The following is a 57,301-nucleotide window of genomic DNA, read 5'->3' on the forward strand; positions in this document are numbered from 1 at the left end:
TGACCTGCTCGACCCAGCGGCGCAACGCAGTAGGGCCGATATCGAAGTTGGCGCAGACCTCAAGAATGGGCTGGTCTTCATCAAGCACCATGCTTGCAGCATTGAGCTTGAACTCGCTGGAATAGGACTTTCGCATCATCATGCACACCTTAGATTTGGGCGCCATCATAGCGCCCTATTGATGTGTCCAATTTCATTAGGCCAGATCAGGCTCGCTCCCACAGGGTTTTTCATCGGTCGTGGCATCGCGGGCACAAAAAAGGCCTTCCGAAGAAGGCCTCTTTTTTGTCACGCCGCGTGCCGCAGCGCTACCGGATCAGCAGCTGTAGTACAGCTCATATTCCAGTGGGTGTACGAAGGTACGGACCTTGATTTCTTCTTCGCTTTTCAGAGCGATGTAAGCGTCGATGAAGTCATCGGAGAACACGCCGCCTTTGGTCAGGAACGCACGACCTTTGTCCAGCTCTTCCAGGGCTTCTTTCAGGCTGCCGCAAACTTGTGGGATCTCTTTCGCCTCTTCAGGCGGCAGGTCGTACAGGTTTTTGTCAGCTGCGTCGCCAGGGTGGATCTTGTTCTGGATGCCGTCCAGGCCAGCCATCAACAGTGCAGCGAAGCCCAGGTACGGGTTAGCTGCTGGATCCGGGAAGCGAGCTTCGATACGGCGAGCGCGAGGGCTGGACACGTAAGGAATACGGATCGAAGCGGAACGGTTGCGAGCCGAGTAGGCCAGCATTACTGGAGCTTCGAAACCTGGGACCAGACGCTTGTAGGAGTTGGTCGACGGGTTGGTGAAGCCGTTCAGGGCCTTACCGTGCTTGATGATGCCGCCGATGAAGTACAGAGCGGTGTCGGACAGGCCGGCATAGCCTTCGCCAGCGAAGGTGTTCTTGCCATCTTTGGCGATGGACAGGTGAACGTGCATACCCGAACCGTTGTCGCCGTACAGAGGCTTAGGCATGAAGGTCGCGGTGCGGCCGTAAGCGACAGCAACGTTGTGTACGCAGTACTTCAGGGTCTGAACTTCGTCAGCCTTGGCGACCAGGGTGTTGAACTTCACACCGATTTCGTTCTGGCCGGCAGTCGCCACTTCGTGGTGGTGAACTTCGATGACCAGGCCCATTTCTTCCATGGCGTTGCACATGGAGGTACGGATTTCGTGGTCGTGGTCAAACGGTGGAACCGGGAAGTAACCGCCTTTGATACCTGGGCGGTGGCCATGGTTGCCGCCTTCGATGTCCTGGTCGGACATCCAGGAACCTTGTTCGGAGAAGATTTTGAACATCGAGCCGGAGATGTCGGACTTGAACTTCACCTGATCGAAGATGAAGAACTCAGGCTCTGGACCTACGAATACGGTGTCGCCGATACCGGTCGACTTCAGGTATTCCTCGGCGCGGTGGGCGATGGCGCGTGGGTCACGGTCATAGCCTTGCATGGTCGAAGGGTCGATCACGTTGCAGACCAGAATCAGCGTTGGGTCTTCGGTGAACGGATCGAGCACGGCAGTGCTGTCGTCCGGCAGCAGGATCATGTCGGAGGCTTCGATGCCTTTCCAGCCAGCGATGGAGGAGCCGTCGAACATTTTGCCTTCTTCGAAGAAAGCGTCATCCAGCGCGTCGCGAGCCGGCATGGTCACGTGGTGCTGAGTGCCTTTGGTGTCCGTGAAGCGCAGATCAATCCATTTGACGTCATGATCTTTGATGAGTTGAACCGACTTCGACATAGTGTCCTCCGGGTGGCTTCGGGCTTAGTAGTGGATGCCCTTAGAATGTGGGTGATGCCGGCGCGAATACTCTGCCAAGGCAACCTGCCTCACAAGGGAGCAAATTGCATGCCAGTGCCCCACCATGGGTTTTTTGCCCCAATTTCACGCTTATAAAGGAACAAAGGGTCTTTAGGTGGTAAATCTCGCCCTACAATGTAGCGTTAAAATCTGGAAATGACCTGTTTTGGTGCGCGAAAAACCTTCTGCACATTAACTGGTTAAACCTTGAGCAATTTCCGCTATAATCCGCGCCCCCCTTTTTCGGCTGGCCCAGCGCGCGCTGTTTTCATGAAACTAATCGTAAAAGTCTTCCCCGAGATCACCATCAAGAGCCGCCCGGTACGGATGCGTTTCATCCGCCAATTGGCTAAAAACATCCGCACCGTGCTCCGCGACCTGGACCCGGCCGTGGTGGTGAACGGTGTGTGGGACAATCTCGAACTGGAAACCCGCGTCAGCGAGCCCAAAGCTCTGAAGGAGATGACCGAGCGCCTGAGCTGCATGCCGGGCATTGCGCATTTCCTGCAGGTCGATGAGTACCCGTTGGGCGATTTCGACGACATCGTCGCCAAGTGCAAGCAGCACTTCGGTGATTCACTGGCCGGGAAGATCTTCTCGGTGCGTTGCAAGCGCGCCGGCAAGCACGAATTCAGCTCGATGGATGTCGAAAAATACGTCGGCAGCCAACTGCGTCGTCAATGTGGTGCGGCCGGAATCTCGCTCAAAGAGCCGGAAATCGAAGTTCGCATCGAAATTCGCGACAAACGGTTGTTCGTGATCCACAGCCAGCACAACAGCATCGGTGGATATCCGCTGGGTGCCCTGGAACAGACGCTTGTGCTGATGTCCGGCGGCTTCGATTCCACCGTGGCGGCGTACCAGATCATGCGCCGTGGCCTGATGAGCCATTTCTGCTTCTTCAATTTGGGCGGAAGGGCCCATGAACTGGGCGTCATGGAAGTCGCGCACTTCATCTGGAAGAAGTACGGAAGCTCCCAACGCGTGTTATTTGTCAGTGTGCCGTTCGAGGAAGTACTGGGAGAAATTCTCGGGAAAGTCGATAACAGTCATATGGGCGTAGTTTTGAAGCGTATGATGTTGCGCGCTGCTTCCCGTATTGCTGATCGGCTGGACATTGAAGCGCTGGTCACCGGTGAAGCGATTTCCCAGGTGTCGAGCCAGACGTTGCCGAACCTGTCCGTGATCGACTGCGTGACCGACAAGCTGGTCTTGCGTCCGCTGATCGCCAGTCACAAGCAGGACATCATCGACCTGGCCAACGAAATCGGGACTGCCGACTTCGCCAAGCACATGCCGGAATACTGCGGGGTCATCTCGGTGAACCCAAAGACCCACGCCAAGCGTCCGCGCGTGGAGCATGAAGAGAAAGAATTCGACATGGCGGTCCTTGAGCGTGCGCTCGAGAACGCCAAGCTGGTACCGATCGATCGTGTAATCGACGAATTGGGCCAGGACTTGCAGATTGAAGAAGTCAGCGAAGCGCTGGCGGGGCAAATCATCATCGACATCCGTCACCCGGATGCCGCTGAAGATGATCCGCTGGCCCTGGCTGGTATCGAGGTACAAGCGATGCCTTTCTATGCATTGAACGCTCGTTTCAAGGAACTGGACCCTACTCGCCAGTACCTGCTGTATTGCGACAAAGGCGTGATGAGTCGCCTGCATGCCCACCATTTGCTCAGTGAGGGGCATGCCAATGTGCGCGTTTATCGACCGAGCTAAGAGCCCGGGGCTGTTTGCCTGTGGCCTGCGTCATCGGCCCCCCGACTCTGCCGTCAAGCTGTAACGGCAAGGCCTGACTCTACTGTTAATCGCTGCCAAGACTTGTCAGCACACCGAATCCTCTGATCGAGATACACAAGTGATCGAAAATCTACGCAACATCGCCATCATTGCTCACGTTGACCATGGTAAAACCACCCTGGTAGACAAACTCTTGCGTCAATCCGGCACCCTGGAGCGCAACGAGCTCAACGACGAGCGCGTGATGGACTCCAACGACCAGGAGAAAGAGCGCGGTATTACCATTCTGGCGAAAAACACCGCTATCAACTGGAACGGCTACCACATCAACATCGTGGACACCCCGGGCCACGCCGACTTCGGCGGCGAAGTTGAACGCGTAATGTCGATGGTTGACTCCGTTCTGCTGCTGGTTGACGCTCAAGACGGCCCTATGCCGCAAACCCGTTTCGTGACCAAGAAGGCTTTCGAAGCCGGCCTGCGTCCAATCGTGGTCATCAACAAGGTTGACCGTCCAGGCGCGCGTCCGGACTGGGTTCTGGACCAGATCTTCGACCTGTTCGACAACCTCGGTGCTACCGAAGAACAGCTGGACTTCAAAGTCGTCTACGCCTCGGCCCTGAACGGTATTGCCGGTCTGGAACACACCGACATGGCTGAAGACATGACCCCGCTGTACCAGTCGATCGTCGACAACGTACCTGCGCCGAAAGTCGACCGTGACGGTCCGTTCCAGATGCAAATCTCCGCTCTGGACTACAACAGCTTCCTGGGTGTAATCGGCGTTGGCCGTATCGCTCGTGGCCGCATCAAGCCGAACACTCCGGTTGTCGCTATCGACGCGGACGGCAAGAAGCGTAACGGTCGTATCCTGAAGCTGATGGGTCACCACGGTCTGCACCGTATCGACGTTGAAGAAGCAGCTGCCGGCGACATCGTCTGCATCAGCGGCTTCGACCAGCTGTTCATCTCCGACACTCTGTGCGACCCACTGAACGTCGAAGCGATGAAGCCGCTGACCGTTGACGAACCAACCGTTTCCATGACCTTCCAGGTAAACGACTCGCCTTTCTGCGGTAAAGAAGGCAAGTTCGTGACTTCCCGTAACATCAAGGAACGTCTGGACAAAGAACTGCTCTACAACGTTGCCCTGCGCGTTGAAGAAGGCGACACCGCCGACAAGTTCAAAGTCTCCGGCCGTGGTGAGCTGCACCTCTCGGTACTGATCGAAACCATGCGTCGCGAAGGCTTCGAAATGGGTGTTGGTCGTCCGGAAGTGATCATCCGCATGGTTGACGGCGTGAAGCACGAACCGTACGAAAACGTGACCATCGACCTGCCAGAAGAATCGCAAGGTTCGATCATGGAGCAGATCGGTATCCGTAAGGGCGACCTGACCAACATGGTTCCGGATGGCAAGGGCCGTGTGCGCCTTGAGTACAACATCCCGGCTCGTGGCCTGATCGGTTTCCGTAACGAGTTCCTGACCCTGACCTCCGGTGCAGGCATCCTGACCTCGATCTTCGACCGTTACGACGTGATGAAGTCCGGCGACATGTCCGGCCGTCAGAACGGCGTGCTGGTTTCGGTTGCTACCGGTAAGGCTCTGACTTACTCGCTGGAAACCCTGCAAGCTCGCGGCAAACTGTTCCTGGGTCACGGTGAAGACGTGTACGAAGGTCAAATCGTCGGCATCAACAGCCGCGACAACGACCTGGGCGTTAACCCAACCAAAGGCAAGAAGCTCGACAACATGCGTGCTTCGGGTAAAGACGAAACCATCGCTCTGGTTCCGCCTATCCGCTTCACTCTGGAACAGGCTCTGGAATTCGTTCAAGAAGACGAATTGTGCGAAGTCACTCCTAAGTCCATCCGTCTTCGTAAGAAGATCCTGGGCGAAAGCGAGCGTACCCGTGCTGCGAAGAAGTCCGGTAACTAAGTTCTTTAGTTAGCTGACAAAAAAACGCCCCCGACCGCAAGGTCGGGGGCGTTTTTGTTTGTCTGGGGTTTGTGCGGTGTTTGTGCTGGCCTCATCGCGAGCAGGCTCACTCCTACAGGGTTCTGTGCAAACACTGAAGATCCACTGTAGGAGTGAGCCTGCTCGCGATGGGGTCGGTTCAGACCGCGAGATTCTGGATCAGAACTTCTCGAGCGGCCGGCGGCTGGCGCTGGTCTCGCGCGCCACTTCCTTTGGCTTGTACGCGCAATACCCCGGTCGCGGCCCGATTTTCGGGTGGTTGCGGCAAGTGTCCGGGCGCTTTTCATAAATAGTGCACAGACGGCTCTTACGATCCAGATAGAGACAATCGTTGTTGCTCATGCGCTGAAGGGTGAAGATCTCGGTCTTCTGGCTATAGCGCTCGACGATCCCTTCCTTCTGCAGGCGCTTGGCGATGTTTTTCGCCGGCTCGCCGCGCTCGAACTCGTCGACGATGCCGATACGGATCAGATCCTTGATCTTGACCTCGACCGGTAGCGTGCAGCAGCTGGACACGCAGGAACCGCACATCGGCGCAGAGTACTTGGCCCAGGTATCGAGGCGATCGATCTCAGCGGCAGCGATCAGGTTGGGCTTCATCATCGGTTGTTACCAGCACGTGTATCAGGGCGCGCGATCATACCGGGACTGGTGGATTTTTGAACAACCTTTCGCCAGATTTTTTCTGTACCACCTCAATAGCACCGTTAATCCGGCACGGCCCCTGCATTGATTCAGGCACACGACAATGTAATGCCGACCTATCTCGCACTCTCAGGAAAAAACTGCCGAACCAGAGCCCCCCACCGTCTGTCAGACCGTCTAGGCTCAACAACTCCACGCTCGCTCGAGGTCCTATCGATGACTCAAGAACCACTTGTTCGCGAAGCTGAGGTGGCCGCATTCCGCGATGCCGTCTTGACCAAACTCACCTACGCGGTGGGTAAAGACCCGGATCATGCCTTCGACCACGACTGGTTTGAAGCCATCGCCCTGGCGGCACGGGACCACATGGTCGAGCACTGGATGGACCACACCCGGCAGATCTACCGCAAAGGGCAGAAACGGGTTTATTACCTCTCCCTGGAGTTCCTTATCGGTCGGCTGCTCTACGACAGCCTGAGCAACCTTGGCTTGCTCGACGTCGCCCGTGAAGCGCTGACCGAACTCGGCGTCGACCTCGAACGCATTCGCCTGCTGGAGCCCGACGCGGCGCTGGGTAATGGCGGCCTCGGTCGTCTGGCGGCGTGCTTCATGGAAAGCATGTCAACCCTCGGCATCGCCGGCCACGGATACGGCATTCGTTATGAACACGGTTTGTTCCGCCAGGCCATTGTCGATGGCTGGCAGCAGGAGCAGACCGAACATTGGCTGGACTTTGGCAACCCGTGGGAATTCGAGCGACCAGAAGTCGTTTACCCGATAGGCTTTGGCGGTAGCGTCGAAACCGTCACCGATGAAAACGGCAAGACCAAGCAAGTCTGGACCCCAGTGGAAACCGTCCGCGCGATTGCTTACGACACGCCGGTGGTCGGTTGGCGCGGGGCGAGCGTCAACACGCTGCGTCTGTGGCGTGCCCGGGCCATGGAAGATTTGCACCTGGAGCGCTTCAACGCCGGTGACCACTTGGGCGCGGTAGCGGAAGTGGCCCGGGCCGAAAGTATTTCTCGCGTGCTTTATCCAGCGGACAGCACCGAAGCCGGTCAGGAACTGCGCCTGCGTCAGGAATACTTTTTCGTCGCAGCCTCCTTGCAGGATTTGCTGCGCCGCCATCGCAACATGCACACCTCGGTGCTGACCCTGGGCGACCACGCGGCGATCCAACTCAACGACACTCACCCTTCGATTGCCGTGGCCGAATTGATGCGCCAGCTGGTCGATGTCTACGACGTGGCGTGGGATGCGGCGTGGCAAGTCACCGTCGACACGTTGTCGTACACCAACCACACGCTGTTGCCCGAAGCGCTGGAAACCTGGCCGGTCGGTTTGATGGAGCGGATGTTGCCACGGCACATGCAGATCATTTACCTGATCAATGCCCAACACATCGACTCCCTGCGGGCCAAGGGCATTCATGACTTCGACGTGTTGCGCGCGGTGTCGCTGATCGAAGAAGACAACGGTCGCCGCGTGCGCATGGGCAACCTTGCGTTCCTCGGCTCGCACAGTGTCAACGGCGTGTCCGGGCTGCACACGCAGCTGATGCGCAAAACCGTGTTCTCCGAACTGCACAAGCTCTACCCAGACCGGATCAACAACAAGACCAACGGCATCACCTTCCGCCGTTGGCTCTACCAGGCCAACCCCGAACTGACGTCGATGATGGTCGATGCCCTCGGGCCTGATTTGCTGGATAACCCCGAAGGACGCTTGCTCGACCTGGAACCGTTCGCCGAGAAATCCGCATTCCGCAAGGCATTCGCCGAACAGCGGCTGCACAGCAAAAAAGCCCTGGCCTACCTGATTCATGAACGGCTGGGAGTGGCGGTCAACCCGGCGGCGATGTTCGACGTGCAGGTAAAACGGATCCACGAATACAAACGCCAGTTGCTCAATCTGATGCACACCGTGGCGCTGTATCAGGCAATTCGGGCCGAACCGGAAATCGACTGGGTGCCGCGCGTGAAGATCTTCGCCGGCAAGGCCGCCGCCAGTTATCACCAGGCCAAGCTGATCATCAAGTTGACCAACGATATTGCCCGGGTGGTGAACAACGACCCGACCGTGCGCGGCCTGCTCAAAGTGGTGTTCCTGCCCAACTACAACGTCAGCCTGGCGGAGAGCATTATTCCGGCGGCGGATTTGTCGGAACAGATTTCCACCGCAGGCTTCGAGGCTTCCGGCACCAGCAACATGAAGTTCGGCCTCAACGGTGCACTGACCATTGGCACCCTGGACGGCGCCAACGTAGAAATGTCCGAGCGCATCGGCGTCGAACACATGTTCATCTTCGGTCTCAGTGCGCAGCAGGTCGAGGCGCGCAAACAGAACCACGAGTTCAATGCGACGCCGGACATCGCGGCGTCTCATCGACTCAATGACGTGCTGCAAGCAATTCGCGGCGGGGTGTTCTCGCCGGATGATCCGTCCCGTTACACCGGGCTGATTGATTCGCTGGTGGATTACGACCGTTTCCTGGTGTGCGCCGATTTCGACTCTTACTGGAATGCGCAGATGCGCGTCGAAGCCCATTGGCACGATTCCAAGGAGTGGTGGCGTTCGGCAGTGTTGAGCACGTCGCGGATGGGTTGGTTCTCTTCAGACCGGACCATTCGCGAGTACGCCACGGAAATCTGGAAGGCGCTGGAGTAACGTTTCGCAATAATTTGCGTGCACGGCCCGACGGTGTCGGGCCTGGTCGATATACTAAGCACCGGTTACACCGGATGGCACGTATTGGCAATCCATTGTGGGAGCGAGCCTGCTCGCGATAGCGGACTGACATTCAACATTGATGCTGAATGTCAGTCCGCTATCGCGAGCAGGCTCGCTCCCACAGGTTTGTGTGGTTTCACACTAAACTCTGCCAATGCTGTCTTTCCGGACTCGCCCCGTCGCGGGGCCGCTTAGGGATATCGACCATGCAATGGATTTTAATGCTGATCGGGCTGGTGCTCGGCTGGATACTTGACGAGTCGTTCAGCGATGCCCTGTTGGGCGCGTTGCTTGGGTTGGGCATTGGCCAGGCCGTTCGCATCACCCGTTTAGGTTCACAAGCCGCCGAGCAGCACCTTCTGCTGGAGCAGACGCAGGTTGCGCTGAATGCGGTGCAGCAACGCCTGGCCTTGCTGGAAGTGTCCGGCGTCAAAGTACCTGAAGCCAGCGAGCCAGTTGCCAGCGAGCCCGTACCTCCTCCTGAAGTTACCCCCGACGAAATCCCTGTCGAAACCCCTGTCGAAACCCCGGAACTGATCTGGGACCTGCCTCCCGAACTCGAACCAATCACCGCTGCGGCGGCTGAAACCAGCCGGCCACTGCCTGCCGACGCCTGGAAACCCGAGCCGGTCGTCCGGGAGCCTGCCACCCCGCGCGGCCCCAACCTCATTGATCGCGCCATCAGCGGTGCCCGCGCCTGGCTGTTCGGCGGTAACACTGTGCTGCGGGTCGGCGTGGTGCTGTTGTTCCTCGGTCTGGCCTTTTTACTGCGGTATGCGACCGAAGGCATGGTCGTGCCGATTGAACTGCGTTACGCCGGCGTCGCGGCGGCTGCGTTGGGGCTGCTCGGTCTGGGCTGGTGGCTGCGTCATCGCAACACCAATTACGCATTGATGCTGCAAGGCACCGGCATTGCCGTGCTGTACCTGACGGTATTCGCTGCCATGCGCTTGCATCCGCTGCTGGATCCGACGGCAGCGCTTGGTCTTCTGGTGGCGGTCACGGCGTTCTCAGCGATTCTGGCGATCACCCAGGATTCATTGGCGTTGGCCTGCGCCGCCGCGTTGGGCGGTTTTGCCGCGCCAATCCTGACGTCCACTGGCGCCGGCAACCACGTCGCGCTGTTCAGCTACTTCGCCTTGCTCAACGCCGGCATCCTCGCCATCGCCTGGTTCAAGGCCTGGCGTTTGCTCAACCTGATCGGTTTTGTCGGCACGTTCGGCATCGGTTTCGCCTGGGGCCTGCGTTCTTACACGCCAGAGTTGCTGTGGAGCACCGAGCCGTTCCTGATTGTGTTTTTCCTGATGTACCTGGCCATCGGCCTGCTGTTCGCCCGGCGCAAGTTGCTGGAAATGAGCGATGCGCCCGAGGACGACAGCCGCGAGGCGCTGCTGCGTTGGTCGGCGCGCAAAGGTGATTACGTCGACGGCACCATGCTGTTTGGTCCGCCGCTGGTGGGCTTCGGTTTGCAATTCGCGCTGGTCCAGCACCTTGAGTTTGCCGCCGCGTTCAGCGCGCTGGCGCTGGGCATGATCTACATGGGCCTGGCCCGTTTGCTGATGGGTGGCCGCGCGTTGTTGCTGGCAGAAACCTGTCTGGCACTGGGCGTGATCTTCGCCAGCCTCGCCATTCCATTGGGCCTTGATGCACGCTGGACAGCTGCGGCTTGGGCCGTCGAAGGCGCCGGGATTTTCTGGCTCGGCTTGCGTCAGCAACGTCCGTTGGCCCGGGCCTTTGCCTTGCTGCTTCAACTGGGCTCGGCGCTGGCGTTTCTCAGCGAGTTGCGGATCGGCGAAAGCAGCCTGCTCGATGGCTCACCGTTGGGCGCGTTGATGCTCGGCGTGGCGTTGCTGTTCAGCTTCTACCAATTGCGCCAAGCCTTGCCGGAGCATATCGCGCAATGGGAGCGCAAAGGGCTGCCGGTTCTGGCTTGCCTCGGCCTGACGTTCCTTTATCTGTTGGCGCCGTTGTTTTTCTTCACCCACGGTACGGCGATCAGTTGGGCGCTGGCCGGTCTGGTGACGTTGTTTGTCGGTCTGCGTCTGCAATCGCGCACGTTCCTGTTCACCGCGTTTGCCGTGCAGTTGCTCGGCGGTGCGTTGTTCCTGCTGCGGCTGCAAGGTGCCGGTGGTGAGTCTACGGCGGTGTTCAGCGCGGGCTGGAGCGGTTTGCTGAGCGCGTCCTTGATTGGTCTGGCCTTGATCGCCGGCATGCTGCTGGCAGCGCGCGATGAGATGGTGCGCAGCGACGTGCGACTGTTACGCGGGTTGTCGGTGGTGTTGCTGGCCGGTCTGGTGCTGATCAATCTGGCCGTGCTGTTCGTCCTGCCGTGGCAGACCGCGAGCGCGGTGTGGGCGGCCAGTGGTTTGTTCATCATCTGGTTGAGCCTGTATCTGAAACAGCGCGTGAGTTTTGTCTTCGGTTTGCTGTTGCAGGTGATCGGTGGCGCGGCGTTCCTGTTTGCCGGGCCGGACCTGCTCGGACCTTTGGCCAGCGAAGGACTGAAGCCGCTGGCGCACAGCGGTTTCTGGACGCCGTTGGTATTGGGTTTGGCAGCGCTGGTCGGGGCCTGGCGATTGCAGCTCGGCAACCACGCTTCGGCGTTCGATGTGTTGAGCTTGCAGCGTTTGTCCGAAGTGCTGCTGGTGTGGGGCGCGGGTTGGTGGGCGCTGGCGTGGATCAGTGAAGTGCTGCGTTTTGCCCCGGTCAATCTGCAAGCAACGCTGTTGCTGGTGGCTGCGACCATTAGCGTAGCGCTATGGACGGCGTTGGCGCTGCGCTTGAAATGGTCGTCGCTGGGGCTGCTGTGCACCTTGCTGATGCCGGCGGCCGGCGTGGTGTTGCTTGCGGCGTGGCACTCGCGCTATCACCCTGCGGCCAATTTTGGTTGGCTGGCCTGGACGGCGGTGTTCGTCGTGCATTCCATCTCGCTGAAGCGACTGGCGCCCATGTTACCGGCGCGCGCTGTGAGCGCCGCGCATGTGCTCGGCTGCTGGCTGTTGATCGGTGTGCTGGCGCTGGAGCTGCGTTACGGCTTGCTGCTGTTGTCCGAGCAATACAACGCCTGGCGCTGGTTGGGCTGGGCGATTCTGCCAAGCCTGTATCTGGTGCTGATGGCTGCGCCGCGCAATTGGCCGTGGCCGGTGTCGGCGTTTCCCCGGGAATACCGACTGTATGCGGCGGCACCGCTGGCGCTGTTGATGCTCGGTTGGTTTTGGCTGGCGAACGTCGTCAGCGACGGCACCGCCGAACCACTGCCGTATGTTCCGTTGATCAACCCGCTGGAGTTGGGCCTGCTGTTTGCGCTGTTCGGCGTCTACGCATGGTCGCGCAGCGCCGTGACGCAAGTAGCGATCCGCAAGGACTACGCCGAACACGCTACGCAATTGATCGCCGGGGTTTCACTGTTCCTGTTCTTTACCGCGTTGGTGATGCGCACGGCGCACCATTGGGGCGATGTGCCGTTCGAGTTCGATGCGTTGCTCGAATCGATGTTGGTGCAGGCCGGCCTGTCCATCGTCTGGACCCTGATGGCGCTGAGCCTGATGATCGGCGGTCATTTGCGCCATCGTCGCGAGGTCTGGCTGATCGGTGCGGCGTTGATCGGCGTGGTGGTGGCCAAGCTGTTCTTTGTGGAATTGAGTAACCGCGGCGGGCTCGCGCGGATCGTGTCGTTTATCGGCGTTGGCGTGTTGCTGCTGGTGGTGGGCTATTTCGCGCCGCTGCCGCCCAAGCGTGCCGAGGCTGCGCCGGAGTCTGAAAACCCGGCACCGGAAACCGAAGGAGTGTCGTCTTGAGTCAGAAGCTGAACCTGGGATGGTTGGGCGCGGTTGCGCTGGGTGTGACGCTGTCGGTCAGCGCCCAGGAGCAACCGGCGGATTTCACCACTCAAGTGCCGTTGTCCGTGAGCGGCGAAGGCCCGTGGTATCGCCTTGATTTACCGTTGAGCGTGCAGTTGAATGCGCGGCAAACCGACCTGAGTGATGTGCGTGTCTTCAACGCCGCCGGTCAGGTTCAGGCGTATGCCTTGGCGAGAGAACCGGCCCAAACCCGCGAAAATCGCACGCTGACCGATGTGAAGTGGTTCCCGTTGTACACCTCGGCAGATTCTACCGAGCGCGCGCCTGGCGTGCGGGTGCAGTCGAGTGCCAGCGGCGCGCTGATCGAAGTACAGCCGTCCAGTCAGCTGGAAGCGGGCGAAGAAGTGCTGCGCGGCTGGTTGCTCGATGCCAGCGCCATCAAGGCGCCGTTGCAGCAATTGGTCCTCGACTGGACCAGCGAGCGCGACGGCTTCCAGCAGTTCAGCATCGAAGCCAGCGACGACTTGCAGCATTGGCAGTCGTGGGGCCAAGGACAGGTCGCACGGCTGGCGTTTGCCGACGAACGGGTCGAGCAGCATGAAGTCAGCCTGCCGGGGCAATCGGCGCGCTATCTGCGCTTGTTATGGAGTTCACCACAACTGGCGCCGGCGCTGATGTCGGCGCAGCTGGAAAGCGCGAGCATCCACAGCTTGCCGCTGCCGTTGGTCTGGTCGCAACCGTTGGCCGGCAGCAGCGTGAAGACGGGGGAATACACCTGGCAATTGCCGATGGGGCTGAATGTCGAGCGGGTGCAGGTCGAACTGAGTCAGCCCAACAGTCTGGCACCGGTCACTTTGTCCGGTCGCCGCGAGAGCAGCTTGCCGTGGCAGCCGCTGGGCAGCGGCTTGCTGTATCGCCTGACCCAGAATGGCCAGGACGTGGTGCAGAACGAATTGCAGCTGCCGGGGCAAACCCTGCAGCAGTTGAAGCTGGTCGTGGACGAACGCGGTGGAGGCCTGGGCGCCGAAGCTCCGACGCTGAAGTATGCCGTGCGTCCGACGCGGCTGGTGTTCCTGGCGCGCGGGCCAGGGCCTTATACGCTGGCGCTGGGGAATACGACGGTGAAAGCGGCGAGCTTGCCGTTGTCGACGCTGATTCCCGATTACAGCGCGCAGAAGCTGGCGACATTGGGTAAGGCCGTGGTGGCGAGCGATGGCGTGGTTTCGCCGGTGTCTACATTAGTAGCGCCTGCGACGGCAGGCACGAACTGGAAGAAATTCGGGTTGTGGGCGGTGCTGTTGCTGAGCGTGCTGGTTCTGGCGGCGATGGCGTTCAGCTTGCTGCGCAAGCCCCCCCTCAAACCCTGAAAGCGGGTGCTGCGCACCCATCGCGAGCAGGCTCGCTCCCACAGTTGAATGCGTACCCATGTGGGAGCGAGACCGGCTTGCCGGCGAAAGCGGTTTATCGGTCGGTAAAAATGCCCGATTCGAACTACGCTCATCCCGGCACATGAACTCTCTTGGGCGTATCACGTCTGATAGGAGGAAATGCGCCTCGACTCGCGTTAAACTGCGCGGGTTTTTAGCCCCCCCATTCCACCGGAGCCTTCCATGTCCCGCGTTACCCTGAGTCGCTATTTGATTGAGCAGACCCGTAGCAACAACACCCCTGCCGATCTGCGTTTCCTGATCGAAGTGGTGGCGCGTGCTTGCAAAGAGATCAACCACGCCGTGTCCAAAGGCGCCCTCGGTGGTGTTCTGGGCAGCATGGGCACTGAAAACGTCCAAGGTGAAGTGCAGAAGAAGCTCGACGTGATCTCCAACGAGATCCTGCTCGAAGCCAACGAATGGGGCGGTCACCTGGCCGGCATGGCGTCCGAAGAAATGGACAATGCCTACCAGATCCCGGGCAAATACCCGAAAGGCGCCTACCTGCTGGTATTCGACCCGTTGGACGGTTCGTCGAACATCGATATCAACGCGCCGGTCGGTACGATTTTCTCGGTGCTGCGTTGCCCGAACGAATACCTGAGCCAGAATGAGCCCTTGAACGAAAAGGCTTTCCTGCAGCCAGGCACCGAGCAAGTGGCTGCCGGTTACGCGATCTACGGTCCACAGACCATGTTGATCCTGACCCTGGGTGATGGCGTGAAAGGCTTCACCCTGGACCGTGAAATGGGCAGCTTCGTGCTGACCCACGAAGACATCAAGATCCCGACTTCCACTCAGGAATTCGCGATCAACGCCTCCAATCAGCGCCACTGGGAAGCGCCGGTACAACGCTACGTCAGCGAATTGCTGGCTGGCGAAGAAGGCCCGCTGAAAAAGAACTACAACATGCGCTGGGTCGCCGCGATGGTCGCAGACGTGCACCGCATCCTGACCCGTGGCGGTCTGTTCATGTACCCACGCGACAGCCGCGAGCCGTCCAAGCCGGGCAAACTGCGTCTGATGTACGAAGCCAACCCGATGTCGTTCCTGGTTGAACAGGCTGGCGGCGCCTCCACCGATGGCCATCAGCGCATCCTCGACATCAAGCCTGACGGCCTGCATCAGCGTGTCGCCGTGTTCCTCGGTTCGAAAGAAGAAGTCGAACGTGTTACGGCTTACCACAAGGAATAAACCATGACCGCGCCCTGGCAGCCGTTGCTCGATTGGTGGTTCGGTAAGGCCGAATCGCCTAATGAAGTGGCGGCTGACAAGGGCAAGTTATGGTTCGGCAAGCGCGACAGCCAGGACCTCGAAGCGCAGACGCGTTTCGGGGACTGGGTCGAGCAGGCACTGGCCGGCGGACTGACTGACTGGGCGCAACGCCCCGAAGGTTGGCTGGCTCTGGTGCTGCTGCTCGATCAACTCCCGCGAATGATCTATCGCGACACTCCCAAATCTTTTTCCGGCGATCTCAGGGCTCAGGCACTGGTGGCGCAAGGCATTGCTGCGGATTTTGATCGGCAGTTGAGGCCTGTTCAGCGGGTGTTTATCTACCTGGTGATGGAGCATTGCGAGCATCTGGCAGTACAGAACGAAGCCGTTTCGCGGTTCATCGAATTGATGGCGCAGCAGCCGGAGGCTGATCGGGCTGTGTTTGCCGATAATCTGGATTATGCCGAGCGGCATCGGGACGTGATTGCGCGGTTTGGGCGGTTTCCGCATCGCAATGCGGTGTTGGGGCGGGAGTCTACGGCTGAGGAGTTGGAGTTTCTCCGCAGGCCAGGCTCGCGTTTTTAGACGCGATGGGCCTCGAACTTACGGATTCCCTTGAAACAGGCGTTTCATCAGCAGTGTTGGCAGGTTTTTCCGAGTATCGGCAATGATGTGGACATAGACCGTTTGGTCTCGTACTTCATAAATGATCCTGTTCATTCCTGAAAGTATTTGTCGGTACTGACTGAGGTGGAGCTTCTCTATTTCTTCAGGGATTGATCCTGAATAGGGTTGCGCTCCCAAGTGGCGGATGGCTGATTTCAAAGAGGTGTAGGTGCTTTGCCAGGTTTGGATGGAAAACTGTTTGATGAGATAGGTACGAAGTTCTTTTAAGTCTGTTTCGGCGGACTGAAGAATGACGACCTTTAAACTCATTGATGGTCAGCCTCGTCCAGTTCCGCGAAGACGTCTTCGGCATCGCGAAATTTGCCTTCTTCAATCTCACGATTACCCATTGCCAAGAGTTTTAAAAGGGCCATCGTGTCTTCTTGCTCTTCGAAGCTTTTCACGTCCATTACCACGAGCTTTGCTTCACCATTTTGGGTGATGACCAAGGGCTCACGGCTTTCTGTAATTGTTTTGACGATTTCTGCTGTATGGCTTTTCAGGTAGCTGATTGGCTTGATTTGAGATGAAAGCTTCATGGGGTGAGCCTCGCCAGGTTGAGTAGGACCGAGTTTAGTCTTAATTCAGTCCTGCGTCAGACGTTGTCGACCGGCGTTCTCTCAACGGGCATTGATCCAGGTTTTAGAGATTCATTGCAGCTGATGCCGCCTTCGCTGGCAAGCCAGCTCCTACATTGGATCTCCAGTGCGACAAAGATCCCCGTAGGAGCTGGCTTGCCAGCGAAGGGGCCCGCGAGAGCGCCTCAGATCCTGAAGCTACCCACCAACTGCTTCAACCGCGCCGCCTGCTGTTCTAGGTCAGCACAGGCCCGCAAGGTCGCCTGCAAGTTCTCCACGCCTTCCTGGTTCAGGGTGTTGATCTCGGTAATGTCGACGTTGATCGACTCCACCACAGCGGTCTGCTCTTCCGTCGCCGTCGCCACCGACTGGTTCATCCCGTCGATTTCACCAATACGCTGCGTCACGCTACCCAGGCGTTCCCCGGCCTGGTTGGCGATGCCGACGCTGCTTTCGCTCTGGCGCTGGCTGTCGGTCATGATGCTCACCGCTTCACGGGCGCCGACTTGCAGTTCCTCGATCATCTTCTGCACTTGCTGCGCCGAATCCTGAGTGCGGTGGGCGAGGTTGCGCACTTCATCCGCGACCACGGCAAAACCGCGACCGGCTTCACCGGCACGGGCCGCTTCGATGGCTGCGTTGAGCGCCAGCAGGTTGGTTTGCTGGGAAATGCTGGTGATCACTTCCAGAATCTGCCCAATGTTCACGGTGTTGCTGTTGAGCGTTTCGATGTTGCCGCACGAATCGCTGATCTTCGCTGACAGCTGCTGCATCGCGGCGATGGTTTTATCCACCACTTGCTGGCCGTCTTCGGCCAGGGAGCGGGCATCGCTGGAGTGCTGCGAGGCGAGGGCGGCGTTCTGGGCGATTTCCTGGGCGGCGGCGCCCAGTTCGTTGATCGCTGCGGCAACGCTGCTGGTGCGCGAAGCTTGCTGGTCGGAGTTGAACATCGATGAGTTCGATGCGGCAACCACGCGCAACGCGACTTCGTTGACCTGGCCGGTGGCCGAGGCCACTTCCCGAATCGAGGTATGAATACGTTCCACAAAGCGGTTGAACGAAGTGCCCAGGGCGCCGAATTCGTCTTGACCGTGGATGGTCAGGCGTTTGGTCAGGTCACCCTCACCTTCGGCGATGTCATGCATCGCGCGGCCCATGGTTAGCAGCGGCTGCATCAGGACGCTGATCAACATGCCCAGCAAGGCAATGATGATCACCACTGCGATCACCATGGCAATGATCGCCGAGGTGCGGAATTCGCTGAGCATCGAGAACGCGGTGTCCTGATCCAGCACCAGTGCCACGTACCAGTCCGCCGACGGCACGCCGTTGACGTGGGTGAAGGAGATGAACTGGGTTTTGCCGTCGAGCTCGACTTCTTTCATGCCCGGGCTGACTTTCGGTGCGCCGTTCGGGTAGGCGTCTGCCAGGCCCTTGAGCACCAGTTTGCTGTCCGGGTGGATCAGGATCTTGCCGTCGGCACTGACGATGAACGCATGGCCGTGGCCGCCGAAGTTCAGAGAGTTGATGATCGCGCTGACGCTGGACAGGTCGATGTCCGCGCCGGCGACGCCGATCATCTGGCCCTGATACTTCACGGGTGTGGCAACAGTAATTACTGGTTTGCCGGAAGACGCGGCGATGTACGGTTCGGTGACGATGGTCTGTTGCGCACTGTTGGCCGCCTTGTACCAGCCACGGGCACGTGGGTCGTAGTCGGCGGCACGATTGCCCGCCGGGACCGAAAACATCACACCGTCAGTGCCGCCGAAATAGCTCAGCTGGAAGTTGCTGGTGTACGCCGGCAGGTCGATGGCGCGTTTCAGGCTGGCCTGTGCGCTGCCGTCGACGGTGATCTGCTGGGACAACGATTGCAGCAACTGGATGCGGCTTTCCAGCCAGGTCTGGATGTTGTTGGTGGTCAGGCTGCCGAGTACCTGCATCGAGGATTCGGTACTGCTGCGCAAGGTCTGGCGCTGGCGGTAGTCGTTGAACAGGATAAAGCAGGCAAACGCAACGGCGACCACGAGGGCGGCTGCCAGCAGGATCTTGTGGCTGAATTTCATGTTTCTGGTCATTAAGTGCACTACCGCGGAGGGACTTGTCAGCGAGGGAGCGTGAATTGCCACAGTCGAGGGCTTTACGCTCCTTCTATGTCGACTGGCCAGCGCCAAAGATTAGGCGTCTTTTTGCAAAAACTGACGAAATACTCATTGGCTCAGGAAAGTGGCTGATTTTCGAAAAAAGGCAGACGAGCGGCCCTATAAATAGCACGGAGGTCGGGGAACCAGATGGGGGTTTTCTCTTCTAAGGTTCTGCTTGGCAGCCATGCCATTCCCCTTCGTCCCAGGAGTTTCACCATGTCGCTGCGATCTATCGCCTTGCTGTCGTTTTGCGTGTTGTTGGCCGCATGCAGCAAGGTCAATCAGGAAAACTACTCGAAGCTATCGACCGGCATGCCTAAGGCCGAGGTTGAAACGTTGCTGGGTAAGCCTGCTGATTGCTCGGGCGCACTGGGTATGTCCAGTTGCACCTGGGGCGACAAAAACAGCTTTATCAGCGTGCAGTATGCCGGTGACAAAGTATTGATGTTTTCCGGCCAAGGCCTGAAGTAAACCGGGGCGATGCGCCCACGGGAGAAAAATAATGAAGCGGTTATTACTCGTACTTTTTGCCGGCCTGGTATTGGCTGGTTGTGCCACTTCTGGCCCAGATCCGTTGGCGCCGAAAACCGTCAACAGCGTCAACCTCAAGCGTTACCAGGGGACCTGGTATGAGTTGGCTCGCATGCCCATGTATTTCCAGCGCGACTGCGCCCAATCCGAAGCCCATTACACCCTCAAGCCTGACGGTAACATGGCGATATTGAACCGCTGCCTGACGGCGCAATGGCAGTGGGAAGAGGTCAAGGGCACGGCTTATCCACAGGTGCCAGGCAAAGCCGACAAGTTGTGGGTCAAGTTCGATACCTGGCTTTCTCGTCTGATTCCGGGTGTGGCGAAGGGCGAGTACTGGGTGTTGTACGTCAGCGACGACTACAAGACCGCCATTGTTGGCGACCCGAGTCGCAAGTACCTGTGGCTGTTGGCGCGGACCCCGACCGTCAATGGTGTGGTGCGAGAGGAACTGCTGAGCAAGGCGCGTCAGCAGGGTTACGACACCTCGCGGCTGATCTGGCGTGCGTCGGAGACGCAGATGGCCAAGACCTCAAACTAACGGTCACCGAAAACCCAATGTGGGAGTGAGCCTGCTCGCGATAGCGGACTGTCAGTCAACATCATTGTTGAATCTGATGGCCTCATCGCGAGCAGGCTCGCTCCCACAATTGTTTCCGGTGTCAGCCTAAAAGTTCGCGCAGGACTTGGGTGAATGCGCGGTTGCTTTCTTCTTCCCCGGCATGACGCCCGTCGCGCACAACCCACTGGCCATTGACCAGCACATCGCGAACCTGGCGATCGCCGCCGGCAAACAACCAGCGATTCAGAATCCCGTCGCCACTGGCTGTTGCCAGGTACGGATCGTTGCCGTCCAGCACCAGCCAGTCCGCACGCTTGCCCACTTCCAACGCGCCAATCGGCTGACCCAGGGCCTGAGCGCCGCCATCCAGCGCCGCGTCGTACAGCGTGCGGCCGACCATCGGCTGATCCGCGCCATACAACCGATTACGCCGCTGATCGCGCAGACGCTGGCCGTATTCCAGCCAACGCAATTCTTCCACCACGCTCAAGGACACATGGCTGTCGGAACCAATACCCATGCGCCCACCCTGAGCGAGGAAATCCACCGCCGGGAAAATCCCGTCGCCGAGGTTGGCTTCGGTGGTCAGGCACAGACCGGCAATGGCTCGACTCTTGGCCATCAGCGTGACTTCTTCCGCGTTGGCGTGAGTGGCGTGAACCAGGCACCAGCGCTGATCGACCTCAGTGTTTTCGTACAGCCATTGCAGCGGGCGACGACCGCTCCAGGCCAGGCAGTCATCGACTTCTTTCTGCTGCTCGGCAATGTGGATGTGCACTGGGCATTGTTTGTCGCTGGCGGCCAGCACTTCGCTGATTTGCTGTGGCGTGACCGCGCGTAGCGAGTGGAAGCACAAACCCAGCGACTGCGCCGGTTGCCGGGCCAGAATCGGCTGCAAACGCGACTGAAGTTTCAGGTAGTTTTCGGTGCTGTTGATAAAGCGGCGCTGCCCGTCGTTCGGCGTCTGGCCACCGAAACCGGAATGGCTGTAGAGCACCGGTAACAGGGTCAGACCGATACCGGCGGAACTGGCGGCTTGGCTGATGCGCAGCGCCAGTTCGGCCGGGTCTGCGTAAGGCTGGCCGCTGGTGTCGTGGTGCACGTAGTGAAATTCCGCGACCGAGGTATAACCGGCCTTGAGCATTTCGATGTACAGCTGGCGGGCGATGACACCGAGTTGGTCCGGGCTGATTTTTCCGACGAGGCGATACATCAAATCGCGCCAGGTCCAGAAACTGTCATTCGGATTACCCGCCACTTCCGCGAGCCCGGCCATCGCTCGCTGGAAGGCATGGGAGTGCAGATTCGGCATGCCCGGCAGCAGCGGACCGCTTAGCCTTTCGGCGCCATCTGCGTGGGAATCGGCCTGGATATGGGTCAATACGCCCTCGGCGTTGACCTCAAGACGTACATTGTTGGCCCATCCACTAGGCAGTAGCGCGCGTTCGGCAAAGAAGGCGGACATGGTTCAGCACCCCATCGTGTGTTATTTGTATATACATATACAGACGTTTGCCTGCTCGGTAAACTCCGGCAAGCTAGCAACCTCTACTTAATGAACAAGGATTAACCGTGCCGACTCCGCCCCAAGTGTCACCGTTGGCCGCGAACATGGGCGACAGTCCGGCGCCCTTGTACGCCCGTGTCAAACAGATGATCACCCAGCAAATCGACAGTGGAAACTGGCCGCCGCATTACCGCGTGCCTTCGGAAAGCGAACTGGTCAGCCAGCTCGGTTTCAGCCGCATGACCATCAACCGCGCCCTGCGCGAAATGACCGCCGACGGTCTGTTGGTGCGCATGCAGGGCGTGGGTACGTTCGTTGCCGAGCCGAAAAGCCAGTCTGCGCTGTTTGAAGTGCACAACATCGCCGACGAGATTGCTTCTCGTGGTCATCGCCACACCTGCAAGGTGATAACCCTCGAAGAAGAGGCCGCCGGTTCCGAGCGCGCCCTGGCATTGGATATGCGCGAAGGGCAGAGGGTTTTCCACTCGCTGATCGTGCACTTCGAAAACGATATCCCGGTGCAAATCGAAGACCGTTTCGTCAACGCGCTGGTAGCCCCGGACTACCTCAAGCAAGACTTCACCCTGCAAACGCCTTACGCCTACCTGAACCAGGTAGCGCCGCTGACCGAAGGCGAGCACGTGGTCGAGGCGATTCTGGCCGAGGCGTCCGAGTGCAAGCTGTTGCAGATTGAAAAGGGCGAGCCGTGCCTGCTGATTCGCCGCCGCACCTGGTCCGGTCGTCAGCCAGTGACCGCCGCCCGTTTGATCCACCCCGGTTCCCGTCATCGTCTGGAAGGACGGTTCCATAAATAGAGAGCATAAATGAATGGTTTGAAGGTTTTACGCGCTATCGATTACCCGCGCATGCCGTGGAAAAACGGCGGTGGCAGCACTGAAGAAATTACCCGCGACGCAGGCGTCGGCCTTGATGGTTTCGGCTGGCGCCTATCGATTGCCGACATCGGCGAGTCGGGCGGTTTTTCGACGTTCACCGGTTATGAGCGCGTCATCACCGTGCTGCAAGGTGACGGCATGATCCTGCGGGTGGATGGTCAGGACACGCATCCACTGTTACCGCTGACCCCGTTTGCTTTCAGCGGTGAGAGCGAGGTGTCGTGCACCCTGCTCGGCGGGCCGATCCGCGATTTCAACCTGATTTACGCGCCGCAGCGTTATAGCGCGCGGTTGCAGTGGCTGACAGGCGAGCAGCGGTTTTTCAGTTCAGCGGGCACGGTGTTGGTGTTCAGCGTGAGTGAAACGCTGAAAGTGCAGGTCGGTAACAGCACCCAGCAACTGGGTCGCCATGATTGCCTGCAACTCGACGCAAACGCCGGGTTGCTGGAAGTCGCCGTTGACAACACATGCTGCATCATCGAATTAACTGCAAACTGATTTCCCTGTAGGAGCCCGGCTTGCCGGCGATGGCGATCCGATGGACGCTATCGCCGGCAAGCCGGACTCCTATCAAAAGCGATTCACCCCGCCTCAAATCCGCTACTCATACTGTTCCCCTTCGCGCACCAATTTGTTACCGAACGCCCCAGCGTGGCGCAAAACCACGCTCAGGTAACAGTCGTTCCCCCTTACGCAAAATCCCCCAGAAAAATTTCATCCCCCTCAAAACCCTTGATTTACAGGCTTTCCCGTCTCAAAAAAACTTTTCTTGAACACTCATCCAACAAGTTGGCCGCTTGATTGCATATGCTTGTATGTACAAGTAAAGACGTATGCGTATGAGTCGACCGAGACTCTCCGCAGCGTCCACTGATTCGCTTGTGGCGCGACGATGCGCACAGGCTGGCTTGCCCACCGCCCGGGTTGGTTTGAATTGATCGCTGAGGAGTCTTTTTCGTGACTGACAATACCCAGAAACCTACCAAGTTTCGTGACGTAGAAATTCGTGCCGCTCGCGGTAACAAGCTGACCGCCAAAAGCTGGCTGACCGAAGCGCCACTGCGCATGCTGATGAACAACCTCGACCCGGAAGTCGCCGAGAACCCTAAAGAGCTGGTGGTTTACGGTGGCATTGGTCGTGCGGCACGTAACTGGGAATGCTACGACAAGATCGTCGAAAGCCTGACCAACCTGAACGACGACGAGACGCTGCTGGTGCAATCCGGCAAGCCGGTCGGCGTGTTCAAGACCCACAGCAACGCACCGCGCGTGCTGATCGCCAACTCCAACCTGGTTCCACACTGGGCGAGCTGGGAACACTTCAACGAACTCGACGCCAAAGGCCTGGCCATGTACGGCCAGATGACCGCCGGCAGCTGGATCTACATCGGCAGCCAGGGCATCGTCCAGGGCACCTACGAAACCTTCGTCGAAGCCGGTCGCCAACACTACAACGATGACCTGAAAGGTCGTTGGGTCCTGACCGCAGGCCTCGGCGGCATGGGTGGCGCTCAGCCTCTGGCCGCAACTCTGGCCGGTGCCTGCTCGCTGAACATTGAATGCCAACAGGTGAGCATCGATTTTCGCCTGAACAGCCGCTACGTCGACGAGCAAGCCACTGACCTCGACGACGCTTTGGCCCGCATCGCCAAATACACCAAAGAAGGCAAGGCGATTTCCATCGCTCTGTTGGGTAACGCGGCAGAAATCCTGCCGGAACTGGTTCGTCGTGGCGTGCGCCCGGACATGGTCACCGACCAGACCAGCGCCCACGACCCGCTCAACGGTTACCTGCCAGCCGGCTGGACCTGGGAAGAGTACCGCGCTCGCGCCAAGACCGAGCCGGCTGCCGTGGTCAAAGCCGCCAAGCAATCGATGGCCGTACACGTTAAAGCGATGCTGGATTTCCAGAAAATGGGCATCCCGACCTTCGACTACGGCAACAACATCCGTCAGATGGCCCAGGAAGAAGGCGTGGAAAACGCATTCGACTTCCCAGGCTTCGTACCGGCTTACATCCGTCCTCTGTTCTGCCGTGGCATCGGTCCATTCCGTTGGGCTGCACTGTCGGGCAACGCCGAAGACATCTACAAGACCGACGCCAAGGTCAAAGAACTGATCCCGGACGACGCCCACCTGCACAACTGGCTGGACATGGCCCGCGAGCGCATCAGCTTCCAGGGTCTGCCGGCGCGTATTTGCTGGGTAGGTCTGGGCCTGCGTGCCAAGCTCGGTCTGGCGTTCAACGAAATGGTGCGTAGCGGCGAACTGTCGGCACCGATCGTGATCGGTCGTGACCACCTGGACTCCGGTTCGGTAGCCAGCCCGAACCGCGAAACCGAATCGATGCAGGACGGTTCCGACGCTGTGTCCGACTGGCCACTGCTCAACGCCCTGCTCAACACTGCGAGCGGCGCGACCTGGGTTTCCCTGCACCACGGCGGCGGTGTCGGCATGGGCTTCTCCCAGCACTCGGGCATGGTGATTGTCTGCGACGGTACGGACGAAGCGGCCGAGCGAATTGCTCGCGTCCTGCACAACGACCCGGCGACCGGCGTAATGCGTCACGCCGATGCCGGTTACCAGATCGCCATCGACTGCGCCAAGGAACAAGGGCTGAACCTGCCGATGATCACCGGCAAATAACGCAAAACCTGTAGGAGCAAAGCTTGCTCGCGATGAACGATAACGCGGTGTATCAGATACGCCGCCATCGCGAGCAAGCTCGGCTCCTACAGGGATTGAGTGAACCCAAATAACAATCCACAGAGGTTGAACCATGGCTGTTAACAGCGATCGTGCAGGCAGTAAACCGTTGATCGAGAAACGTTCGATCGACTACATCCCGGAAGCGGAGAGACACGGTCGTCTGTTGAGCCAGTTCACCCTGTGGATGGGTGCCAACCTGCAAATCACCGCGATTGTCACCGGGGCCTTGGCCGTGGTGCTGGGTGGTGATGTGTTCTGGTCGTTGATCGGTCTGTTGATCGGTCAATTGCTGGGCGGTGGCGTGATGGCGCTGCACGCGGCGCAAGGGCCGAAGCTTGGCCTGCCACAGATGATTTCCAGTCGTGTGCAATTCGGCGTTTATGGCGCGGCCATCCCGATCGTGCTGGTCTGCTTGATGTACCTCGGTTTCACCGCAACGGGCACCGTACTTTCCGGCCAGGCGCTGGGCCAGTTGTTTGGCGTCAGCGACACCGTCGGTATCCTCCTTTTCGCCAGTGTCATCGTGCTGGTCACGGTGCTCGGTTATCGGGTGATCCATTGGATCGGCCGTGTTGCCAGTGTCATTGGCGTGATTGCCTTTGTTTATCTGTTCAGCCGTCTGATGAACCAGGTTGACGTTGGCGCACTGTTGCAAATCCGCCACTTCAGCTGGAGCAGTTTCCTGCTCGCGGTGTCGCTCGCGGCATCCTGGCAGATCGCCTTCGGCCCTTATGTGGCTGACTATTCTCGCTACCTGCCGAGCAAGATTTCCTCGGTGAAAACTTTTTTTGCCGCAGGCGCAGGTTCGGTCATTGGTGCACAGGTGGCGATGGTCCTCGGCGTGTTCGCTGCCGCTTCGGCCAACGGGCAATACGCCGGCCACGAAGTGGCCTACATCGTTGGTCTGGGTGGTACCGGTGCCACCGCTGCGCTGCTGTACTTCAGCATCGCGTTCGGCAAGGTCACCATTTCCACGCTGAATTCGTACGGCAGCTTCATGTGCATCGCGACCATCATCAGCGGCTTCCGTGGTGACCTGAAGGTCACGCGCTTGCAGCGTCTGGTCTTCGTGCTGGTCATCGTCGGTGCTGCGACCCTGATGGCGTTGCTCGGTCAGCACTCGTTCCTTGGTGCATTCAAGTCCTTCATCCTGTTCCTGCTGGCGTTCTTTACGCCATGGAGCGCGATCAACCTGGTGGACTACTACTGCATCACCCGCGAGCGCTATGACGTGCCGGCGCTGGCCGATCCGAACGGTCGCTACGGCCGTTGGAACGCCCTCGGTATCAGCGTTTATGTCTTTGGTGTGCTGGTGCAACTGCCATTCATCTCTACCAAGTTCTATACCGGTCCGCTGGTGGACGCCCTGGGTGGTGTGGATATTTCCTGGATCATCGGTCTGGTGCTTCCAGCAGGCCTGTATTACGTGTGTGCGAAAAAATGGCACGGCACAGTGCCCGATCAACTGATTCTGCCGGTCGAGCAGGACAGCGTTGTACAACCTAAAACAAGCGGGACCGGTCGCGTTGCGACGCAGGCCTGATTGGACGTGGACAGGGCTGGATGCCTCTTGACTGCCGTAAGCCAATTCATGATTAGGAGCGTCACAACAATGAAATCGAACAAGACCCTGCTGACCACATTGCTTTCCATGGGCCTGCTCGCCAGTGCCGGCGCCACTCAGGCTGCCGGTTGGTGCGAGTCGGGCAAACCGGTGAAATTTGCCGGCCTGAACTGGGAAAGCGCCATGCTCCTGACCGACGTGATGCAAGTCGTGTTGGAGAAAGGCTACGACTGCAAGACCGACAGCCTGCCGGGCAACTCCATCACCATGGAAAACGCCCTGAGCAGCAACGATATTCAAGTGTTTGCCGAAGAGTGGGTCGGCCGCAGTGAAGTCTGGAACAAGGCTGAGAAGGCCGGCAAAGTGGTTGGTGTCGGCGCTCCTGTCGTGGGCGCGGTAGAAGGTTGGTATGTGCCACGTTATGTGGTCGAAGGCGACGCCAAACGCAAGTTGGAGCCTAAAGCCCCGGACCTGAAAGCCATTGCTGATCTGGGCAAATACGCCTCCGTGTTCAAGGACCAGGAAGAGCCTTCCAAGGGCCGTTTCTACAACTGCCCGGCTGGCTGGACTTGCGAGCTGGATAACAGCGAAATGCTGAAGAGCTACGGCCTGGAAAGCACCTACACCAACTTCCGCCCAGGCACCGGCCCGGCGCTGGATGCCGCCGTACTCTCGAGCTACAAGCGTGGCGAGCCGATCCTGTTCTACTACTGGTCGCCAACCCCGCTGATGGGCCAGGTTGACCTGGTCAAGCTCGAAGAGAAACCAGGCGTGAACAAGACTGTGGATATCAAGGTCGGCCTGTCCAAGACGTTCCACGACGAAGCCCCGGAACTGGTGGCCGTGCTGGAAAAGGTCAACGTGCCGATTGACATCCTCAACCAGAACCTCGGGCGCATGACCAAAGAGCGGATCGAGTCGCCAAAACTGGCCAAGATCTTCTTGAAGGAACATCCTGAAGTCTGGCACGCGTGGGTGAGCGAAGACGCAGCCAAGAAAATCGACGCGGCCTTGTAGGTTGGGCCTCTCCGACTGTCGGCAACGGCAGTCGGACGCTTGATCGCAACCCCTTGATTGAGAGTCTCTTATGTTTCCCGAAAGCTTTACCTTTTCCATCGCCGACTGGGTCAACAGTTGGGTCGATACGCTGGTCACCAACTACGGCGACGTGTTCCGGCAGATCTCTGACACGCTGCTGTGGGCCATCGTCAATCTTGAAGGGCTGCTGCGCGCGGCGCCCTGGTGGCTGATGCTGGCCATCGTCGCGGGCGTTGCCTGGCACGCGACCCGCAAAGTCGTGACCACGAGTGTGATTGTCGGCTTGTTGTTCCTGGTGGGCGCGGTCGGCCTCTGGGACAAGTTGATGCAAACCCTGGCGCTGATGATGGTCGCGACGATCATTTCGGTGCTGATCGGCATTCCGCTAGGCATTCTCTCGGCACGCAGCAATCGCCTGCGTTCGGTGCTGATGCCGATGCTGGATATCATGCAGACCATGCCGAGCTTCGTGTACCTGATTCCGGTGCTGATGCTGTTCGGTCTGGGCAAGGTGCCGGCGATTTTCGCCACTGTGATTTATGCCGCACCGCCGCTGATTCGCTTGACCGATCTGGGCATTCGCCAAGTTGACGGGGAAGTGATGGAAGCGATCAACGCCTTCGGTGCCAACCGCTGGCAGCAACTGTTTGGCGTGCAACTGCCCCTGGCCCTGCCGAGCATCATGGCCGGGATCAACCAGACCACCATGATGGCGCTGTCGATGGTAGTGATTGCCTCGATGATCGGTGCTCGTGGCTTGGGTGAAGACGTACTGGTGGGGATTCAGACCCTCAACGTCGGACGTGGCCTGGAAGCCGGTCTGGCGATCGTGATTCTGGCTGTGGTGATCGACCGCATTACACAGGCGTACGGTCGGGCACGGCATGAGGTGAGCAAATGAACAACGCGACCGTGAGCAAGATCGAAGTCAAAAACGTCTTCAAGATTTTCGGCAACCGTTCCAAGGATGCACTGGCGATGATTGGCCAGGGCAAAACCAAAGATCAGGTGCTGGCCGAAACCGGCTGTGTGGTCGGCGTGAACGATTTGTCCCTGAGCATCGGCACTGGCGAGATCTTCGTGATCATGGGCCTGTCGGGTTCGGGTAAATCGACCCTGGTGCGCCACTTCAACCGCCTGATCGACCCGACCAGCGGCGCGATCCTGGTGGACGGCGTGGACATCCTGCAATACGACATGGAAGCCCTGCGCGAATTTCGCCGGCACCGGATCAGCATGGTGTTCCAGAGCTTCGGCCTGCTGCCGCACAAGACCGTGGTGGATAACGTTGCCTACGGCCTGAAAGTGCGCGGCGAGAGCAAGCAAATGTGTTCCGAGCGTGCGTTGCACTGGATCAACACCGTGGGCCTCAAGGGCTACGAAAACAAATACCCGCATCAGCTTTCGGGTGGCATGCGTCAGCGTGTGGGCCTGGCCCGCGCCTTGGCGGCGGACACTGACATCATCTTGATGGACGAAGCGTTCAGCGCCCTTGACCCGTTGATCCGTGCCGAGATGCAGGACCAGTTGCTGGAGCTGCAAAAGACCCTGCACAAGACCATCGTCTTCATCACCCACGACCTCGACGAGGCCGTGCGCATCGGCAATCGCATTGCGATTCTCAAGGACGGCCGCCTGATTCAGGTCGGCACCCCGCGAGAGATCCTGCATTCGCCGGCGGATGAGTATGTCGACCGGTTTGTGCAGCGTCGGGCGGCGGTGGTTTAACAGGTTTGTGTCGGCTGTGCCGGCCCCATCGCGGGCAAGCCATGCTCCTACAGGTTCGGAAGTAATCTGTAGGAGCAAAGCTTGCTCGCGATAGCGTCGGTGAAGCGGCAACAAAATTCAGGTTTGTACGCAGAGGTCAAAGATGTCCCAGGCTGAAAAAATCGTTATCGCCGATGCACTCGTGCGTTGGCAGGATGTGGTGGCCGTCGCTCGTCATGGCGCACAGCTTGAGCTGTCGGCGCCGGTCTGGGCACGTATTGAAAACGCCCAGGGCATCGTCCAGCGCATCGTCACCAGCGGCGAGCGCGCCTACGGCATCAACACCGGGCTGGGCGCGTTGTGCAACGTCTCCCTGCAAGATGAACAACTCAGCCAGTTGTCGCGCAACACGCTTCTCAGCCACGCCTGTGGCGTGGGTGCACCGCTGACCAACGAACAGACTCGCGCGATCATGTGCGCCGCCGTCGTCAACTACAGCCACGGCAAATCCGGCCTGCACCGCCAAGTGGTCGAAGCCTTGCTGGCGTTGCTCAACCGTGGCATCACCCCGCAAGTGCCGTCCCAGGGTTCTGTCGGCTACCTGACGCACATGGCGCACATCGGCATTGCGCTGCTGGGTGTCGGCAATGTCAGCTATCGCGGGCAAATCGTTTCCGCTCAGCGAGCCTTGGCCGAAGAAGGCCTGCAACCGGTCAAGCTCGGCGCCAAGGACGGTTTGTGCCTGGTCAACGGCACACCGTGCATGACCGGCCTCAGCTGCCTGGCGATTGCCGACGCCGCGCATTTGCTGCAGTGGGCCGACGTGATCGGCGCCATGAGTTTCGAAGCCCAGCGCGGTCAGATCGATGCGTTCGACGCCGAAATCATCGCGCTCAAGCCGCACCCGGGCATGCAGCAAGTCGGGATCAATTTGCGCGCGGTGCTCGATGGCAGTGAAGTGATCGCCAGCAGCAAAGGCATTCGCACCCAGGACGCCTTGAGCATTCGCTCGATCCCGCAGGTCCACGGCGCTGCCCGTGACCAGCTGGTTCACGCGACCAGACAGATTGAAAACGAACTCAACGGCGCCACCGACAACCCATTGGTGCTGGGCACGCCGGAGAACTACCGCGTCGTTTCCCAGGCCAACCCGCACGGTCAATCCGTAGCAATGGCGGCGGACCTGCTGGCCATCGCCATGGCCGAAATCGGCTCCATCGCCGAGCGGCGCCTCGACAGGTTGATCAACCCCCACGTCAGCGGACTGCCGGCGTTTCTGGTGGCCAATCCGGGCGTCAACTCCGGGATGATGATCGTCCAGTACGTCGCCGCTTCCCTGTGCGCGGAAAACCGTCAATTGGCGCAACCGGCCGTGCTCGACAACTACGTCACGTCCGGCTTGCAGGAAGACCACTTGAGCATGGGCACCAACGCCGCGCTGAAGCTGCATCGTGCCTTGGAAAACTGCACGCAGATCCTCGCCATCGAGTACCTGCTGGCATCTCAGGCATTCGAGTTCCTCAAAGAACAGCGCTTCGGCGCTGGCACCGATGCGGCGTGGCGTCTGCTGCGTGAGCGCGTTCCTGCCTACGATCAGGATCGCTGGCTGGCACCGGACATCGCTGCGGCCGCCGCTGTATTGAAAGAACAGAATTTGCTGCACAACGCTGTACCGAACCTGAACTGACTTCCAATAAAAACCAGCGTGCCAAGGCGCCAGCCCCCTCATGAAGGGGGAGGCGACGGACAACGGATATTTCCGGAGCGTCTGGTCTGCCTCTCTAAACAGAGAGCATTAACAACTCTCAAAAGGAGCACAAAATGACTGCGCTAAACCTGATTCCCGGCCAACTGAGCCTCGCCCAACTGCGTGATGTCTATCAGCAGCCGGTGAAACTGACCCTCGACCACAGCGCCTCGGCACAGATTGAAGCCAGCGTTGCCTGCGTGGAACAGATCCTCGCCGAGAATCGCACCGCCTACGGCATCAACACCGGTTTCGGCCTGCTGGCCTCGACCCGCATCGCCAGCGAAGACCTGGAAAACCTCCAGCGCTCGCTGGTTCTGTCTCACGCCGCCGGTGTCGGCGAGCCGATCAGCGACGCCTTGGTGCGCCTGGTCATGGTGCTCAAGGTCAACAGCCTGAGCCGTGGTTTCTCCGGTATTCGTCGCGTGGTCATCGACGCGCTGATCGCGCTGATCAACGCCGAGGTCTACCCGCACATCCCGTTGAAAGGCTCGGTCGGTGCTTCCGGTGACCTGGCACCGTTGGCCCATATGTCGCTGGTGCTGCTGGGTGAAGGCAAGGCCCGCTACAAAGGCGAGTGGATGGAAGCCACCGAAGCGCTGAAAATCGCCGGTCTGACCCCGCTGACCCTGGCCGCAAAAGAAGGCCTGGCGCTGCTCAACGGCACTCAGGTGTCGACCGCTTACGCGCTGCGCGGTTTGTTTGAAGGCGAAGACCTGTTCGCTGGCGCTGTTGCGCTGGGCGCGTTGACCGTTGAAGCGGTATTGGGCTCGCGCTCGCCGTTCGATGCACGCATCCACGCCGCCCGTGGCCAGAAAGGCCAGATCGACGCCGCTGCCGCTTACCGCGACCTGCTGGGCGAGCGCAGTGAAGTGTCTGACTCGCACGAAAACTGCGAAAAGGTCCAGGACCCGTACTCTCTGCGCTGCCAGCCACAAGTCATGGGCGCTTGCCTGACTCAGTTCCGTCAGGCCGCCGAAGTGTTGGAGGTCGAAGCCAACGCCGTCTCCGATAACCCGCTGGTGTTCGCCGCTGAAGGCGACGTGATTTCCGGCGGTAACTTCCACGCCGAACCAGTGGCCATGGCGGCTGACAACATGGCGCTGGCCATCGCTGAAATCGGTTCCCTGAGCGAACGCCGCATCTCGCTGATGATGGACAAGCACATGTCGCAACTGCCGCCGTTCCTGGTGGCCAACGGTGGCGTGAACTCCGGTTTCATGATCGCTCAGGTGACTGCAGCGGCACTGGCCAGCGAGAACAAGGCCCTGGCGCACCCGCATTCGGTGGACAGCCTGCCGACCTCGGCGAACCAGGAAGACCACGTGTCCATGGCCCCGGCGGCGGGCAAGCGCCTGTGGGAAATGGCGGAAAACACTCGCGGTGTTCTGGCCGTGGAATGGTTGGCGGCGGCTCAGGGCCTGGACTTGCGTGAAGGCCTGAAGAGCTCGGCAAAACTGGAAAAGGCTCGCGCCATCCTGCGTAACGAAGTGCCGTTTTATGAGAAGGACCGCTTCTTTGCTCCGGACATCAATGCGGCGACTGAATTGTTGGCCTCGCGTTGCCTGAACGAGCTGGTGATGGCGAAGTTGCTGCCTAGCCTCTAAGGGCGCCTTCGCTGGCAAGCCAGCTCCTACAGTGGATCGCATGAACCCTGTAGGAGCCGGCTTGCCGGCGATTCGATTTTGCGTCGAATAAGAATAATTAAGGACGAGAAATGCAACAGCCAGCAAAAGGTTTGAAACGCGGGCTTTCTGCCCGACATATTCGCTTCATGGCGCTGGGGTCGGCGATCGGCACCGGGCTGTTTTACGGTTCTGCCTCGGCCATTCAAATGGCCGGGCCCGCGGTATTGCTCGCCTACCTGATCGGTGGCGCAGCGGTGTTCATGGTCATGCGCGCCCTCGGTGAGATGGCGGTGCACAACCCGGTGGCCGGCTCTTTCGGTCAGTACGCCAGCACCTATCTGGGGCCGATGGCGGGCTTCATCCTCGGTTGGACCTACGCGTTCGAAATGGTCATCGTCGGCATGGCCGACGTCACCGCGTTCGGTATTTACATGGGCTTCTGGTTCCCGGAAGTCTCCCGCTGGATCTGGGTGCTGGGCATCGTTTCGGTGGTCGGCGGCTTGAACCTGTGCAACGTCAAGGTCTTCGGTGAAATGGAGTTCTGGCTGTCACTGCTCAAGGTCGCAGCCATCGTCGCGATGATTCTGGGTGGCTTCGGCATCATGCTGTTCGGCATCAGCACGGCCCCCGGCGCCCAAGCGACCGATATCAGCAACCTCTGGAGCCATGGCGGTTTCATGCCCAATGGCGTGGGTGGTCTGATCGCCTCGTTCGCGGTGGTGATGTTCGCATTCGGCGGGATTGAAATCATCGGCGTGACCGCCGGTGAGGCCAAAGATCCGCAGCATGTGCTGCCTAGAGCGATCAATGCCGTACCGTTGCGTATTTTGCTGTTCTACGTGCTGACCATGTTCGTACTGATGTCGATCTTTCCATGGCAGCAGATCGGCAGCCAGGGCAGTCCGTTCGTGCAGATTTTCGACAATCTGGGCATCAGCTCGGCGGCGACCATCCTCAATATCGTGGTGATCTCGGCGGCGATCTCGGCCATCAACAGCGACATCTTCGGCGCTGGCCGCATGATGTACGGTCTGGCCCAGCAAGGGCACGCACCTAAGGGCTTCGCCCGTTTGTCGCGTAATGGCGTGCCATGGATGACCGTGGTGGTGATGAGTGCCGCGCTGCTGCTGGGTGTGCTGTTGAACTACCTGATTCCGGAAAACGTGTTTCTGTTGATCGCCTCCATCGCGACCTTTGCCACGGTATGGGTCTGGCTGATGATTCTGTGTACCCAGGTGGCCATGCGTCGTTCCATGAGTGCCGAGCAGGTCGCACAACTGAAGTTCCCTGTACCGTTCTGGCCCTATGCGCCGATGGCGGCGATTGCCTTCATGCTGTTCATTTTCGGCGTGCTGGGTTATTTCCCGGACACCCAGGCGGCGCTGATCGTCGGTGTGGTCTGGATCGTGCTGCTGGTGCTGGCCTACCTGACGTGGGTGAAACCGGCGGCGGGCCAGGCGGCACTGGTAGAGCAGGAACCTTCTTTTTCACATCAATAACCTAACGGAGGCCACGGATGAAAACTCTCTGGCAACACTGCCACGTCGCAACCATGGCACAAGGCGTCTACTCGATCATCGAGGACGCGGCCATCGTGACGTCAGGTGCGCTCATTGAGTGGATCGGCCCGCGCGCTGACCTGCCGACGGGTGAATACCCGGCCGTCAACGATTTGCAAGGGGCCTGGGTAACGCCGGGCCTGATCGACTGCCACACCCACACGGTGTTTGGCGGTAACCGCAGCGGCGAATTCGAACAGCGCCTGCAAGGCGTCAGCTACGCGGAAATCGCCGCGGCCGGTGGCGGCATCGCCAGCACCGTGCGCGCCACCCGCGCGGCGACCGAAGACGAACTGTTCGCCAGCGCCGCCAAACGTCTGAAAAGCCTGATGCGCGACGGCGTGACCACGGTCGAAATGAAGTCCGGCTACGGCCTCGACCTGGCCAGCGAGCGCAAGATCCTGCGGGTTATTCGTCGTCTCGGCGCCGAACTGCCGGTGAGCGTGCGCAGCACGTGCCTGGCCGCCCACGCCTTGCCGCCGGAATACGCCGATCGTGCCGACGACTACATCGATCACATCTGCGCCGAGATGCTCCCGGCTCTGGCCGCCGAAGGGTTGGTGGATGCGGTGGACGCCTTCTGCGAATACCTGGCGTTCTCGCCGGCGCAGGTCGAGCGTGTGTTCATCACCGCACAGGAACTCGGATTGCCGGTGAAGCTGCACGCCGAGCAACTGTCGTCATTGCACGGTTCGAGCCTGGCGGCGCGTTATCACGCACTGTCGGCGGATCACCTGGAGTTCATGACCGAGGACGACGCCATCGCCATGGCCAAGTCCGGAACCGTCGCAGTGCTACTGCCGGGTGCGTTCTACTTCCTGCGTGAAACCCAATTGCCGCCGATGGATGCGCTGCGCAAACACGGCGTGAAAATCGCCATCGCCAGCGACCTCAACCCCGGCACCTCGCCAGCGCTGTCGTTGCGCTTGATGCTGAACATGGCTTGCACCTGTTTCCGCATGACCCCGGAAGAAGCCTTGGCTGGCGCGACCCTTCATGCCGCCACTGCACTGGGCTTGGCCGACACCCACGGTTCGCTGGAAGCCGGCAAGGTCGCGGATTTTGTCGCCTGGCAAATTGATCGTCCGGCCGACCTGTCGTACTGGCTGGGCGGTGACCTGGAAAAACGCGTCGTGCGTCACGGCGTCGAGACAAGCGTTTAGGAGAGCAGTTGTGGATAAGGTTCTGAACTTCAAACAAGGCCGCGTGCCGCTGCTGATCAGCATGCCCCACGCTGGCGTGCGCCTGACTCCGGCGGTCGAAGCCGGGTTGATTCCCGACGCCCGCAGCCTGCCGGATACTGACTGGCACATTCCGCAGCTTTACGACTTTGCCGCCGAACTGGGTGCCAGCACCCTGGCCGCCGAGTATTCGCGGTTCGTCATCGACCTGAACCGGCCGTCCGACGACAAGCCTTTATATGTAGGCGCCACCACCGGTCTGTATCCGGCAACGCTGTTCGATGGCATACCGTTGTTCCGCGAAGGGCTGGAGCCGTCGAAAGAAGAACGCGCGACCTATCTGGAGCAAATCTGGACGCCGTATCACACGACCTTGCAGAACGAGCTGGCGCGACTGAAAGCCGAGTTCGGTTATGCATTGCTGTTCGACGCACACTCGATCCGCTCGATCATCCCGCACCTGTATGACGGCAAGCTGCCGGACTTCAATCTCGGCACTTTCAATGGCGCCAGTTGCGATCCTGAGTTGGCCAGCCAGCTGGAAGCCATTTGCGCGCGCCACGGCGATTACAGCCATGTGCTGAATGGCCGCTTCAAGGGCGGCCACATCACCCGGCATTACGGCAACCCGGCGGAGAACATTCATGCCGTGCAACTGGAGTTGGGGCAGTGCACTTATATGGAAGAGTTCGAGCCGTTCCGCTATCGCCCGGACCTGGCTGCGCCGACGCAAGTGGTGCTCAAGGAGTTGCTGCAAGGGCTGCTGGCTTGGGGTGAAAACCACTACAACGCCTAACCCGGTGGCAAGGGCGGTGAGGGCGTTTGTCGGAACGCCGCACCGTCCCGCTCGGCTTTTTGAGCGCGCTCACTCAGGCCGTCGAGGTCGACACACTCTATGAAACGCTGCTCGGGTTTTTGGCTGACAGGTTGTGACGCTGCACGGGACATGCTCATTGACGTAATTCGGGTTTATGATGCCGGACGGCAGAATATTAGAAGTCCCCCCAGGGATGACCTCGACCCCTTACGGAGCGCGCAATGCAGACTTTGTACCCGCAGATCAAACCCCACGCCCGGCACGATCTGGCCGTCGACGAAACCCACACGCTGTATGTCGACGAAAGCGGTTCACCGGAAGGTTTGCCGGTGGTGTTCATTCACGGCGGCCCCGGCGCCGGGTGTGATGCTCAAAGCCGTCGGTATTTCGATCCCAACCTGTATCGCATCGTCACCTTTGACCAGCGCGGTTGCGGTCGCTCCACCCCCCACGCCAGCCTCGAAAACAACACCACCTGGGATCTGGTCGCCGACCTTGAGCGAATTCGCCAGCATCTGGGCATCGATAAATGGGTGCTGTTCGGTGGTTCGTGGGGTTCGACTTTGGCGCTGGCCTACGCGCAAACCCACCCGGAGCGTGTGCACGGTCTGATTCTGCGCGGGATATTTCTCTGCCGTCCGCAGGAAATCGAGTGGTTCTACCAGGCCGGTGCCAGCCGCCTGTTCCCTGATTACTGGCAGGATTACGTTGCACCGATCCCGATGGACGAGCGCGAAGATTTGCTCAGCGCTTTCCACAAACGTCTGGTCGGCAACGACCAGATCGCCCAGATGCACGCGGCCAAGGCCTGGTCTCTCTGGGAAGGCCGGACTGCGACCCTGCGCCCGAATCCGCAGGTGGTTGATCGCTTCTCTGAGCCTCAGCGCGCGCTGTCGATTGCTCGCATCGAATGTCACTACTTCACCAACAATGCCTTCCTTAAGCCCAATCAGCTGATCCGTGACATGGGCAAGATTGCCCATTTGCCGGGTGTGATTGTCCACGGCCGCTACGATGTGATTTGCCCGTTGGACAATGCCTGGGAATTGCACCAGAACTGGCCGAACAGTGAGTTGCAGGTCATCCGTGATGCCGGCCATGCCGCTTCCGAACCGGGCATCACCGATGCGCTGGTGCGAGCCGCCAACCAGATGGCGCGCCGCTTGCTCGATCTGCCGCCCGAAGAAGCATGAAGGGCCTGCTGCAACGCGTGCGTGGTGCGCGAGTCGAGGTAGCGGGGGAGGTGGTGGGTGCTGTTGACCACGGGTTACTGGTACTGGTCGCCGTCGAGCCCGGGGATACTCGGGCCAGTGCCGACAAACTTCTGAATAAGCTGCTTAACTATCGGGTATTCAGCGACGCCGAGGGCAAGATGAATCTGTCCTTGGCAGATGTCGGTGGCGGGTTGTTGCTGGTTTCACAGTTCACCTTGGCCGCCGACACCAAAAACGGGCTGCGCCCGAGTTTTTCGACCGCGGCCCCTCCGGCCTTGGGTGAGGAACTTTTCGACTATCTATTAGGTAAAGCGAAACAGGTGCATGGCACTGTGGCATCAGGTAGATTCGGCGCGGATATGCAGGTGCACCTGGTCAACGATGGCCCGGTAACCTTCCTGTTACAGACCTGAAAGCACTTGAAACAACTTTTTAAGGGCTTTTCGACTGCAAACAGGCGTTTTTCGCGAGAAATACTTTGTTGCGCATGATGCGTTGTAACGCGGCCTGCTAGATAATCGCGCGCTACGGGGATCGGCGTTCGTTGGTCCATTTTGACTTAGGTAGAGACTTGTCCTGGACCGTTTGGGGAATCATTTAGCCCCATCGGAGTCGGAACAATGCTCGCCAACTTGGCAAGAGTGGTTTGCAAGGTCGGTTTTTTCATGCCGTTGACCGTGCAGACCCTTCAACTGGCCGTTGGTTTTTTGATCTGTTTTCGGCGAGGGTTGCTCGTGATTGTTAGTCCCTGTAATGCACCAAAATTGACTGCCAAACGGTTCCGAAGCGCTCTGGTGGCGGGCTCTGCACTGCTCTGCCTGTTCAGCGCCGGCCAGCTGTGGGCATTCAATCTGGAGGATGTGTCGGTCAAGGCAAAAGAGCTGGCCGCGCAAAAATACGAAGCTCCGCGCAGTAACCTGCCGAACGAGTTCCGCGATATGAAATTCGCGGACTATCAGAAAATTCGTTTCCTGACCGAAAAGGCAGAATGGGCGGACCAGAAAACCCCGTTCAAGCTGTCGTTCTATCACCAGGGTATGCATTTCGATACGCCGGTGAAAATCAACGAAATCACGGCTAACTCCGTCGAAGAGATCAAGTACGACCCTAGTCGTTTCGATTTCGGCGACGTGAAGTTCGATCCTAAAGCCACCGAACAACTGGGTTATGCCGGTTTCCGGGTGCTGTACCCGATCAACAAGGCTGACAAGCAAGACGAAATCATGACCATGCTCGGCGCCAGCTACTTCCGCGTCGTCGGCAAGGGTCACGTCTATGGTCTGTCTGCTCGGGGCATGGCGATTGATACCGCGTTGCCATCCGGCGAAGAGTTCCCGCGGTTCACCGAGTTCTGGATTCAACAGCCAAAGCCGGGCGACAAACATCTGGTGATTTTTGCGTTGCTGGATTCACCGCGTGCTACCGGTGCCTATCGCCTGACCCTGCGTCCAGGCAGCGACACCATTGTCGACGTCAAGGCGCAGATGTTCCTGCGTGACAAGGTCGGCAAGCTGGGTATCGCTCCATTAACGAGCATGTATCTGTTCGGCGCCAACCAGCCATCGAAAGTGCTGAACTACCGTCGTGAACTGCACGATTCCAGCGGCCTGGCGATCCATGCCGGCAATGGCGAATGGATCTGGCGCCCATTGAACAACCCGAAACACCTGTCGGTGAGCAACTTCTCGGTCGAAAACCCGCGAGGCTTCGGCTTGCTGCAACGTGGCCGTGACTTCAACCACTACGAAGACCTCGATGACCGCTACGACAAGCGCCCAAGCGCCTGGATCGAGCCGAAGGGTGACTGGGGCAAGGGTACCGTGGATCTGGTCGAGATTCCGACCGCCGACGAAACCAACGATAATATCGTTGCTTTCTGGAACCCGGAAAAACTGCCGGAGCCGGGCCAGCCGCTTGATGTTGCCTATCGCCTGCACTGGACCATGGACGAAGACACGATTCACGCCCCCGACAGCGCCTGGGTCAAACAGACCCTGCGTTCTACCGGTGACGTTAAACAGTCCAACCTGATTCGTCAGCCGGACGGTAGCGTTGCTTATCTGGTGGACTTCGAAGGCCCGTCCCTCGCGGCTTTGCCGGCGGATGCGGACGTTCGCAGCCAGGTCAGCGTGGGTGACAACGCCGAACTGGTCGAGAACAGCGTGCGTTACAACCCTGAAACCAAGGGCTGGCGCCTGACGCTGCGCATGAAGATCAAGGACCCGGGCAAAGCCACCGAAATGCGTGCGGCACTGGTACAAAACATCGTGCCGGCCGACCTGGCCAAGACATCGCTTCCAGTGTCGAATTCGTCTGTTGCCAAAGCCGACAAGGTTGCCGCCAAGCAGCAGGAAAAAGCCGACAAGGAAGCCAAGCAAGCAGAGGCCAAACAGGCCGATGCCAAGCCGGTTGCAGATACCAAGGACAAGCCCAACAAAGACGCCAAGCAGCCTGTTGCTGCCGACGCGGCCCCAGCCACACCGGAATCGGCGCCGACTGAAGAAGTCCTGACCGAGACCTGGAGCTACCAGTTGCCTGCCGATGAGTAATTCTCAAGTACAGCCAGAGACGCTTGCCGAGTATCTGGCGCATCTACCGATGACCGACCAGCAGCGCGCGGAACTCGCGGGCTGCCAGTCCTTTAGCGAACTGCACCAGCGTCTGTCGTCTTCAACGTTCGACGCGCCTGCCGAGGCCGCCCAAGCCTCGGTAGGCCGTCGCTTGACCCTGAACACGGCGCAAGAGTTGGAAGAAGCGGAAATGCTGGCGGTCGACGCCAGCGGTCGGGTTTGCCTCAAGGCGACCCCACCGATCCGTCGGACCAAAGTCGTGCCGGAGCCGTGGCGCACCAACATTCTGGTGCGTGGCTGGCGTCGCCTGACCGGTCGCACCAATCCGCCGGCTCCGCCGAAAGATGAACGCGTATTGCCGGCTGCCCGCTGGCGCACCGTGGGTTCGATCCGTCGCTACATCCTGCTGGTGCTGATGCTCGGCCAGACCATCGTGGCCGGCTGGTACATGAAAGGCATCATGCCGTATCAGGGCTGGTCGTTTGTCGACCTCAACGAAGTGCTGCATCAACCGCTGCTGCAAACCGCCACGCAGGTGCTGCCGTATGCGCTGCAAACCAGCATCCTGATTCTGTTCGGGATTCTGTTCTGCTGGGTGTCGGCCGGTTTCTGGACCGCGTTGATGGGCTTCCTCGAGTTGCTCACCGGTCACGATAAATACCGCATTTCCGGTAAAAGCGCCGGGAATGAACCGATTCCAAAGGACGCACGCACCGCACTGGTGATGCCGATCTGCAACGAAGACGTGCCACGGGTGTTTGCCGGTTTGCGCGCGACGTTCGAGTCTGTTGCGGCCACGGGTGACCTGGATCGCTTCGACTTCTTCGTCCTCAGTGACAGTAACGACGCCGACATCTGCGTTGCCGAGCAGCAAGCCTGGCTGGACGTGTGTCGCGAAGCCAAGGGCTTCGGCAAGATCTTCTATCGTCGCCGTCGCCGTCGCGTGAAACGTAAAAGCGGTAACCTCGACGACTTCTGCCGTCGTTGGGGTGGCGATTACAAGTACATGGTCGTGCTCGACGCGGACTCCGTGATGAGCGGCGAATGCCTGACCAGTCTGGTGCGCTTGATGGAAGCCACACCGGACGCCGGGATCATTCAGACCGCGCCGCGTGCATCGGGCATGGACACTCTTTATGCGCGCATGCAGCAGTTTGCGACTCGCGTGTACGGTCCGCTGTTTACCGCTGGTCTGCACTTCTGGCAGTTGGGCGAATCCCACTACTGGGGCCACAACGCGATCATCCGCATGAAGCCGTTTATCGAGCACTGCGCCCTGGCGCCGTTGCCGGGTAAAGGCGCTTTCGCCGGTGCGATTCTGTCCCATGACTTCGTTGAAGCAGCGCTGATGCGCCGTGCCGGCTGGGGCGTGTGGATTGCCTATGACTTGCCGGGCAGCTACGAAGAACTGCCGCCGAACTTGCTGGACGAACTCAAGCGTGACCGTCGCTGGTGCCACGGTAACTTGATGAACTTCCGCCTGTTCCTGGTCAAAGGCATGCACCCGGTTCACCGGGCGGTGTTCCTGACCGGCGTGATGTCTTATCTGTCGGCGCCGTTGTGGTTCTTCTTCCTCGTGCTGTCGACGGCGCTGCTGGCGGTCAACACGCTGATGGAGCCGCAATACTTCATGGAACCGCGTCAGCTCTATCCGCTGTGGCCGCAATGGCATCCGGACAAGGCCGTCGCGCTGTTCTCCACGACCATCGTGCTGTTGTTCCTGCCGAAGTTGTTGAGCATCCTCCTGATCTGGGCCAAAGGTGCGACAGAGTTCGGTGGCAAGTTCAAGGTGACGTTGTCGATGTTGCTGGAGGTGCTGTTCTCCATGCTGCTGGCGCCGGTGCGGATGATTTTCCACACCCGTTTCGTCCTCGCCGCGTTCCTCGGCTGGGCCGCGACCTGGAACTCGCCACAACGTGACGACGACTCCACGCCATGGAGCGAAGCGGTCAAACGCCACGGTCCGCAGACCTTGCTGGGCTTCTTCTGGGCCTTGCTGGTGATCTGGCTGAACCCGAGCTTCCTGTGGTGGCTGGTGCCGATCGTTGGTTCGTTGATGCTGTCGATCCCGGTGTCGGTGATCTCCAGCCGTGTCGGTCTGGGCCTGAAATCCCGTGACGAGAGCCTGTTCCTGATCCCCGAGGAATACAATCCGCCACAGGCGTTGCTGGCCACTGACCAGTACACCCACGAAAACCGCTATCACGCACTGAACGACGGCTTCATCCGGTCGGTGGTCGACCCGCAGCAGAACGCCTTGGCGTGCTCGCTGGCGACGTCGCGTCACGGTCAGGCCGAGCCGATCGAGTGGTTGCGGGTAGAGCGGGTTCGTCACGCCTTGAAAGTCGGGCCTCACGGCTTGAACAACAATGAGCGTATGCAACTGCTGAGTGACCCGGTGGCATTGGCTCGACTGCATGAGCAGATCTGGAGCGAAAGTCACCCCGAATGGCTGCAAGCCTGGCGTACATCGGTGAAAGCCGATCCCCACGCGCCGCTGTTGCCGCTCAAGCCGCTGAGTGCGCAAGCACAACTGGCCTGATAAAAAGCCCCGCTGATTGAGCGGGGCTTTTTTTGTCTGATCGTTTGCAAACCCTTGTGCAAACGGGCGAGTGCGTTAGGATCCGTCCCCGAATTGGTGCGCCCGGATAATTTTTGTCCGTATGGGTGCGTTTCCTGAGGGAAACCGCCGTTTTGCGCGCCTCACACCGCAATGGTTTTGGGGACATGATGATGAAGAAGTATCTCTCGATGCTGCTGGTCGGCGTCACGGCGCTGGTTGCAGTCAGCGCGGCGCAGGCCGGTGCCATCGATGACGCGGTCAAGCGCGGCACGCTGAAAGTCGGCATGGACCCGACCTACATGCCGTTCGAGATGACCAACAAGCGCGGCGAGATCATCGGTTTCGAAGTCGATATTCTAAAAGCCATGTCCAAGGCCATGGGCGTCAAGCTGGAACTGGTGTCCACCGGCTATGACGGTATTATTCCCGCCCTGATGACCGACAAGTTCGACATGATCGGCAGCGGCATGACCCTGACTCAGGAGCGTAACCTGCGCCTGAATTTCAGTGAACCGTTCATCGTGGTCGGTCAGACGCTACTGATCCGCAAAGAGCTGGAAGGCACCATCAAGTCCTATAAAGACCTGAACACTGCCGACTACCGCATCACCTCCAAGCTCGGCACCACCGGCGAGATGGTCGCCAGGAAGCTGATCTCCAAAGCCCAGTACCACGGCTATGACAATGAGCAGGAAGCGGTGCTGGACGTGGTCAACGGCAAGGCTGACGCCTTCATCTATGACGCACCGTACAACGTGGTGGCCGTGAACAAGGTTGGCGCCGGCAAACTGGTGTTTCTCGACAAGCCGTTCACCTACGAGCCGCTGGCCTTTGGCCTGAAGAAAGGTGACTACGACAGCATCAACTTCATCAACAACTTCCTGCACCAGATCCACGAAGACGGCACCTACGATCGCATCCATGACAAGTGGTTCAAAGACACCGCCTGGCAGAAAGACATGGAATAAGGCCGGTCAGCCAGACCGCGTCGCTTCAATCGCGGGTAAGCCCGGCTCCTACAGGGACAGTGTTGATCACACGATCCCCTGTAGGAGCCGGGCTTGCCCGCGATGGCGGACTCCCAGGCAACACAAATTCCGGAACCTGCAATGAAACAGAAAAAAGCCCAATGGCCCTGGCACGTTTTAACCGTGCTGGTGCTGATCGGCCTGGCCGGCGCGTTGTATTACGCCACCTCGCTGATGTCTTACGAATGGCGTTGGAACCGCGTGCCGCAGTACTTCGCCTACCACGCCGAAGAGTCCCAGCGCGCCGCTGACATCTCGACCGTCAGCGAACTGGTGCGCAAAGGCGATAAAGCTGAAGTCACCCTGCGCAACGACGCGGGCGATGAGCAACGCGTGACGGTCGATGACAACAGCCTGCAAGTCGCCCAAGGCGATGATGTGGCCGAAGGTGATGTGATTGGCGTGACACGACATTGGGCCGCCGGTCCACTGCTTTGGGGACTGTGGACGACGTTGTGGTTGTCCGTGGTGTCTGGCGTTCTCGGCCTGTTGATCGGCCTCGCCACCGGCCTGTGCCGGCTGTCGAATAACCCGACCCTGCGCGATCTTTCGACGATTTACGTCGAACTGGTCCGCGGCACGCCTCTGCTGGTGCAGATCTTCATTTTCTACTTCTTCATCGGCACCGTGATGAACCTGTCCCGGGAATTCGCCGGGATCGCTGCGCTGTCGCTGTTCACCGGCGCCTACGTTGGGGAAATCATCCGGTCTGGCGTGCAGTCCATAGCCCGGGGCCAGAACGAGGCTGCGCGTTCGTTGGGGCTGAGCGCTGGCCAGTCGATGCGCCACGTGGTGATGCCGCAAGCCTTGAAGCGAGTATTGCCGCCTTTGGCCGGACAGTTCATCAGTCTGGTCAAGGACACTTCGCTGGTCTCGGTGATTGCGATTACCGAACTGCTTAAAAGCGGTCGCGAAGTCATCACCACCTCGTTCTCGCCGTTCGAAATTTTGTTCTGCGTGGCCGGGTTGTACCTGTTGATCAACCTGCCGCTGTCGAAAGTCGCCAGCCGGCTTGAGCGGAGGCTCGCGCAAAGTGATTGAAGTCCGCGATCTGGTAAAAGTCTTCGACACCCGTGGCCAAGTGGTTCGTGCGGTGGATAACGTCACCACGCAAGTGGCCAAGGGTGAAGTGCTGGTTGTGATCGGCCCGTCCGGTTCCGGCAAGTCGACCTTCCTGCGCTGCCTCAATGGCCTGGAGGAATTCGACTCCGGTTCGGTGAGCATCGACGGCCTGCAACTGGCCGACCCCAAGACCGACGTGAACGCCTACCGCCGCGAAGTCGGCATGGTGTTTCAGCATTTCAACCTGTTCCCGCACATGACCGTGCTGGAAAACCTCTGCCTGGCGCAGAAAGTCGTGCGCAAGCGCGGCAAGAAGGAGCGCGAGGCCAAGGCTTTGGCATTGCTGGAAAAGGTCGGCATTGCACAGAAGGCCCACGAGTTTCCGTCGCGCCTGTCCGGCGGCCAGCAACAGCGTGTGGCGATTGCCCGGGCGTTGGCGATGGAGCCGAAGGTCATGCTGTTCGATGAGCCGACTTCGGCCCTGGACCCGGAAATGGTCGGTGAAGTGCTGGACGTGATGAAAACCTTGGCTGTGGAAGGTATGACCATGGTCTGCGTCACCCACGAAATGGGCTTTGCACGGGAAGTGGCGGATCGGGTGCTGTTTTTCGATCACGGCAAATTGCTGGAAGATGCTTCGCCGGCCGAGTTCTTCGATGCGCCGAAGGATCCACGGGCTCAGGCCTTCTTGCGTCAGGTCCTTTAATTTCAGCGTCTGTTAGACCGCTATCGCGAGCAGGCTCACTCCCACATTGGTCGGTGGAGCACACAAAATTTGTGTTTGACTCCTGCCCCCTGTAGGAGTGAGCCTGCTCGCGATAGCTTCACCTCGGTCCTATGTGAACCGAGGTCATTGAATCACCTCAAACCTTGAATCTGCCCACCAGCATCTGCAGATGCGTCCCCAACCGCGCCAGCTCAACACTGGACGCCGCCGTCTCTTCACTGGCTGCCGAGGTCTGCTCGGACACATCACGCACGTTGAGCACGCTACGGTTGATCTCCTCGGCCACCGCCGTCTGCTGCTCGGCTGCGGCGGCAATCTGCTGGTTCATCGACTGAATCGCCGACACGGTGCGGGTGATGCTTTCCAGTGAGCCCCCGGCGCGGCGGGTCAGTTCGACGCTGCTGTCAGTCAGGGCGCGGCTGTTATCCATGATGGTCGCAACTTGCTGGGTGCCGTTTTGCAACCCGACAATCAGCTCTTCGATTTCTTCGGTGGACTTCTGGGTGCGTTGCGCCAGGCTGCGAACTTCATCGGCAACCACCGCAAAACCACGTCCCGCTTCACCGGCACGGGCGGCTTCGATGGCGGCGTTGAGGGCCAGCAGGTTGGTTTGTTGGGCGACGGATTTGATCACGTCGAGCACACTGCCAATCTTGTCGCTTTCGCGTTTCAAATCGCCCATTGCAGCGGTGGAGTTGCCGACTTCGAGGGCCAGGCGCTCGATCTGGGCGATGGCTTCGCCGACCACTTTGTCGCCCTCACGGGCTTGCTGATCGGCGGCGACAGCGGCTTCGGAGGCTTCTTCGGCATTGCGCGCGACTTCTTGCACGGTCGCGGTCATTTCGTTCATCGCGGTCGCTACCTGATCGGTCTCGACTTTCTGGCTGTTGACCCCGGCGCTGGTTTGCTCGGTGACCGCCGACAACTCTTCAGCGGCGCTGGCGATTTGCGTGACGCCGTCGCTGATACCGCCGATCAGTTCGCGCAGGCCCAAGGTCATGCTCTGCATGGCGCGCTGAAGCTGGCCGAGTTCGTCGCGACGTTTGGAGGTCAGGTTGTGAGTCAGATCGCCGGCTGCCACGCGTTCAGCCACTTTAAGGGTCTGGGTCAGCGGGATGACGATCTGACGAGTGATCGCCCAAGCAGCGATCATGCCAAAGACCAGGGCCAGAGCGGTGGCCATCAGCAGCATGTTCTTGGCGTGTGCGGCATCGGTATCGCGCACGACGGTTTGCGAAATCGTGAGCTTTTTGCTGGCGCCGAGCAGGATTTCGCCTTGCGCGGCCATGCGTTTGATCGCGTCGGCGCTGGCGACCTGGGAGTCGCGGAACTGGCTGACAGCCGCGCGGTAGGCTTTGAGCGATTCGGCGGCCTGTTGCAGGTGGGTGGCGTGTTGTTCCGACAGTTCGGACGGCAGGCTTTCCAGGTTTTTCAGGGCGTTGTCGATGGCGTCCAGCGCGGGTTGCTCGGCTTCTGGCTTGCCGCTGTAGGTGTAACCGCGAACCTGGAAGCGCGCTTGTTGAATCAGTTTGCTCAGTTCGATCACACTGTTGAATTGCGTAACGCTGTCGCCCTGCAGCATCGATTTTTCGACTTCAGCAACCTTGGCCACGGCATTGTCAGCGGTGGCGCCCATTTTGCTGCGGGCGTTTTCGCGGTTGGCGCCGGCTTGGGTCAGGGCGACAAAGGCTTGCTTGTATTGGCTGACGGCGGCCAATTGCTGGTCGATCATGGCCACGTCGGCAGGCTGCTCGATCATTTGACGGGCGGCTTGCAGGCTGGTTTCGAGCTTGCTCAACATCTCGTTTACGGCGTCAGGGCCTTGTTCGCCACGACGAATTTCGTAGTCCAGACGAGCGATGCGCAGGTCTCTGGTCAGGTCATTGATGCTGGAAATGAAGCCCAACTTATCACCGCGGCTGGTCACTTCGCTCAGACCGGTCCAGCCGGTGAAGGTGATCAATAAGGTAAGCAGCAGCACCAGGCCGAAACCGATCCCCAGTTTGCGATTGACGCTGACGTTTCCCAGATTCTCGGCTAGCCATTGGTACATGCTGCAACTCCCTGGACCACTGATTTGGTTTTATGGGAACTGTATCGGCAGGCGAGGCGGGTTCTGTAGGGTGGAAAAAGACTGCGACAATCACAGCCCTTGTAGCAGCAGGCTTCGCCAGCAGCTACAAGGTGCAGTGTTAGAAGAGGCGGGCGAGCAGCGCGGTGACGGCGGTTTCGACGCGCAGAATGCGCTCGCCGAGTTGCACCGGTTGCAGGCCGGACTTGCCCAGCAGGTCGATTTCGTAAGGAATCCAGCCACCTTCAGGGCCGATGGCCAGGGTCACCGGTTCGTCCAGGCCTCGGGGGCAGGGCGGGTGATGACCGGGATGGCCGACCAGGCCGAGGGTGCCCTCGGTGATCGCTGGCAGACGGTCCTCAACAAACGGCTTGAAGCGCTTCTCGATAACGATTTCCGGCAACACGCTGTCCCGGGCCTGTTCGAGGCCGAGGATCAGTTGCTCGCGAATCGCCTCGGGTTCCAGAAACGGGGTTTGCCAGAAGCTCTTCTCGACGCGATAGCTGTTCACCAGCACGATACGTGGCACACCCATGGCAGCCACGGTCTGAAACACCCTGCGCAGCATTTTCGGGCGTGGCAGGGCCAGAACCAGGGTCAACGGCAGCTTGGCCGGGGGCGGTTGGTCGAGGGTGACGCGCAGTTCGGCTTCACCGGCGTCCAGACGCAGCACTTCTGCCGAACCCATCAACCCACCGATCCTGCCGACGCGCATGCTGTCACCGACTTCGCAGCGGTGGACTTCCTGCATGTGCGTCAACCGGCGATCACGCAGGATCACTCGGTCGGCTGCAATGAAATCAGCTTCTTCGAGGAGCAGCAGGTTCACGGTTGGGTCGCTGGCGGCTGGTCGTTGTGATCGTCAACCGGTTGATCGTCCGGATGCTCGCCCCGTTTGCTGATCAGGCTGCCAAACAAGATCCCGATCTCGAACAGCAACCACATTGGAACAGCCAATAGCGTCTGCGAGAAGATGTCCGGCGGCGTCAGGATCATGCCGACCACGAAGCAACCGATGATCACGTAGGGGCGGATTTTCTTCAGGTATTTGACGTCGACCACACCAATCCACACCAGCAGCACCACGGCCACCGGAATTTCAAACGCCACGCCGAAGGCGAAGAACAGCGTCATGACGAAATCGAGGTAGCTGGTGATGTCGGTCATCATCTCCACGCCAGCCGGGGTGGCGGAGGCGAAGAACTTGAAGATCAGCGGGAACACCAGGTAATAGGCGAACGCCATACCGGCGTAGAACAGCACGATGCTGGACATCAACAACGGTACTGCAATGCGCTTCTCATGCTTGTACAGGCCCGGTGCAATGAAGCCCCAGATCTGATGCAGGATCACCGGGATCGCCAGGAACAGCGAAACCATCATGGTCAGCTTTAGCGGCGTCAGGAATGGCGACGACACATCGGTGGCGATCATTGTCGCGCCGGCAGGCAGGTATGCGCGCAGCGGCGTGGAGACGAAGGTGTAGATCTGCTGGGTAAAGGCAAACAACCCGGCGAAGATGATAAAAATCGCCGCTACACAGCGCAGCAGGCGGGTACGCAACTCGGTGAGGTGCGAAACCAGCGGCATGTGCTGGTCATTTTCGGGGAGAGTAGGGCCTGTCATCGGTCATTTCCTGTGTCGCGCCGAGCCTGTATTTGCGCAGGGCAAGGCGCGAGGAGCGTAGTTTGGCGTTTCAAATAAGTGACGAGTAACGCAGCCCTGCGCAAATACAGGCCGGCCCTCCGGGTTGTGCCTGAAAGCGGGCCAGGCTGCGTTGTAGGCCTTGGAAAGGGAACAACCATTCCCTGCGGCCTACGCCTTGCCTGGCCCGCTTTCAGGCGACAACGCGACACAGGAAATGACCGATGACAGGCCCTTGTCATGGGGCTCGCGGCGGCAGTGTTGGGTCATGAGGGGCCGGCGCTGTCGGCGCGGCGGCAGGAGCAACCGGTTCAACCGGTGGTGCTGATACAACGGACTCAGGTGGCGCTGTCGCTACAACAGGCGCTGGCGCAGGCGTTGGTTCAGTGGCGGCGACAGGCGCGTGAATCGTCTGTTCCCCCACATGCTCCACCGGCGTCGGCTCCTGCTGGGTCGGCGAGAAAATCTTCCGCGCCTCCTGCTCCAGCGACAGAATGTGCTCGTTGTGCAGCTGCCGACGAATCTCGTCGGCGCCGATTTCCCGTTCAACTTCCTGTTTGATTGCGTTGAAGCTGCGCTTCAAGCGTCCGACCCACAGGCCGGCGGTGCGCGCAGCACCCGGCAAGCGCTCGGGACCCAGTACCAGCAGGGCTACGAGGCCGACGAGCAGCAGTTCAGAGAAGCTGATACCAAACATTAGTCAGTGCTCACACGTCTTTGCGAATCGGCTCTTCGACTTTTTGTGCCTGCACGTCGATGGTGTGCGGCTGGTTCACAGAGGTCTGCGGCTGAACCGGCGGTACCGGTTGGGACGGTGTCGCGGTCGGGTCGGCCGGTTTTTCGTCGTCGTTCATGGCTTTCTTGAAGCCCTTGATCGACTCGCCCACGTCAGTACCGAGGTTTTTCAGTTTCTTGGTGCCGAATACCAATACGACAACAACCAGGATGACGATCCAGTGTTTCCAGTCAAAAATGCCCATGTTGCTGCTCCTCTCTAATAGTTATTCAGGCGGACGGGCGCGAGGCTTTCTCGGCGTGTCCGGAGAGACCGAAACGACGGTCCAGTTCATCAAGTACAGCCTGTGGATGCTGCCCCAGTTGGGCGAGCATGACCATGCTGTGGAACCACAAATCGGCGGTCTCGTAGATCACATCGCTGCAGTCGCCGCTGATGGCGGCATCCTTGGCAGCAATGATGGTTTCGACCGACTCTTCGCCGACTTTTTCCAGAATCTTGTTCAAGCCCTTGTGGTACAGGCTGGCGACATACGAGCTGTCGGCGGCGGCGCCTTTGCGCTCTTCCAGCACTTGGGCCAGACGGGTCAACGTGTCACTCATGGGTGTGTCCTGCGGAGTAGATGGCGTGCGGGTCCTTGAGCACCGGGTCGACAGTTTTCCAGTCGCCGTTCTCGAAGACACGGTAGAAGCAGCTTTGGCGGCCAGTGTGGCAAGCGATGTCGCCCATTTGCTCGATCATCAGGATGATCACGTCGGCGTCGCAGTCCAGGCGCATCTCATGCAGGGTTTGCACGTGGCCGGACTCTTCGCCCTTGCGCCACAGCTTGCCACGGGAACGCGACCAGTAAATGGCACGATTCTCGGCAGCAGTCAGTTCCAGCGCTTCACGGTTCATCCAGGCCATCATCAGGACGCGCCCGGTCTTGTGATCCTGGGCAATCGCGGGCACCAGGCCATCAGCGTCCCACTTGATCTCGTCCAGCCAGTTTTTCATCTTCGACTCCGACAGCGGGTTCAACACTTCATTAGTCGAACCCAGGCGTTCGGACAGTGTGCCAGCGACTTGCGTGACTGGCTATCGGCGAACGACCAGATACAAACCGACAGCCATCATGATTCCGGCCGGCCAGTAAGCCAGTTGGTTCAGCGGCCCCCCGGCGGCCAGTATTGCACCACCGGCCAGATGGGCCGTGCCGAGCAGCCGCAGGAACCAGTCGTCCCGGCGTCGATGCCACGGTGGCGGTGGGTCGTAGGCGTGGGGATGGGACATGCGTTCAAGCAGATCACGGGCCATATTGGCCAGATGCGGCAACTGTTCGAACTGGCTCTGCACGTTGCCGAGCAAGGCTTTGGGGCTGACGCGCTCGCGCATCCAGCGTTCGAGGAAAGGCTGCGCGGTGTTCCACAGATCGAGGTCCGGGTACAGCTGACGGCCCAGGCCTTCGATGTTCAACAGGGTTTTTTGCAGCAGTACCAGCTGCGGCTGCACTTCCATGTTGAAGCGCCGAGCAGTCTGGAACAGACGCATCAGCACCTGGCCGAAGGAGATATCTTTTAATGGTTTTTCGAAAATCGGCTCGCACACAGTGCGGATCGCCGCTTCGAATTCGTTGAGTTTGGTTTCCGCCGGTACCCAGCCCGAATCGATGTGCAATTGCGCCACGCGACGATAGTCACGCTTGAAGAAGGCAAACAGGTTGCGCGCCAGGTAGTCCTGGTCTTCCGGGGTCAGGCTGCCGACGATGCCGCAGTCAATCGCAATGTACTGCGGGCTCCACGGGTTGACGGTGCTGACGAAGATGTTGCCGGGGTGCATGTCGGCGTGGAAGAAGCTGTCACGGAACACTTGGGTGAAGAAGATCTCCACACCGCGTTCGGCGAGCATTTTCATGTCCGTGCGCTGGTCGGCCAGCGTCGTCAGGTCGGTGACCTGGATGCCGTAGATGCGCTCCATTACCAACACTTTCGGCCGGCACCAGTCCCAATAGACTTGCGGCACATACAACAGTGGCGAGCCTTCGAAGTTACGCTTCAACTGGCTGGCGTTGGCCGCTTCGCGCAGCAGGTCGAGTTCGTCGTAGATGGTTTTTTCGTAGTCGCTGACCACGTCCACCGGGTGCAGCAGACGCGCGTCGGCCGAGAGCTTTTCGGCGGCGCGGGCAAGAATGAACAGCCACGCCAGATCTTGAGCGATGATCGGTTTGAGGCCCGGGCGGATCACCTTGACCACTACTTCTTCGCCGGTTTTCAACTGCGCGGCATGCACCTGCGCCACCGAGGCGGAAGCCAGCGGCTCAACGTCGAAGCGGCTGAACACTTCACTGATCTTTTTGCCGAGCTGGTCTTCGATCAGCTTGACCGACACTTGCGAGTCGAACGGCGGCACGCGGTCCTGCAGCTTCATCAGCTCATCGGCAATGTCTTCCGGCAACAAGTCGCGGCGGGTGGACAGAATCTGCCCGAACTTGATGAAAATCGGCCCAAGGTCCTGCAACGCCAGGCGCAATCGTGCGCCACGGCTCAGGTCCAGCGTCTTGCGCGGGAACCAGCGCCACGGCAGCGCGTAACGCAATGCCAGCAGAAACCACGGCAGCGGCAGGGCAAACAGCAGGTCATCGAGGCGGTAACGAATCACAACGCGCTGGATGCGCAACAAACGGCGGACGGCAAGCAGCTTCATGCGTTATCGCTTGGGTCGAGGGATCGGGAAAGGCGCTCGAAGCGCGCCTCGAGACGTTCCAGATCGAGTTTGATCTGGTCCAGTTCACTGAAACGGGCTTCGGCTTCGCGCTGACCGACGAGGGTGCGCGACTCTTCTGCAAGGTATTCGCCCAAGTTCTGCCCCAGGCTGGCAAACCCTTGCTGATACCAGCGGGCGCGGCTGCGCAGGTGACCGCCGACCAGTTGCGTGGCCACCGGGCCCAGCCAGCGCGAGAGTTCGTACTCCCAATCCAGCTCCAGGTCCTGAAGGATCGCCGCCAGTTCCAGCAGCACGCCGCTGTCACCGTCGAGTTCGACCTCAGGGCTATGCAGGACCGAGGTCTTGTCCTTGCTCATCGCCAGTTTCAACAGGCTGGAGGCCGGAGCACGCAACGTGCAGTCGGCGCCGGTTTCCCAATGAGCGGCCAGCATCAGGCCTTCGTCACTGGGCAGGATGAACAGTTGCAGCGCCGGGCTGCTGCAATCGACGGCAATCACCCGGCCGCTCAAATGCGTCAGCCGTGGCAGCGCCGTGCTGTCGAGACGCAACACCCGGTTCAGACCGAGTTCAACGCTGGCGAGCAGACCGGCCAGCAACATCAGGGTTTGATGCCGCGGTGCAGGGCGACGATGCCTGCCGTCATGTTGTGGTAGGTCACGCGGTCGAAACCGGCCTCGACCATCATCGACTTCAGGGTTTCCTGATTCGGGTGCATGCGGATCGATTCGGCCAGGTAGCGATAGCTTTCCGAGTCGTTGGTGATCAGCTTGCCCATCAGCGGCATGAAGGCGAACGAGTAGGCGTCGTAGGCTTTGGACATCAACGCGTTGGTCGGCTTGGAGAACTCCAATACCAACAGACGACCGCCAGGCTTGAGTACGCGCAGCATCGAGCGCAGGGCATCTTCCTTGTGCGTCACGTTGCGCAGGCCGAAGGCGATGGTCACGCAGTCGAAGTGATTGTCCGGGAACGGCAGCTTTTCAGCATCGGCCTGAACGAATTCGACATTGCCGGCCACGCCGAGATCCAGCAGGCGGTCACGACCGACCTTGAGCATGGATTCGTTGATGTCGGCCAACACCACCTGGCCGGTCGGGCCGACGAGGTGCGAGAATTTTTTGGTCAGGTCGCCCGTACCGCCAGCGATGTCCAAAACGCGATTGCCGGTGCGCACGCCCGAAAGCTCGATTGCGAAACGCTTCCACAAACGGTGCATGCCGCCCGACAGGAGGTCGTTCATCAAGTCGTACTTGGCGGCTACCGAATGGAAAACCTCAGCGACTTTTTCCGCTTTTTGGCTTTCCGGAACGTTTTTGAAACCGAAGTGAGTGGTGGGTTCGGCATCGCTGCCTTTGCGCTGATCAGTCATATCGCTGTCACCAGAAGAGAATGCGGGACATTCTAATCCCCAAGGCATGCTTTGTCTTGGCAAGGCTGAAGGTAAGATGGGCAACCACCGGGACGTTTTGACGCAGTAATGCTCAAGATGCTTCAGGAAAGTATCCATAAAGCAGGAGTCATTCGATGGCCCATATTAGTGTTGAACGTGCCCACGGCCTGGGCAAGGAAGCGGCCCGCGAGATGGCCGACAAGCTGGCGCAGAAACTGTCCGATCAATATGGCCTGGAGCCGCAGTGGTTCGGTGACACATTGAACCTCAAGCGCTCCGGCGTGAAAGGCGCGGTGCATGTCAGCGAAGATTCGATCCGCGTCGAGGTGGAGTTGGGGCTGATGATGTCGGCCATGAGCGGCATGATCAAATCGGAAATCGAAAAGGCCCTCGATAAAGCGCTCGCCTGACCCTCGCTTTTTTGTAGGAGCAAAGCTTGCTCGCGATGCAGGCACCTCGACATTTCTGTCGCACCGCGTGGATGCCATCGCGAGCAAGCTTTGCTCCTACAGGTTTTTGGCATCAGCGATTTGTGTCAGTTGTTAGGGTGCCGTTTCTAATTTTTCTCCCTACTTTGTGCCTGAGCCCGACACTTGCGCGGGCAGTTCCTCAAACCTTCTGCGCGTGAGGTGCACCATGGCTAAAGTAATTTTGAAGAAAAAAATCGACGCATCGACCGCTGTTCTGGGCGACGTTAAATCCTATGCCCGCAAGATCTGGCTGGCAGGCCTGGGTGCCTACACCAAGGTCGGCCAAGAGGGTGGCGAGTACTTTCAAGAGTTGATCAAGGCTGGTCAAACTGTTGAAAAGAAAGGCAAAAAAGTAGTAGCCGAAAAACTTGAAGCCGCTAATGCCGAGATCGTTGAAGCCAAGAGCGAAGTGAGTACTTTCAAAGGCAAGGTCGAAGTTCAACTCGACAAGGTCGAGAAGGCTTTTGACTCGCGTGTCGCAAGTGCCTTGAATCGTATCGGCATTCCGTCTAAACATGACGTTGAGACACTCTCTGCTAAGCTCGATGAGCTGACGGCATTGCTCGAACGCGTCGCGCGTAAATCTTAAGGAGAACGGGATGGCTGGTAAAAAGAACACCGAAAAAGAAGGCAGCTCGTGGATTGGGAAAGTCGAAGACTACTCCCGCAAAATCTGGCTGGCTGGTTTAGGTGTGTACTCGAAGATCGACACTGACGGCAGCAAGCTCTTCGATACATTGGTCAAAGACGGCGAGAAAGCCGAGAAGCTCACCAAGAGCGCTGTCGGCAAGAAAGTCGACGCTGCCAAGGATTCTGCTACTTCGGCCAAGTCGCGTATCAGTGGCGTTAAAGATCGCGCACTGGGCAAATGGGACGAGCTGGAAGGGGCTTTCGACAAGCGTCTGAACAGTGCTATTTCGCGCCTCGGTGTACCGAGCCGCAACGAAGTGAAAGCACTGCACAGCAAGGTCGACACCCTGACCAAGCAAATCGAAAAACTCACTGGTGCCAAGGTTGCGCCTGTTGCGGCGAAAACCGCAGCGGCAAAACCAGCGCCTAAAACCGCTGCCAAGCCACTGGCAAAAGCGGCTGCTAAACCAGCGGCCAAGCCTGCTGCCAAAACTGCCGCAGCCAAGCCAGCGGCCAAACCGGTTGCTGCTAAACCTGCGGCCAAAACCGCAGCCGCCAAACCGGCAGCCAAGCCAGCAGCAAAACCTGCTGCCGCGAAGAAGCCAGCGGTGAAAAAACCGGCAGCGCCGAAAGCTGCCGCACCAAAACCAGCAGTGGCTGCTGCCAAACCGGCAACTCCGGCAACTCCGGCCGCCCCGGTCAGCGCATCGAACTCTGCTACCGCGCCGACCCCTGCTGTAACCCCGACTGTAGCGCCAGCAACGACGCCAACCAGTCAGTCCTGATTTTTAGGGCTCAAAAAAACGCCCGGCCTGCAAAGGTCGGGCGTTTTTGTTTGTACTCGGTTCAATGAGCGACGCATCCCTCTGTAGGAGCCGAGCTTGCTCGCGATGGCGCCATGTCAGCCAATATTAATGTCGACTGACACGACGCTATCGCGAGCAAGCTCGGCTCCTACAGTGGTTATTCGTGGGCTTCCAGGTATTGAAGTGCCATCTGTTCGGTCGCGACCTTGATCGGTGGCAACAAGTGCGGCGCCACCAGCATCATGATCTGATACACCACCAGTCTCACCTCACCCTCACGATCCAGAATCCGCTGGTAGTCCAGTGAGAACAGCAGCGTCATGGTGATCTGCTCTACTAACTGCCCCAACGCTTGCGTATCGCTGACCAACTGCCCCTGGGCCTTTAACCGCGCGAGCAACGATGCCAGTGTGCGCTTCAGCGCATTGAGCAGGTTGCGTATGCCCTTGGCCAGTTTTGGCAGACGTCCGGCGAGGTTCGACAGGTCCTGGAACAGAAACCGGTAATGCGCCAGGCGTTCGACGATCAGGTGCAGGAACAGCCAGTAATCGTCCGGTGTCAGTTCGACATCGGAGGGTGGGTCGAGCAACGGTGTCAGTTCAGACTGAAAGCGTTCGAACAACCCGAGAATCAGCGGCTCCTTGCCGTGAAAGTGGTAGTAGAGGTTGCCGGGGCTGATGCCCATCTCGTTGGCAACTTCCATGGTGGAGACGTTCGGTTCGCCTTTCTGATTGAACAACTGCAAAGCACATTCGAGAATCCGGTCGCGGGTTTTCATCCAGTCTTCTTAATGGTCGAGTCAGGCCACGGCCAGCGTCGGCCGTGGTGGGTTGAACGTCAGCGCACACGCACGTAAGTACCGGGTGCTGCCTCCTGCGGTGGATAGTTCTGATTGCCAAGGGTTGTGTGGGTTTCTTTTAGCGCGCCAGAGCGTTGTTGAATCCACTCCAGCCATTGCGTCCACCAACTGCCGTCGACTTGCTTGGCGTCGTAGTACCAGGCCCGTGGATCGCTGCTCAATTTCGCGCCTTCGACGTAGTTGGCTTTCGGGTTGCTCGGCGGGTTGAGAATGCTCTGCACGTGACCGCTATTGGACAGCACGAAGCGTCGCTCGCCACCCAGCAGCAGTGTCGAGCGGTACACGGCATCCCATGGCGTGATGTGGTCGTTGATGCCCGCGACGCTGAAGCTGTCGACGGTGACTTTCTGCAAGTCGATGGGTGTACCGCACACTTCAAGGCCGCCCGGATGGCTCATAGGGTTGTGTTTGAAGAAGTCCAGCAGATCGCCATGAAAGGCCGCCGGCAATCGTGTGTTGTCGTTATTCCAGTAGAGGATGTCGAACGCCGGCGGTTCTTTGCCGAGCAGGTAGTTATTGACGAAATAACTCCAGATCAAGTCGTTGGGACGCATCCAGGCGAACACCTTGGCCATGTCGCGACCCTCCAGCACACCTTTCTGATAAGACTTGCGCTTGGCCGCCTCAAGGGTTTGTTCGTCGGCGAAAAGCGTCGCCGGGGAGTCCATTT

Annotated in this window: 50 protein-coding genes and 2 pseudogenes (1 of these 52 cut by a window edge); 31 read left to right on the top strand and 21 right to left on the bottom strand. The window is 59.3% G+C overall.

Annotated elements, in window-relative coordinates; translation table 11 throughout:
• Window positions 1-169, bottom strand: a 169-nt coding sequence (locus AC1DWM_RS20715) for a transposase (RefSeq protein ID WP_477796026.1), incomplete at its 3' end; no start/stop codon positions are given.
• Between the two features lie 147 nt (window positions 170-316).
• On the bottom strand, window positions 317-1,723 hold the full coding sequence (gene glnA / locus AC1DWM_RS20720) for a type I glutamate--ammonia ligase (RefSeq protein ID WP_223519857.1): 1,407 nt from the start codon (window positions 1,721-1,723) through the stop codon (window positions 317-319).
• A gap of 330 nt (window positions 1,724-2,053) precedes the next feature.
• Between glnA and thiI the strand changes: the two genes are divergently transcribed.
• Both thiI and typA read left to right on the top strand, forming a co-directional pair.
• On the top strand, window positions 2,054-3,508 hold the full coding sequence (thiI, locus tag AC1DWM_RS20725; RefSeq protein ID WP_223519858.1) for a tRNA uracil 4-sulfurtransferase ThiI: 1,455 nt from the start codon (window positions 2,054-2,056) through the stop codon (window positions 3,506-3,508).
• Window positions 3,509-3,647: 139 nt separating this feature from the next.
• Window positions 3,648-5,468: a translational GTPase TypA gene (gene typA, locus AC1DWM_RS20730; protein ID WP_090176728.1), complete on the top strand. Its 1,821-nt coding sequence runs from the start codon at window positions 3,648-3,650 to the stop codon at window positions 5,466-5,468.
• Between the two features lie 198 nt (window positions 5,469-5,666).
• Here the strand turns inward: typA and AC1DWM_RS20735 are convergent, their stop codons facing one another.
• Window positions 5,667-6,107 carry a YkgJ family cysteine cluster protein gene (locus AC1DWM_RS20735; protein WP_085984721.1) on the bottom strand — a complete coding sequence of 147 codons (441 nt, stop codon included), beginning with the start codon at window positions 6,105-6,107 and terminating at the stop codon, window positions 5,667-5,669.
• Between the two features lie 261 nt (window positions 6,108-6,368).
• Between AC1DWM_RS20735 and AC1DWM_RS20740 the strand changes: the two genes are divergently transcribed.
• The 5 genes from AC1DWM_RS20740 to AC1DWM_RS20760 all read left to right on the top strand — a co-directional run bounded on the left by AC1DWM_RS20740 (window position 6,369) and on the right by AC1DWM_RS20760 (window position 15,909).
• Window positions 6,369-8,819, top strand: a complete 2,451-nt coding sequence (locus tag AC1DWM_RS20740; protein WP_223519860.1) for a glycogen/starch/alpha-glucan phosphorylase — start codon at window positions 6,369-6,371, stop codon at window positions 8,817-8,819.
• Between the two features lie 269 nt (window positions 8,820-9,088).
• Window positions 9,089-12,679: a DUF2339 domain-containing protein gene (locus AC1DWM_RS20745; RefSeq protein WP_477796010.1), complete on the top strand. Its 3,591-nt coding sequence runs from the start codon at window positions 9,089-9,091 to the stop codon at window positions 12,677-12,679.
• On the top strand, window positions 12,676-14,049 hold the full coding sequence (locus AC1DWM_RS20750) for a DUF3999 domain-containing protein (RefSeq protein WP_477796011.1): 1,374 nt from the start codon (window positions 12,676-12,678) through the stop codon (window positions 14,047-14,049). The genes AC1DWM_RS20745 and AC1DWM_RS20750 overlap by 4 nt, the downstream gene beginning before the upstream one ends.
• Window positions 14,050-14,292: 243 nt before the next feature.
• Window positions 14,293-15,303, top strand: a complete 1,011-nt coding sequence (locus AC1DWM_RS20755) for a class 1 fructose-bisphosphatase (protein ID WP_223519866.1) — start codon at window positions 14,293-14,295, stop codon at window positions 15,301-15,303.
• A gap of 3 nt (window positions 15,304-15,306) precedes the next feature.
• A complete protein-coding gene (locus AC1DWM_RS20760) occupies window positions 15,307-15,909 on the top strand; it encodes a DUF924 family protein (protein ID WP_477796012.1) in 603 nt (200 codons plus the stop codon).
• An 18-nt stretch (window positions 15,910-15,927) separates the two neighbouring features.
• Here the strand turns inward: AC1DWM_RS20760 and AC1DWM_RS20765 are convergent, their stop codons facing one another.
• From AC1DWM_RS20765 to AC1DWM_RS20780, 4 genes and pseudogenes are all read right to left on the bottom strand, one after another.
• Window positions 15,928-16,260 (bottom strand): type II toxin-antitoxin system RelE/ParE family toxin, encoded by a 333-nt coding sequence (locus AC1DWM_RS20765; protein ID WP_223519870.1) that lies wholly within the window; start codon window positions 16,258-16,260, stop codon window positions 15,928-15,930.
• Window positions 16,257-16,529 (bottom strand): type II toxin-antitoxin system Phd/YefM family antitoxin, encoded by a 273-nt coding sequence (locus AC1DWM_RS20770; protein ID WP_223519872.1) that lies wholly within the window; start codon window positions 16,527-16,529, stop codon window positions 16,257-16,259. The genes AC1DWM_RS20765 and AC1DWM_RS20770 overlap by 4 nt, the downstream gene beginning before the upstream one ends.
• A gap of 224 nt (window positions 16,530-16,753) precedes the next feature.
• Window positions 16,754-17,518, bottom strand: a complete 765-nt coding sequence (locus AC1DWM_RS20775) for a methyl-accepting chemotaxis protein (RefSeq protein WP_411741868.1) — start codon at window positions 17,516-17,518, stop codon at window positions 16,754-16,756.
• Window positions 17,519-17,611: 93 nt separating this feature from the next.
• Window positions 17,612-18,646, bottom strand: a pseudogene (locus AC1DWM_RS20780) (HAMP domain-containing protein); the annotation flags it as partial.
• A gap of 282 nt (window positions 18,647-18,928) precedes the next feature.
• Here AC1DWM_RS20780 and AC1DWM_RS20785 point away from each other — a divergent pair.
• Together AC1DWM_RS20785 and AC1DWM_RS20790 are read left to right on the top strand one after the other, a co-directional pair.
• Complete coding sequence (locus AC1DWM_RS20785; RefSeq protein ID WP_059406430.1) at window positions 18,929-19,183, top strand: hypothetical protein; 255 nt, start codon at window positions 18,929-18,931, stop codon at window positions 19,181-19,183.
• Between the two features lie 31 nt (window positions 19,184-19,214).
• A complete protein-coding gene (locus tag AC1DWM_RS20790; protein WP_223519875.1) occupies window positions 19,215-19,784 on the top strand; it encodes a lipocalin family protein in 570 nt (189 codons plus the stop codon).
• A gap of 121 nt (window positions 19,785-19,905) precedes the next feature.
• Here the strand turns inward: AC1DWM_RS20790 and AC1DWM_RS20795 are convergent, their stop codons facing one another.
• Window positions 19,906-21,270, bottom strand: a complete 1,365-nt coding sequence (locus tag AC1DWM_RS20795; protein ID WP_223519877.1) for a formimidoylglutamate deiminase — start codon at window positions 21,268-21,270, stop codon at window positions 19,906-19,908.
• A 146-nt stretch (window positions 21,271-21,416) separates the two neighbouring features.
• Between AC1DWM_RS20795 and hutC the strand changes: the two genes are divergently transcribed.
• The 19 genes from hutC to AC1DWM_RS20890 all read left to right on the top strand — a co-directional run bounded on the left by hutC (window position 21,417) and on the right by AC1DWM_RS20890 (window position 45,301).
• Complete coding sequence (hutC, locus tag AC1DWM_RS20800; protein WP_154505298.1) at window positions 21,417-22,127, top strand: histidine utilization repressor; 711 nt, start codon at window positions 21,417-21,419, stop codon at window positions 22,125-22,127.
• Between the two features lie 9 nt (window positions 22,128-22,136).
• Window positions 22,137-22,706: a HutD/Ves family protein gene (locus AC1DWM_RS20805; RefSeq protein ID WP_477796013.1), complete on the top strand. Its 570-nt coding sequence runs from the start codon at window positions 22,137-22,139 to the stop codon at window positions 22,704-22,706.
• A 459-nt stretch (window positions 22,707-23,165) separates the two neighbouring features.
• Complete coding sequence (gene hutU, locus AC1DWM_RS20810) at window positions 23,166-24,854, top strand: urocanate hydratase (RefSeq protein ID WP_223519881.1); 1,689 nt, start codon at window positions 23,166-23,168, stop codon at window positions 24,852-24,854.
• A 133-nt stretch (window positions 24,855-24,987) separates the two neighbouring features.
• Complete coding sequence (locus tag AC1DWM_RS20815; RefSeq protein WP_223519883.1) at window positions 24,988-26,460, top strand: purine-cytosine permease family protein; 1,473 nt, start codon at window positions 24,988-24,990, stop codon at window positions 26,458-26,460.
• Window positions 26,461-26,529: 69 nt separating this feature from the next.
• A complete protein-coding gene (locus tag AC1DWM_RS20820) occupies window positions 26,530-27,498 on the top strand; it encodes an ABC transporter substrate-binding protein (RefSeq protein WP_007948994.1) in 969 nt (322 codons plus the stop codon).
• Window positions 27,499-27,568: 70 nt separating this feature from the next.
• Window positions 27,569-28,420, top strand: coding sequence for an ABC transporter permease (locus tag AC1DWM_RS20825; protein ID WP_477796014.1), 852 nt, complete (start codon window positions 27,569-27,571; stop codon window positions 28,418-28,420).
• Window positions 28,417-29,247 carry a quaternary amine ABC transporter ATP-binding protein gene (locus AC1DWM_RS20830; protein ID WP_223519888.1) on the top strand — a complete coding sequence of 277 codons (831 nt, stop codon included), beginning with the start codon at window positions 28,417-28,419 and terminating at the stop codon, window positions 29,245-29,247. The genes AC1DWM_RS20825 and AC1DWM_RS20830 overlap by 4 nt, the downstream gene beginning before the upstream one ends.
• A 142-nt stretch (window positions 29,248-29,389) precedes the next feature.
• The gene (hutH, locus tag AC1DWM_RS20835) at window positions 29,390-30,913 is read left to right on the top strand and encodes a histidine ammonia-lyase (RefSeq protein WP_477796015.1); all 1,524 of its coding nucleotides are present in this window, start codon (window positions 29,390-29,392) and stop codon (window positions 30,911-30,913) included.
• A 134-nt stretch (window positions 30,914-31,047) separates the two neighbouring features.
• Window positions 31,048-32,580: a histidine ammonia-lyase gene (hutH, locus tag AC1DWM_RS20840; RefSeq protein WP_477796016.1), complete on the top strand. Its 1,533-nt coding sequence runs from the start codon at window positions 31,048-31,050 to the stop codon at window positions 32,578-32,580.
• Between the two features lie 110 nt (window positions 32,581-32,690).
• On the top strand, window positions 32,691-34,100 hold the full coding sequence (locus AC1DWM_RS20845; protein ID WP_077432302.1) for an amino acid permease: 1,410 nt from the start codon (window positions 32,691-32,693) through the stop codon (window positions 34,098-34,100).
• Window positions 34,101-34,117: 17 nt separating this feature from the next.
• Window positions 34,118-35,323, top strand: a complete 1,206-nt coding sequence (hutI, locus tag AC1DWM_RS20850) for an imidazolonepropionase (RefSeq protein WP_477796017.1) — start codon at window positions 34,118-34,120, stop codon at window positions 35,321-35,323.
• A 10-nt stretch (window positions 35,324-35,333) separates the two neighbouring features.
• Window positions 35,334-36,137 carry an N-formylglutamate deformylase gene (gene hutG / locus AC1DWM_RS20855; RefSeq protein WP_477796018.1) on the top strand — a complete coding sequence of 268 codons (804 nt, stop codon included), beginning with the start codon at window positions 35,334-35,336 and terminating at the stop codon, window positions 36,135-36,137.
• A 242-nt stretch (window positions 36,138-36,379) separates the two neighbouring features.
• Window positions 36,380-37,351: a prolyl aminopeptidase gene (gene pip, locus AC1DWM_RS20860; protein ID WP_223519897.1), complete on the top strand. Its 972-nt coding sequence runs from the start codon at window positions 36,380-36,382 to the stop codon at window positions 37,349-37,351.
• Complete coding sequence (gene dtd / locus AC1DWM_RS20865) at window positions 37,348-37,785, top strand: D-aminoacyl-tRNA deacylase (protein WP_223519899.1); 438 nt, start codon at window positions 37,348-37,350, stop codon at window positions 37,783-37,785. The genes pip and dtd overlap by 4 nt, the downstream gene beginning before the upstream one ends.
• 321 nt (window positions 37,786-38,106) lie before the next feature.
• Window positions 38,107-39,921, top strand: coding sequence for a glucan biosynthesis protein G (locus tag AC1DWM_RS20870; protein ID WP_223520188.1), 1,815 nt, complete (start codon window positions 38,107-38,109; stop codon window positions 39,919-39,921).
• Complete coding sequence (gene mdoH / locus AC1DWM_RS20875; RefSeq protein ID WP_223519901.1) at window positions 39,914-42,484, top strand: glucans biosynthesis glucosyltransferase MdoH; 2,571 nt, start codon at window positions 39,914-39,916, stop codon at window positions 42,482-42,484. The genes AC1DWM_RS20870 and mdoH overlap by 8 nt, the downstream gene beginning before the upstream one ends.
• 191 nt (window positions 42,485-42,675) lie before the next feature.
• Window positions 42,676-43,473 (top strand): transporter substrate-binding domain-containing protein, encoded by a 798-nt coding sequence (locus tag AC1DWM_RS20880; protein ID WP_223520190.1) that lies wholly within the window; start codon window positions 42,676-42,678, stop codon window positions 43,471-43,473.
• Between the two features lie 141 nt (window positions 43,474-43,614).
• The gene (locus AC1DWM_RS20885) at window positions 43,615-44,574 is read left to right on the top strand and encodes an amino acid ABC transporter permease (protein ID WP_223519903.1); all 960 of its coding nucleotides are present in this window, start codon (window positions 43,615-43,617) and stop codon (window positions 44,572-44,574) included.
• Complete coding sequence (locus AC1DWM_RS20890) at window positions 44,567-45,301, top strand: amino acid ABC transporter ATP-binding protein (protein WP_223519905.1); 735 nt, start codon at window positions 44,567-44,569, stop codon at window positions 45,299-45,301. The genes AC1DWM_RS20885 and AC1DWM_RS20890 overlap by 8 nt, the downstream gene beginning before the upstream one ends.
• A gap of 157 nt (window positions 45,302-45,458) precedes the next feature.
• On the opposite strand, the gene AC1DWM_RS20895 is transcribed toward AC1DWM_RS20890, so the two are convergent.
• From AC1DWM_RS20895 to ubiE, 11 genes and pseudogenes are all read right to left on the bottom strand, one after another.
• Complete coding sequence (locus AC1DWM_RS20895) at window positions 45,459-46,331, bottom strand: methyl-accepting chemotaxis protein (protein WP_411741869.1); 873 nt, start codon at window positions 46,329-46,331, stop codon at window positions 45,459-45,461.
• Window positions 46,317-47,375: pseudogene (locus AC1DWM_RS20900) on the bottom strand (methyl-accepting chemotaxis protein); the annotation flags it as partial. The pseudogene AC1DWM_RS20900 and the gene AC1DWM_RS20895, both read right to left, overlap by 15 nt.
• A 139-nt stretch (window positions 47,376-47,514) precedes the next feature.
• Entirely contained in the window at window positions 47,515-48,222 is a 708-nt protein-coding gene (locus tag AC1DWM_RS20905) for a 16S rRNA (uracil(1498)-N(3))-methyltransferase (protein ID WP_223519908.1), read from the bottom strand.
• Window positions 48,219-49,019: a twin-arginine translocase subunit TatC gene (gene tatC / locus AC1DWM_RS20910; RefSeq protein WP_223519910.1), complete on the bottom strand. Its 801-nt coding sequence runs from the start codon at window positions 49,017-49,019 to the stop codon at window positions 48,219-48,221. Before tatC ends, AC1DWM_RS20905 begins: the two co-directional genes overlap by 4 nt.
• A 256-nt stretch (window positions 49,020-49,275) precedes the next feature.
• The gene (gene tatB, locus AC1DWM_RS20915; protein ID WP_223519912.1) at window positions 49,276-49,734 is read right to left on the bottom strand and encodes a Sec-independent protein translocase protein TatB; all 459 of its coding nucleotides are present in this window, start codon (window positions 49,732-49,734) and stop codon (window positions 49,276-49,278) included.
• 10 nt (window positions 49,735-49,744) lie between these two features.
• Window positions 49,745-50,017, bottom strand: a complete 273-nt coding sequence (locus AC1DWM_RS20920) for a twin-arginine translocase TatA/TatE family subunit (RefSeq protein ID WP_223519914.1) — start codon at window positions 50,015-50,017, stop codon at window positions 49,745-49,747.
• Between the two features lie 25 nt (window positions 50,018-50,042).
• A complete protein-coding gene (locus AC1DWM_RS20925) occupies window positions 50,043-50,375 on the bottom strand; it encodes a phosphoribosyl-ATP diphosphatase (RefSeq protein WP_007899279.1) in 333 nt (110 codons plus the stop codon).
• Entirely contained in the window at window positions 50,368-50,769 is a 402-nt protein-coding gene (gene hisI, locus AC1DWM_RS20930) for a phosphoribosyl-AMP cyclohydrolase (protein WP_477796019.1), read from the bottom strand. Before hisI ends, AC1DWM_RS20925 begins: the two co-directional genes overlap by 8 nt.
• Window positions 50,770-50,850: 81 nt before the next feature.
• A complete protein-coding gene (gene ubiB, locus AC1DWM_RS20935; RefSeq protein ID WP_477796020.1) occupies window positions 50,851-52,455 on the bottom strand; it encodes a ubiquinone biosynthesis regulatory protein kinase UbiB in 1,605 nt (534 codons plus the stop codon).
• Window positions 52,452-53,075 (bottom strand): ubiquinone biosynthesis accessory factor UbiJ, encoded by a 624-nt coding sequence (locus AC1DWM_RS20940; RefSeq protein ID WP_223519920.1) that lies wholly within the window; start codon window positions 53,073-53,075, stop codon window positions 52,452-52,454. Before AC1DWM_RS20940 ends, ubiB begins: the two co-directional genes overlap by 4 nt.
• Window positions 53,075-53,845, bottom strand: coding sequence for a bifunctional demethylmenaquinone methyltransferase/2-methoxy-6-polyprenyl-1,4-benzoquinol methylase UbiE (gene ubiE / locus AC1DWM_RS20945; protein ID WP_007948968.1), 771 nt, complete (start codon window positions 53,843-53,845; stop codon window positions 53,075-53,077). Before ubiE ends, AC1DWM_RS20940 begins: the two co-directional genes overlap by 1 nt.
• A gap of 155 nt (window positions 53,846-54,000) precedes the next feature.
• On the opposite strand from ubiE, the gene AC1DWM_RS20950 reads away from it, so the two are divergent.
• The 3 genes from AC1DWM_RS20950 (at window position 54,001) to AC1DWM_RS20960 (ending at window position 55,751) form a co-directional block, all read left to right on the top strand.
• Window positions 54,001-54,276, top strand: a complete 276-nt coding sequence (locus AC1DWM_RS20950) for a polyhydroxyalkanoic acid system family protein (RefSeq protein WP_223519922.1) — start codon at window positions 54,001-54,003, stop codon at window positions 54,274-54,276.
• Window positions 54,277-54,502: 226 nt separating this feature from the next.
• Window positions 54,503-54,925, top strand: coding sequence for a phasin family protein (locus AC1DWM_RS20955; protein ID WP_477796021.1), 423 nt, complete (start codon window positions 54,503-54,505; stop codon window positions 54,923-54,925).
• Window positions 54,926-54,935: 10 nt separating this feature from the next.
• On the top strand, window positions 54,936-55,751 hold the full coding sequence (locus AC1DWM_RS20960; RefSeq protein WP_477796022.1) for a phasin family protein: 816 nt from the start codon (window positions 54,936-54,938) through the stop codon (window positions 55,749-55,751).
• 178 nt (window positions 55,752-55,929) lie between these two features.
• Here AC1DWM_RS20960 and AC1DWM_RS20965 read toward each other — a convergent pair whose 3' ends face one another.
• Together AC1DWM_RS20965 and phaC are read right to left on the bottom strand one after the other, a co-directional pair.
• Complete coding sequence (locus AC1DWM_RS20965; protein WP_223519926.1) at window positions 55,930-56,550, bottom strand: TetR/AcrR family transcriptional regulator; 621 nt, start codon at window positions 56,548-56,550, stop codon at window positions 55,930-55,932.
• Window positions 56,551-56,609: 59 nt separating this feature from the next.
• Window positions 56,610-57,301: the end of a class II poly(R)-hydroxyalkanoic acid synthase gene (phaC, locus tag AC1DWM_RS20970; RefSeq protein WP_223519928.1), read on the bottom strand. It continues 991 nt past the right edge of the window; 692 of the gene's 1,683 nt are visible here — the last part of the coding sequence; the start codon falls outside the window, past its right edge; it ends in the stop codon at window positions 56,610-56,612.

Source organism: Pseudomonas sp. P4_C8 (assembly GCF_056401975.1).

What these genes read in the sequence shown, in the direction of transcription:
- ubiE (WP_007948968.1), bottom strand. Translation starts at nt 53,845, where the DNA reads ATGACTGATCAGCGCAAAGGCAGCGATGCCGAACCCACCACTCACTTC.
- AC1DWM_RS20740 (WP_223519860.1), top strand. Translation starts at nt 6,369, where the DNA reads ATGACTCAAGAACCACTTGTTCGCGAAGCTGAGGTGGCCGCATTCCGC.
- tatC (WP_223519910.1), bottom strand. Translation starts at nt 49,019, where the DNA reads ATGACAGGCCCTACTCTCCCCGAAAATGACCAGCACATGCCGCTGGTT.
- AC1DWM_RS20955 (WP_477796021.1), top strand. Translation starts at nt 54,503, where the DNA reads ATGGCTAAAGTAATTTTGAAGAAAAAAATCGACGCATCGACCGCTGTT.
- hutI (WP_477796017.1), top strand. Translation starts at nt 34,118, where the DNA reads ATGAAAACTCTCTGGCAACACTGCCACGTCGCAACCATGGCACAAGGC.
- hutH (WP_477796015.1), top strand. Translation starts at nt 29,390, where the DNA reads ATGTCCCAGGCTGAAAAAATCGTTATCGCCGATGCACTCGTGCGTTGG.
- AC1DWM_RS20760 (WP_477796012.1), top strand. Translation starts at nt 15,307, where the DNA reads ATGACCGCGCCCTGGCAGCCGTTGCTCGATTGGTGGTTCGGTAAGGCC.
- hutH (WP_477796016.1), top strand. Translation starts at nt 31,048, where the DNA reads ATGACTGCGCTAAACCTGATTCCCGGCCAACTGAGCCTCGCCCAACTG.
- AC1DWM_RS20830 (WP_223519888.1), top strand. Translation starts at nt 28,417, where the DNA reads ATGAACAACGCGACCGTGAGCAAGATCGAAGTCAAAAACGTCTTCAAG.
- AC1DWM_RS20820 (WP_007948994.1), top strand. Translation starts at nt 26,530, where the DNA reads ATGAAATCGAACAAGACCCTGCTGACCACATTGCTTTCCATGGGCCTG.
- hisI (WP_477796019.1), bottom strand. Translation starts at nt 50,769, where the DNA reads ATGAAAAACTGGCTGGACGAGATCAAGTGGGACGCTGATGGCCTGGTG.
- AC1DWM_RS20785 (WP_059406430.1), top strand. Translation starts at nt 18,929, where the DNA reads ATGTCGCTGCGATCTATCGCCTTGCTGTCGTTTTGCGTGTTGTTGGCC.
- AC1DWM_RS20960 (WP_477796022.1), top strand. Translation starts at nt 54,936, where the DNA reads ATGGCTGGTAAAAAGAACACCGAAAAAGAAGGCAGCTCGTGGATTGGG.
- thiI (WP_223519858.1), top strand. Translation starts at nt 2,054, where the DNA reads ATGAAACTAATCGTAAAAGTCTTCCCCGAGATCACCATCAAGAGCCGC.
- AC1DWM_RS20965 (WP_223519926.1), bottom strand. Translation starts at nt 56,550, where the DNA reads ATGAAAACCCGCGACCGGATTCTCGAATGTGCTTTGCAGTTGTTCAAT.
- AC1DWM_RS20795 (WP_223519877.1), bottom strand. Translation starts at nt 21,270, where the DNA reads ATGTCCGCCTTCTTTGCCGAACGCGCGCTACTGCCTAGTGGATGGGCC.
- AC1DWM_RS20735 (WP_085984721.1), bottom strand. Translation starts at nt 6,107, where the DNA reads ATGAAGCCCAACCTGATCGCTGCCGCTGAGATCGATCGCCTCGATACC.
- AC1DWM_RS20885 (WP_223519903.1), top strand. Translation starts at nt 43,615, where the DNA reads ATGAAACAGAAAAAAGCCCAATGGCCCTGGCACGTTTTAACCGTGCTG.
- AC1DWM_RS20755 (WP_223519866.1), top strand. Translation starts at nt 14,293, where the DNA reads ATGTCCCGCGTTACCCTGAGTCGCTATTTGATTGAGCAGACCCGTAGC.
- AC1DWM_RS20880 (WP_223520190.1), top strand. Translation starts at nt 42,676, where the DNA reads ATGAAGAAGTATCTCTCGATGCTGCTGGTCGGCGTCACGGCGCTGGTT.
- hutC (WP_154505298.1), top strand. Translation starts at nt 21,417, where the DNA reads ATGGGCGACAGTCCGGCGCCCTTGTACGCCCGTGTCAAACAGATGATC.
- AC1DWM_RS20805 (WP_477796013.1), top strand. Translation starts at nt 22,137, where the DNA reads ATGAATGGTTTGAAGGTTTTACGCGCTATCGATTACCCGCGCATGCCG.
- mdoH (WP_223519901.1), top strand. Translation starts at nt 39,914, where the DNA reads ATGAGTAATTCTCAAGTACAGCCAGAGACGCTTGCCGAGTATCTGGCG.
- AC1DWM_RS20940 (WP_223519920.1), bottom strand. Translation starts at nt 53,075, where the DNA reads ATGTTGCTGGCCGGTCTGCTCGCCAGCGTTGAACTCGGTCTGAACCGG.
- tatB (WP_223519912.1), bottom strand. Translation starts at nt 49,734, where the DNA reads ATGTTTGGTATCAGCTTCTCTGAACTGCTGCTCGTCGGCCTCGTAGCC.
- AC1DWM_RS20920 (WP_223519914.1), bottom strand. Translation starts at nt 50,017, where the DNA reads ATGGGCATTTTTGACTGGAAACACTGGATCGTCATCCTGGTTGTTGTC.
- AC1DWM_RS20925 (WP_007899279.1), bottom strand. Translation starts at nt 50,375, where the DNA reads ATGAGTGACACGTTGACCCGTCTGGCCCAAGTGCTGGAAGAGCGCAAA.
- AC1DWM_RS20895 (WP_411741869.1), bottom strand. Translation starts at nt 46,331, where the DNA reads ATGCAGAGCATGACCTTGGGCCTGCGCGAACTGATCGGCGGTATCAGC.
- dtd (WP_223519899.1), top strand. Translation starts at nt 37,348, where the DNA reads ATGAAGGGCCTGCTGCAACGCGTGCGTGGTGCGCGAGTCGAGGTAGCG.
- AC1DWM_RS20790 (WP_223519875.1), top strand. Translation starts at nt 19,215, where the DNA reads ATGAAGCGGTTATTACTCGTACTTTTTGCCGGCCTGGTATTGGCTGGT.
- AC1DWM_RS20950 (WP_223519922.1), top strand. Translation starts at nt 54,001, where the DNA reads ATGGCCCATATTAGTGTTGAACGTGCCCACGGCCTGGGCAAGGAAGCG.
- AC1DWM_RS20770 (WP_223519872.1), bottom strand. Translation starts at nt 16,529, where the DNA reads ATGAAGCTTTCATCTCAAATCAAGCCAATCAGCTACCTGAAAAGCCAT.
- AC1DWM_RS20765 (WP_223519870.1), bottom strand. Translation starts at nt 16,260, where the DNA reads ATGAGTTTAAAGGTCGTCATTCTTCAGTCCGCCGAAACAGACTTAAAA.
- AC1DWM_RS20775 (WP_411741868.1), bottom strand. Translation starts at nt 17,518, where the DNA reads ATGTTCAACTCCGACCAGCAAGCTTCGCGCACCAGCAGCGTTGCCGCA.
- glnA (WP_223519857.1), bottom strand. Translation starts at nt 1,723, where the DNA reads ATGTCGAAGTCGGTTCAACTCATCAAAGATCATGACGTCAAATGGATT.
- AC1DWM_RS20825 (WP_477796014.1), top strand. Translation starts at nt 27,569, where the DNA reads ATGTTTCCCGAAAGCTTTACCTTTTCCATCGCCGACTGGGTCAACAGT.
- AC1DWM_RS20745 (WP_477796010.1), top strand. Translation starts at nt 9,089, where the DNA reads ATGCAATGGATTTTAATGCTGATCGGGCTGGTGCTCGGCTGGATACTT.
- pip (WP_223519897.1), top strand. Translation starts at nt 36,380, where the DNA reads ATGCAGACTTTGTACCCGCAGATCAAACCCCACGCCCGGCACGATCTG.
- AC1DWM_RS20815 (WP_223519883.1), top strand. Translation starts at nt 24,988, where the DNA reads ATGGCTGTTAACAGCGATCGTGCAGGCAGTAAACCGTTGATCGAGAAA.
- AC1DWM_RS20845 (WP_077432302.1), top strand. Translation starts at nt 32,691, where the DNA reads ATGCAACAGCCAGCAAAAGGTTTGAAACGCGGGCTTTCTGCCCGACAT.
- ubiB (WP_477796020.1), bottom strand. Translation starts at nt 52,455, where the DNA reads ATGAAGCTGCTTGCCGTCCGCCGTTTGTTGCGCATCCAGCGCGTTGTG.